Below are 55,221 nucleotides of genomic sequence, written 5' to 3'. Positions count from 1 at the left end.
TTCTCGCTGGAGGGATCAAGAGGTGCGTCGAGCAGGGCCGTCAGGTCGCGCGTGAACTCCCTCGCACGCGCGCTGTCGAGACCGCCGAGCGGCTCCAGAAGCTGCTGAAGCAGCCCCTGTACGACGGTGATCGCCCGAGCGGTGACGTCACGCCCCTGCTCGGTGAGCGCGAGCTGCACCGCGCGCGGGTCGCGCGGGTCCCGGGTGCGCTCCAGGAGGCCGGCGGCCTCCAACGCGCGGGCGAGCTTCGACACATAGAGCGGCTCGAGTCCGGTGTGGTCGGCGAGACGCCGCTGACTGGGCCGTTCGCCCGAACGCCGCATGCCGTACAGCGAGGCCATGAGCGAGTACTGCGCATGGGTCAGCCCCAGTGGGGCGACGGCCCGGTCGACGGCCACCCGCCACTTCATCGACAGCCGCCACACCAGGAAGCCCGGGGTCGCGCCTTCGGAACCATTGCTCATGGCCGATACGGTACATGGCTACTATGTACATGGCTACTATATTCGGAAGGTGCGCGGGATCGGCCGCCCGGATGCCGCAGTGGCGCAGTGACGCGCTGACGCCAGGCCTCCCGCCGGACTAGGTTGTGGCCATGAGCAATCTTGAGCGCGAGGCGGCCCCCGCTCTCTGCGGTGGCCGGGGCTTCGTGGTGGCGGAGCCGGTGCGTGAACTCCTCAGTCCTCGGCGCGTCAAACTGGGCGAGTCCAGCGAGGTCCGCAGGCTGCTGCCCAACCTCGGCCGCCGGATGGTCGGGGCCTGGTGCTTCGTCGACCACTACGGCCCCGACGACATCGCCGACGAGCCCGGTATGCAGGTGCCGCCGCATCCCCACATGGGTCTGCAGACGGTGAGCTGGCTGCACGAGGGGGAGGTGCTGCACCGCGACTCCACCGGCAGCCTCCAGACGATCCGCCCGCGCGAACTGGGCCTGATGACCTCCGGCCGGGCGATCAGCCACTCCGAGGAGAGCCCTCGCTCGCACGCCCGTTTCCTGCACGGCGCACAGCTCTGGGTCGCCCTCCCGGACGGCCACCGCCACACCGACCCGCGCTTCGAACACCACGCCGACCTGCCGGTCGTCACGGCACCCGGCGTCAGGGCCACGCTGATCCTCGGAGACCTCGACGGCGCGACCTCACCCGGCACGGCGTACACCCCGATCGTGGGCGCCGACCTGTCCCTGACCCGAGGCGCGGACGTCCGCCTCCCCCTGGAACCGGACTTCGAGTACGCCGTCCTGTCCATGTCCGGCGAGGCCCACGTCGACGGCGTCCCGGTCCTGCCCGGCTCGATGCTCTACCTCGGCTGCGGCCGACGCGAACTGCCCCTGCGGGCGGAGTCGGACGCGTCCCTGATGCTCCTGGGCGGCGAGCCGTTCGAGGAGGAGTTGATCATGTTCTGGAACTGGATCGGACGGACCCAGGAAGAGATCGTGCAGGCTCGTCAGGACTGGATGGAAGGGACACGGTTCGGCGAGGTGAAGGGCTACGACGGCGCCCCGCTGCCCGCACCTGCGCTGCCTCCAGTGCCGCTCAAGCCACGCGGAAGGGCTCGCTGACCTGTAGGAATGACTGACGGCTGACGAGGTCACAGACGGTCATGGCGCTGTGGAGGGTGGGGCGGCCAGGGCCCGAGAGCAGGCAGTTCCTCCGCCGCCACTGGTGACACAACGGGGCTACGTCCGGCCAGCCAGGCCGCCAGGTCGCGCAGGCCCCCGGTAACCACCGTGCCCGGCGGCCCGTCGCCGGCGGACCACTGGCGGCTCACGTCCTCGGCACGGAGGCGTGCGCCTGCCGGCAGGCGGCCGAGGAGGAAGTCGATGGTGTGTGCGGACAGGTCCTCGGGCCAGTCGTCCGGGCGCACGCCGAGTTCCAGATCGACCATGTGGATCCATGCCTCGCGCCAGCGTGCGAAGACGGTGGCGGCAAGGTTCGCGTTGCGGAACGTGACCGGCCGGCGCCAGTCCATGTCGGTGGCGCGTGCCCAGGATGCCTCCAGCCCGGCCGTGTGCGCGGCGAGTTGCGCGCGGTGCTGGGCTGCGCTGCGGCCAGCCGTCGCCTCGATGATCGCGTTGCGCTCGTCGACCCCGCCGTCGTAGCCCGCTACAAGTTCACCGCGCAGGGCATGTTCAGCGAGACGGGCGAACATTCTCGCGTTGTCGGTGAGATGCGCGAGGACGTGGCCGCGTGACCAACCCGGAAGGGCGGATGCCTCGGCGACCTGCTGATCGCTCAGTCCGGCCACGAGCCTTTCCAGTGTCCGGTGGGCTTCGATCACAGCTGCGATTGGAGGTTGCATGACCCTCCGCCCTACAGGGCCGGAGTCTGGCTGAGGACTGCCGGCACCTGGGCAGCGAGTTCCTTGAGTGGTTCACCGCTCAGCCGGCATACCGTCCACTCGTTCAGCAGCTCCACGCCGAGTGACTTGTAGAAGTCGATCGTCGGTTCGTTCCAGGCCAGGACCCACCACTCGAAGCGCTCGTAGCCGCTCTGTTGACAGATCGCGGCCAATGAGGCGAGCAGTGCCTTGCCGTGTCCTCCACCGCGGGCGTGCGACCGCACGTAGAGGTCCTCCAGGTGCATGCCGCGCGTGCCGGTCCAGGTCGAGAAGCGGGGGAACCACAGGGCAAAGCCCACGGCCTGACCCGTCTCGTCGTCCTCAGCGATCAGGGCGAACGCAGCGGGACGTTCTCCGAACAGTGCCTCGCGGAGCTGCTCCTCGGTTGCTCGGGCCTGCTCAGCAGCCCGTTCGTACTCGGCGAGTTCGCGGATCATCGCGCGGATCTCCGCGATGTCGTCCACAGTGGCGGCCCGGATCATGTCGGAGATCATCGACCACCGCACCGAACCGTGTCCATCGGATTCCGCGTCTTCTGCGCTGCCTGCACCCGACCGTGGTCTTCGCCTCGACGGGCGGTCTGCGGAACACGTCCCTGGCTGGGCCGGCAGGCACGCCCACGGCTGGGACCACGCTGAGGAGCCCGACGCCCCCGACTGCCCGCCGGGCCCTCGGTCGGCCTGGCCTCGTGCCAGGCCGATCCCGCCAACGCACACGCCCGCATCACCCGGCTCACCACCCAGACCCGGCGCCCGGAGCGTCGGCTCTCCGAGCTGACGGGCGAGCAGGCGTGGCGGGAATCGGGACTCGGTGCCCCCGCAGACCAGGAAGAGCTGAGTCGTCACGTCAGCCGGCGTGCGAATTGCGCTGGTGCCGCGTGGTATTGCTCCTTGAAAGAGCGGATGAAGTCGCTGCTGTCGGTGAAATGCCAGAGCGCGGCGGCCTCGGAGACGGTGAGCCATGACCCGGTCAACGACCACCGCGAACGCAGGGCTTCGTCCGGCAGGAAGCGGACGCAGGTCCCGGTTCGGCGACACTGGTCACCCGCAGAACGGACCAGGTGAAGTCGCAGTACGGCGATGCTGGACAGCTGAGTCGGCCAAGGCGTGTCCGGCGGATCTTTTGGTTCTGGGTGATGGATTCGTTGCGGTTCACCCGTCGGTTGCACTGACAGCTCGGTTCGCTATGGTCTGCGGCCATGACTGAGAGCACAACGGAAGCTTGGCCGGAACCTCCCCTCGCCGGCACCGAGGCGGCAGCCGTCCTCGGTGCCCTCGAACGGCAGCGGGCTACCCTGGCCTGGAAGTGCTCCGGCCTGGACGCCTCCGGCCTTCGCGCCACACTCGGCACGTCCACCATCACTCTGGGCGGCCTCCTCAAGCATCTGGCGCACGTAGAGGACAGTCACTTCGCCCGGCTGTGGCTCGGCTCCCCCGTCGAGGCTCCCTGGGACGGCGTCGACTGGGACAGCACCCCCGACTGGGACTATCGCTCCGCTGCGGAGGACACCCCCGAGCAACTGCGCACTCTCTGGCAGGAATCAGTCGCCCGCTCCCGTGCCATCGTCGACAAGGCGCTCAGCACGGGCGGGCTGGACCAGCTCGGCGCCTACGTCACCCGTAGCGGCGAACGCCCCAACCTCCGCCGCATTCTTCTTGACCTCATCGAGGAGTACGCCCGCCACGCCGGTCACGCCGACCTCATCCGTGAATCCGTCGACGGGCTCACGGGCGAGGATCCGCCGAGGTGAACTGAAGTACGCCGTGGGGGGATGGTCAGCCTTCATCATGCTCACCGCTGACAAGAGTGAGTTCCTGTCAAGTGATCACGGCCGGAGCCATGGCCGGATCGCGGCGATGGTCACGGTGGCAGCACTTGTGCATAAGTTTGGGCTCTGGTCCACTCGCTGTGGTGTTGTGACTCTCGGATACGCCAATAGGACTGGTTTGCGCAGGAGTTCGAAGCCTGCGCGGCCGAACATCTGGCGCTTGAGCCTCTTGATCCGGTTGACATGGCCTTCCACCACGCCGGAGTTCCAGGGCAGCGTAAGGCCCGCGGTGACAGCGTCGAGGTCGCGTTCGAGGTGCTGGGCGAAGTGCCGAAGACTGGGCAGGTCGGTAGTGGCGGCGGCCGCTTCGATCCAGGTCGGCAACTGATGGCCCTGAAGGTGAGCGACCATCTGGCCGAAGGAGCGCACGTGCTCGGAGAGTGCTGCCGGCTCAGGGCAGTTGGCGGGCGGGGCCGACCGGTTGGGGCTTGCCGCGAAGGTTCCTGCTGACGTAGTCGCGGACGGCGGCGTTACCCCGGGGATAGCCTTGTTCCTTGATCTCCTCCCATAGTTTCCAGGCGTTGGTGCAGCCTTCCTGCCACCGCTGATCGAGGTGGGGGTTGTAGGCGTCGAGCCTGGTCGGACGGTTTTGCCACTGCCCGGGGCGACCCGCTCCTGTGGGGTGAGGTGCCGTCTCTCGTCGCCGGAGAGATGGTTGTCGTTCATTGTGGACGTTCCAGGATGTGGTGGCCGGCGCGCAGGGTGCTGGCCATGGCCGTCAGGAACGGATCGACTGTTCCGAGCTCGGGACGAAGCTCGCGCTGACGGCACCGGGGTCGACGGAGTCGTGGGCCTTGTCGTATACGTCGAGTACGGAACCGGCCGGGTCGCTGCCACAGCGGACCGTGCTACTCGGAGGTTTCACGGCTGACGCGAGCATGCTCAGCCGCGGCCTTCAGCCGCTGTCGTCCCAGGACATGACCGACGGTCGGGATGCGAGGTGGTTCCTCCCGTTGGAGGGTGGAGTCATGAACCAGCACCACCATCAGTCCCATGGGGCGATCGAGATCGACACCCGGCTCGTCACGACCGGGGCCGTGCTCACGGCGGCCGGTGCCGTGGTGGCGTGCGCCGGCATGGCCATCGGGGCCTTCGCTGTGTTCACGGCAGGTCGGCGCATGATCCGCGACATGGACGTGCCTCCGTCCCAGCAGGCGGCCGCGAAGTGGCAGCAGGCCAAGGAGGCGTCCCGAGCGGGTGTGCGGGCTTGGCAGTCCGCGTCTGACGCCCAGAACGGGTCGCCCGCCCGCTAAGGCGTGTCTCTCAGGTCTGGCTGTGAGTTCGTCAGCAGTGGCCGCACCCAGTCCGTTGCCGGTGGGTAACTCGCGCGGCAGGTCTGGGGAGGCCATGGCCCACTACACGGGGCTGGGTCGAGCGGACCGGCCTCTCGCGTGACAGCGCGGTCGCACCAGTCGCACAGCACTGTCGCATGGGCACCCGCCGTCTCAAGGACCTCGGCCGCGTCTTGGGCTGCTTCGAGCCAGTCGGGTTCCGTGACCGCCACTGGCGCACTGTCCAGCAGAACCTTGCTATTCCATAGGCTGAGGCCAGTGACCGTTCGGATCGCGCGGACCGCCTCCATCTTGGGGTCTCCGGCCCCCGTCAGCAGGACTCGGAATCCTGGCTCTTCCACATACCCTCCCCGGCGGCCTCAACCTCCTACGACGTCGTCACGCCCCGCCTGGACTCGGCCACCTTGATGATCGCAGTTCGCGCCCTGTACCTGGACCAGGCCCGCCTGCGCCTGGACGCGGAGCGCGAGGCACCGGCCGGCGGCCGGTTCGAGGTGCTCGGCGAGGCCTTCACCCGCGCGAAGAGGCGCCGATCCACCTGGGCCTACGACCATGCCGGGGCCGCCGGGAGATCCAGTACCGGCTGCCCACGACCGGGGAGGTGGCGCCGCTGCTGCAGATCGCACCGTCCAAGACCGACCAGGAGCGTGTCCTGCTGGTCGGCCCCGACTCGCCGACGTCCTGAGCACCATCATCACCCGCATCCGCCCTGCGCCCCAGCGAGGAACCCACTGCAGACGAGTGGGACGCCTTCATCGGCCACTTCGAGCGCCGCAAGCTCTCCATCGGCATCTGCGCTCGCGCATTCGGCACCGCGTGCATCCACGAACACGCCTGCGTACGCTGCTCGATCCTCCGTCCCGAGCCCGACCGGCAGGGCCGACTGGTCGAGATCCGGGACACCCTCCTGGCCCGCATCATCGAGGCGGAGTGAGGGCTGGCTGGGCGAGCTGGAAGGGCTCGAGGTCAGTCTTGCTTCCACGACATCGCCGGCCGGGACGGCACCTCACTGCTGCGGCCCGAGTGAGGCGCCCTCGCCTGCCGAGCCCCCGACCAGCTCATCGGGGTCTCGGTACCGGCTGCTGTCGGCCGCCTGGGCCACGCTGCCTACTCTTGGTGCCCCAGTCTCACGATCATGTTCGGGTGGCGCTCGCTGAGCGCCTTCAGGGCGAGCAGGCTCTTGACGCGACGACGACATGAGCCATGGGTCGGACCTCCGTGTTTGTGGGTTGGGGTGCTGGATTCTGCGCGCCGCCGCGGCGGGCTTGAATAGCTGGTTCAGACCGTCTTGATGGTGCCGCCGTCGATGACGTAGTCGGCGCCGGTGATGTTGCCGGCCACGTCGGACAGCAGGAACGCGATCAGGGCCGCGACCTCTCCGGCTTCGCTCATGCGGCCGGTCGTGATGTTCTGGGACTTCGCGATCTGTTCGACGAATTCGGCGAGGCTGACACCTGCTGCCGCGGCCAGCTGGGCGACCGGGCCGTTGGGGTCCTCGTAGACGGTGGTGCGGACCAGGCCGGGAGAGACGGTGTTCACGCGCACGCCTTGGGGGCCGAACTCCTCGGCCAGGGACTTGCCGAGCGCGGTGACCGCCGCCTTGACGGCGCTGTAGCTGGCCGGGACGCCCTGGGGCATCCGGGCGACGGTGGAGGAGATGTTGACTACCGCGCCACGACGCTCGATCAGGCTGGGCAGGGCCGCGCGTGTGGCGCGGACGGTGGCGAGCACGTTGATGTCGAACATGTGGGTCCACTGGGTGTCGCCGGCATCGAGGAAGCCCATGACGGCCTCGTCCCCGCCGCCCACGTTGTTCACCAGCAGGTCGATGCCGCCCAGCTCTGTCAGCGCGCCGTCGATGAGGGCGGCGACGCCTTCCGCGGTGCTCAGGTCCGCCGACACGGCGTGGGCGCCGGTTTCCTTCAGCTCGGGCGTGATGGTGCGGGCGGCGCCCACGACGCGGACGCCTTCGTCGATCAGGGTCCGGACGGTGGCCAGCCCGATGCCCCGGCTGGCGCCGGTGACGACGGCGGTCTTGCGGGTGAGGTTGAGGTTCATGAGGCTTCCTAAATGCATATGACTTGAATGCTTCAAGCCATATCTATCATGGGTTGAAGTAGTTTGCTAGCCTGGAGCCATGGCGATGACACGGGAGCAGGCGGAAGCGCAGTGGGAGCTGGGCAAGCTGGTGCACGACCTGGACATGCAGAGCAATGCGCGCATGCGTGAATGGGTGACCGGGCTCGGCCTGACCGTCGCGCAGGCCTCGGCCCTGCGCGAGATGACCGGCCCGATGACCATGCGCGAGCTGGCCGGGCGGATGAGCTGCGAACCGTCCAACGCCACCGTCGTGATCGACAAGCTGGAGACCATGCGGCTGATAGAGCGCCGCCCTCACCCCACCGACCGCCGGGCCAAGCAGCTCGTCCTGACCCCCGAGGGCACCGAGTTGCGGGAGCGACTGCTGAAGGCCCTGGCCGAGGAACCCCTTTTCGCCGACCTGACGCAGGACGAGCAGGATGCGCTGGAAGGTCTGCTCAAGCGGGCCCTCTCCCGCGATGAAGTCCTCCAGGCGTGACGGCGTCAGACAATCGAACGGCCTGTACGCGGTCTCCTGGCCGAGTTCGTGGACGCCAGCAGATGCAGCACGTGTGGTGGTATCGCCGTTTCAGGTGAAGTCCCGGGCACCGACGGCTGACTGTTCGGCCTGTTCGAGATCCTCGACTGTGACTTCTCCCGGGCAGGCGAAGTCGTGCGGCAGCTCGTTCTGGGATGTCGTTTAGGAGCGGCGCTCAGGTGATCGGGCTGGCCTTTGCCGTCTGCTGGCGGGCCAGGAGGCCGGAGGCGGTTACCGCTGCCGTGCGGCGCACCAGGTCGATGAAGTCGATGCGCATGCCGGCCAGCGCCGGGTCGGAGGCGTAGGCGCTCTGCACCGACTCCGAGGGGCGGCTGCAGGGCCAGGCCGTCATCGCCATCAGCAAGGTGGTCTCCACCAGGGCCACCGAGCCCTCCAGGCCGAGCTCGGGAAGGTGCCGCGCCACGAGCCGGACCAGTGCCTCGATCGACTCTCGTGCCGCGAGCTTGTGGTCGATGGCGACCTCTGCGGAGATGTTGTGCTCCAGTACCGCGGCCTGTGCGCTGAACAGGTCGCACAGCACCGGCCGCTCGGACATCGAGGTGGCCAGGAGTTCGGCGAGGCGGTCCCCGCGCTCACGCGGCGTGCCCTCGCCGGGCGGCGCGGTGCGCTCCAGCGCGGCGATCCAGTCCTTCACCTCGGCGTCCAGCAGAACGAGCAGGACGGCCTCACGCGACTCGAAGTAGCGCAGCACGTTCGCCTTGGCCAGTCCGACGCGCCGGCTCAGCTCGTTCAGGCTCAGCTGCGCGACGGGCATCTCGGTCAGCATCGCGGCGGCGGCCTCAAGGATCTGCCGGCGGCGCTGGGCGCGCTGTTCGTCGGTGCGTGCTCGCTGGAAGGCCATATCCACATATTACATACCGACGGTACTTTGCTAAGTGACCGGAGGTACGTTACCGTTGGGCGGAGACAAAGTACCGGCAGTACGTAATGGAGTCCGTCATGTACCAGGTCCCCGACCAGCACGGAAAGCTCGCCGTCGCCACCGGCGCGAACAGTGGCACCGGCAAGGCCGCCGCCACCGCCCTCGCCGCAGCGGGAGCCACGGTGATCCTCGCCGTGCGCACCCTCTCCAAGGGTGAGCAGGCCCAGCGCGACATCCTCGCCGCCCACCCCGGCGCCCAGGTCGAGGTACGCCACCTCGACCTGGCCGACCTGGACTCCGTCCGCACCTTCGCCGACGGCCTGATCGCCGACGGCAGGCCGCTGGACCTGCTGCTGAACAATGCCGGCGTGATGATGCCCCCGGTCCGCCACGAGACCAAGGACGGCTTCGAGCTGCAGTTCGGCAGTAACTTCCTGGGCCCCTTCGCTCTCACCGTCCGCCTGCTCCCGCTGCTGCTCATGGCCCCCGCCCCGCGCGTGGCGACGATGAGCAGCGGCCAGGCCGCCCGCGGCACCATCCGCTTCGACGACCTCAACGCGACCACCGGCTACAAGCCCATCCCCGCCTACGCGCAGTCCAAGCTCGCCGACCTGCTGATGAGCCAGCACCTGGCCGACCTGGCCGTGCAGAACGGGTGGCCACTGCTGTCCACCGGCGCGCACCCGGGCAGCGCCCGCACCAACATCGCCGCCAACGGCCCGACCATGGGCGGCCGCCCGCCGCTGCTCCTGCAGATCCTCGGCCGCCTGGTGCCCTCGCAGGACGCCACCGGCGGCGCCCAGCCGCTGCTGCGCGCCGCCACCGACCCGGACGCTCAGCAGGCCGCCTACTACGGGCCCCGCTGGTCCATGGTCGGCCCGCCCGTCCCGGCGAAGCTCCCGCGCACGGCGACCGACAAGCAGGTCGCGGCCCGGCTGTGGGCCGAAGCCGAAAAGCTCACCGGCGTCTCCGTCCTCCACGAACTCGCCACTACGACTTGATCCACTTCCGATACACGCCCTAGTTGTGCTGTGACCTCGCCGGGTTGGGCGGGATCAGGCCGCGGCCGGCAGTGGCCTGCCGCCCCAGCGGAGACCTCGTTCGCTTCGGATGCGTGCGGGTTCGCGTCATTGGGCGGCCAGGACGTCGAGGTGGCGGACGTTGTTGTTGCGCCGGCGCAGGTAGGCGTGCCGGGCCCGGGCCTGGACGGTGTGGTTCGGATGGTTCGAGTTGGCCAGGGTGAACTGCCGAGGAAGTGGACGCGGCTGCCGGCGCGCTAGGGCAGTTCGATCGGTCCGTAACGCGCGTACGGCTCCCTCCGCATCAGCGCGTCGTACCGGTCCGCTGCCGAGAAGTGCCACCACTCCGTCCCGTAGTTCGTAAATCCGGCTCCTTCCATGGCGTCGAGCAGCAGCGTGCGGTTGCGGTGCGCGGACTCACTGAGGTCCGGGGCGTGCGTGAAACAGGCACCGTCGCTTTCCTCGGGCGAGGCATTGACGCGGGTGCCGAGGTCGAGTTCGTGGCCGTCCTGGTCGACGAGGGTGACGTCCACGGCCGCGCCCGCGGAGTGGGGCGCGATCTCCGGCGGCGACACGTACCGGCTGGCGGCCTGGTGCAACTGCTCAGTCGTCCAGTCGGGCTGAGCGGCGGCCAGCTCCTCCCGATACTCGGCGAAGTAGCGCTGCTGGAGGGCCGGCGGCCGGTAGCCCTCGATGAACAACAGGTCGATGCCGGCGGGCAGGAGCGAGCGGGCGTGCTCCAGCCGGGTCAGGACGCCCTCGCGGACGTGGGCGAACGCGCCCTGCGGATCGTGCTTGCGTGGATCGACGCGTAGGCCGTGGTCCCGCACGTCGACGAGCGGCTCCTGGCACTCGCGCACCGGGATCGCGGCGACCCGCGGGTCGGACATCAACACCAGACTGCTCATCGAGTCTCCTTGGAACGGCTTGCACTGCGACGGTGACGACGTAGGGGCCAGGCCGGTTTCGCGCAGGATGCGCGCGACGGTGTCCTGCAACGTGCTGTCGGCCGGGACCACGGTCTCCAGACCGCCAGGCAGCAGATCCAGCTCGCGGTACCAGGAGACGAGGTGGTCGTCGGTGACCTGCTCCAGGTACGCGGCATCCGCCTTCGAGGCGTGCCGGGCCAGCGTCGCCTCCAGCGGCACGTCCAGGTAGTAACAGCTGGAGACGCCGCGGTGGTCGCGTACCAGAGACGTGATCATGTGGCCGTAACGGTCCGCGTAGAGGATCCCTTCGAGCACGACGTGAAAGCCTGCGTCCAGGGCTTCGCGCGCGATCCTGCCCAGCAGGGCGATGTTGGCGCCGCGCGCGGTGTCGTGTTCCCTGAGCACGTTCCGGCGGATCACGTCCTGGCCCACGATCGCGATCCCGCGACCGTGGTGATCTCGCAGGCTCTGGGCCACGCTTGACTTGCCCGACGCCGAGTTGCCGCGGATCACCACGAGGCGGGTGTCCGCACGGCCGGCCGCAAGTGCAGCGGAGGGGCGGCGGTGTGCGCCGCTCGGTGTGCCGGTCACGCGGGCCACCCCGTCTCGCTGTACAGCTCCCCGTTCCGGATTCCCTCGATGGCCACCCGGGTGTACGGGACGAGGTTGTCGGGGAGGGCGGCGGGGTCCCAGAATCTCCACTGGGTGCACTTGTCCGGCTCGCGCAGCTCCGGCTCGCCGCTCCAGGCGCGGGCGCGGAAGAACAGGCCCATGCGGGGGCGGTCCCCGGCCTTGTCGATGTGGTGGACGACGTGGACGAGTTCGACGTCCTGGCGCTCGATAAGCAGGGCGGCTTCCTCCCGTGCCTCCCTGATCAGGCAGGTGATGGCGTTCTCCTGTTCGCAGTGGCCGGCCAGGGCGTGCCAGGTGGACGGCGCGAACGCGGAGTCGGGATGGCGTAGCCCGAGCAGCACCGTCCCGTCGGGGCGCTCCAGGTAGAGGTGGACGCCGATGACGTTGAGGACCGTGCCGTGCGGCGAAGCCCGGCGCACCTGCTGCGGTGCGAGCCCGCTGTGCGGCGCGGTGCCGGCCGGGAGGCCGGCGGCGTGGCGCCGCACGAGGTCGCTGGTGGTGTCCGCGATACGCAGGCGATGGAGGTCGTCGGGGGCGAACCAGGCCAGCATCACCCCTTCGGTCAGGTCGAGTTCGCGCGGGTCGCCGTTCCAGCGGCCGGCGTGGACGGCGATGGGCACGGTCGCGCCGGCGTCGTCGGAGGCGTACTCGGTGCCGAACGGGGCCAGGTCGGCGATGTCGAGGCCGGCTTCCTCGGCCAGTTCGCGCCGTACGGTGTGTTCCAGGGTGGCGTCCTGGGGTTCTCGGCCGCCGCCCAGCAGGGACCACATGCCCGGCTCCCAGATTCGGCCGGGGAAGTAGTCGCGCAGGTGGAGCAGGTACTCGCCGCGGTCGTTGTAGATCAGGGCGGAGGCGTTGGCCGTCTCCGGTTCGGTTTGGAGCGGGAGCTTGAGCAGCTTCTCGCGCAGGGAGGGGGAGGTCACCCTGTTCACGGGCCGCCACTCGATACCGCCGACCTCCTCTTCCTGCAGCACCACCGGCACCTCGTTCGCGGTGTTCAGGCGGAAGAGGAACCAGAGGTCGAAGTGCTGGTGCCCGGGTTCGCCTTTGCCCGGGCGGGCGTCGACGTCGTGGATGTCGATGTCGAACGGCACCGTCTCGTAGCCGGGCCACGGCGTGACGGCCTGGGGCGGGATACCGGTCTCCTCGTGCAGCTCCCGCAGCGCCGCCCCGGCCAGGGACTCGTCGGCGGGCTCGGTGTGTCCGCCTGGAGCGAGGATCCTCCCGCTCGCCAGGTGCAGCACGTGCAGGACGCGGCCGAGCGGGTCGACAACGATCGCGCCGCAGGTGACGTGTCCGGTGAAGGTGGAACGATTGGTGATGTCGGCGGGCCGGTCGAGGGCTTCCAGTAGGCCGCCGAGTTGTACTCGCTCGTGAGGGTGGCGGGCGAGGTAGGTCTCGACGATCGTGCGGATGTGTCTGTGCGACAGCGGCATGGGTGTACCTCAGAGGGCTCGGAGCGGGACGAGTCGAGGTGGTGTGGTCGTTCGTGTCAGCTCAGCCGCATCCCCTCCGCGGGGACTTCCTTGATGGCGGTGGGGCGGGAGGTGGGCAGGCCCCACCGCTCGCGAGCCGTGTCCGAGGCGAGCTGGGCCTGCCGCGCACCTGGCGGGCCCCATCCCAGCAGGGCGGCTGCCTGGGCGGGGGTGGTGAGCAGGCGTGCGAAGGGGTGGCCGGTGGCGGGGTCGATGGCCGCCGGCCCGATGTCGGTGACCCGGGCGGCCAGGCGGAGGCGGGCGTTGGGCCCGACACCGCCGTAGACCTCGCCGGTCTCGTCCAGAATCCAGCCCAGTCGTGCCGGGTCGGTGAGGGTGAGCTGGGCTTCCTCGGCCGCTTCGCGGTGGAGGGTGTCCTCGGGAGTCGGGTCGGTCTGCTCCACGGTGCCGCCGGGCAGCATCGGCAGCGTGCCCTGAGGGCGGGGGTCGGCAACGAGGACGACCCGGCCGTCGGGGACGAAGCACCACGCCCAGGCTTGCCGCACGGGGAGTTCATCGGGGACGGGGCCGTGGTTGAGGGGGCTGTCCCAGTGAGGGCGGTAGCGGACGTGGACGTCATGGCGATCCAGCACCGGGACGTCGAGGACGTGCCGGCCGTCGGCGAGGTGCGCGGCGCCGGTGTGCCCGAGCCGGGCACGGTAGGCGGCGAGCATGATCTGCCCGTCCACGGGCCGCAGCCGCTGCACCGCGTCCCGGGTCTCCAGGAAGGCGTACTCGGACAGCTCCTCACGCGGCAGGTGGATCGCCGCCACCTGGTCGGGGATGAGGCTTCCCCCGTCGAAGACGAACCGGACCTCCCCAGGGCAGGTGGTGCCGGGCTGGAGGTCGGGGTGGTGCGCGGAGAGGGAGTGGACGGCGAGCACGGCCGACAGCGGCAGATCCAGGCCCAGTTCCTCGGTGATCTCCCGTCGGCAGGTGACGTGCGGGTGTTCGCCGGCTTCGACGACGCCTCCGGGCAGCAGCCACGAGTCGTCCTTGCGGTAGGTGGGGTGCACCAGCAGGACCCGGCCGACCTCGTCGGTGATGATCGCCGCGGCGCCGAGCCACACCGCATGCCGGGATGCTTCGTACTGCGCTGCCGGCACAGCGGCGCGCGCGGTGAGGTGATCCGAAGGTGAGACGGGAGAAGCCATGTGGCTCTGCCTTTCGGGCGGTGGACGGGCGAGGGTTCAGCGCGGGCCGGCGAGGATGATCGGGAGATACCGCTGTTCATCCGGGGCTGCGGCCCCCCGCGCTGCTGGGCACGTTCGGCCAGTCCACGGTGATGCGGGTGTGCTTCTTGGCGAACACGTGCGGTTCGTGGTCCGTGTCGGCGGGGGTACGGCCGGTTGCCGGGCGGGCGGTGATGAGGGGGCATCGGGCGCCGCGGTGGTTGCGCTGCCAGTGCGCGACCTGCTCGGCCATCTCCTGTGCGGCGAGGTGTCCTTGGTCGCCGTAGCCGTGGACGACGAACTCGTAGCGGCCCTGGCCGTCGTCTCCGTCGCCGATGCGCTCATGGGTCAGCCGGGCGAGGGAGGCTCCTCGGACGATGGCGGCGCCGGGCCAGTGCTTGGGCGGCGGGTTCAGGACTCCGTTGTCGCCCTCGGGGTCGACTTCCAGGCGGCAGAAGCCGGGCAGGGCGCCGGCGAGGTAGAGGGTGAGGGCGTCGAAGGGTTCCTGGCCGCCGACGGTGATGTTGGTGCGGGTGATGGCCGGCTCGCGGGTGAGGGCTGGGGCGAGTTGGTCGACGGGCAGCGGGGTGCCGTCTTCCCAGGACAGGTGCACACCGGTGCCGGGGACGGTGCGGCGGTCGGTGTTCCAGGCGCCGTCGCCCCGCATGGCGACGAAGCCGCAGACGATGAGCGGCTCGTCGCTGTGCAGTGTCCCCTCGTCCTTGGTGAAGCCGATGGCCCAGTGGTAGCCGTGCAGTCGCAGCGGCGCGATGAGACGGCCTCCCTCGGCGAGGGCGTCGATCCAGGGCAGGTCCCAGGTTTCGACGGTGACCACGATGGCGTTGAAGCCGCCGTGCGGAACCAGTCCGGCGGGCACGCGCTCGGCGTCGGCGGTGACCACATGGACGTGGTCGTATCCGGTCTGGGTCAGGAAGCGGGTGGCCCTCTCGGTGACGGCCGGGTCGATGTCGAGGGTGGTGACGTGACCGGTCGGGCCGGCGAGTTCGGCGATGAGGGATGCGTTGTAGCCGCCGGAGCCGATCTCCAGCACGCGGTGGCCGGGCTGGATGCGGGCGGCTTCGAGCATGTCGGCCTGCAGCCAGGGCGCGGAGACGGAGCTGATGACGGTGCCGTCGTCGCTGCGGCGGGTGGTGACGGTGTCGTTGGCGTACGCAGCTTCGAGGGGCGCCTCCGGGGCGAAGGCGTGGCGGGGCACCGTGCGCAGGGCGTGGTCGACCGCCGGGGTGCGGATGTGCCCGGCAGCGGTCAAATGGTCGGCCAACTGGTGGCGCAGGAGGGTGGCTTCGTCGAGGTCCGTGGTGATGGGGCGTGTGGTCACGGTGGGCCTTTCGGTCGAGCGGGTCATACCTGATCAGGGACGGTGGGCGCAGCCGGGTTCGGGATGATCGCGGCCGGGGCGTACTGGGCCGCCTGGGCGTCGAACATGGCGGCGTACCGGCCGCGGGCGGCGATGAGTTCGTCGTGGGTGCCGTGCTCGGCGAGGTGTCCGCTGTTGAGGACGTAGATGTGGTCGGCGTGCCGGACGCCGGACATGCGGTGGGTGACCAGGACGACGGCTCGGTTCGGCGCGGCGAGGCGGCGGATGCGGTCGAAGGCTTCGATCTCGGCTTCGGGGTCGAGGGCGGAGGTCGGCTCGTCCACGATGAGGATGCCGTCTGCCTGTGATGTTGAGCTACGCCAGTGTGTGCGGGCCAGGCCGACTTTCTGCCATTCGCCGCCGGACAGTTCGATGGCGCCGCGGAACACGCGGGCCAGCAGACTGCGCAGGCCGTCGGGGAGTTTGGTGATGACGGGGCCGGCGACGGCGTAGTCGACCGAGGGCTTCAGGTCTTCGTCCGTCGCGGGGTGGTCGGGGCGGCCGAGGCGGATGTTCATCGCGGCGGTGACCGGCCAGCGCTGAAAGTCCTGGGTGAGCAAGGAGACCCGCTCGAAGACCTGGGCCCGGTCCAGTTCGGTGAGGTCCGCCTCACCCCAGCGCAGCGTGCCCGACTCGGGCAGCAGCATGCCTGAGAGGATCTTCATCAGGGTGCTCTTGCCGGAACCGTTCTCGCCCACCACGGCGGTGACCGACCCCATCGGCAGCGTCAGGGACACCCCGTCCAGGGCCGCGGTCTCCCGGTCGGGGTAGCGGTAGGTGACCTGTTCCAGAACGATTCCCTCGACCCGTTCCGGTACGGGCGCACCGCCGGCGGGCAGCGTCCGCCGGCCGGCTTGCGTGAGGAAGCGGCCGTGGTCGCGGACGTAGAGGCTCTCCTCGTGCAGCTGGTTGATGTTCATGACCAGCGCGCCCAGGCTCGCCGAGCCGGCCCGCACGGCGATGACGGCGGTCCCGGCGACGGCGAGGCTCATGTGCCCGGCCATGATCAGCCAGAACATGGCCCCGTAGGTGGCGGCCATCGCCAGTCCGGACAGCGCGGAGGCGACCCACTCGGTCAGGGCCTTGCTGGAGGCCAGGCGTTCCTGCTCGGCCTCGGCGCTCTCGGCCATGCGTTCGTAGCGGCTGAGGAGGAAGGCGCCGACGGCGTGGAGACGGACTTCCTGGGCGGCGGTGCGTTCGGTGAGCAGATTGCCGATCAGGCGGCTGGCCCGTACGTGCTCGATCCAGCTCATCACCGACACGTACCGTTCCTGGGCCACGCGCATGGCGCCCCAGCCGCGCGGGGCGGCGATGAGGATCAGCATGGGCAGCAGCGCGGGGTGCAGTACGGCGAGGACGCCGGCGGTGGTGATCAGGGAGATGAGGCCGTTCAGCGCGGCGACGCAGGCGCTGATCATGCGGCGGGCGGAGCCGGGGCCGTGCTGGGCGATGTCGACGAGCCGCCGGAAGTCGGGGTCGTCGATGGCTTCCAGTTCGACGCGGGCCGCGGCGGCCAGGTACTGAGTGGTGGCGATCCGCTCGACCTTGGGCTCAAGCCGCCCTGCGCGGGAGGTGGACCAGGCCGACAGAGCGGAGTTGACGACGCCGATGATGGCGGCGGCCAGTAGGCCAGGTAGGAGGGCGTGCAGCCGCTCGGCAGCGCTGCCGCTGCCGGCGAGCAGGGCGTGCATGACGGCGTTGACGGCGAGCAGGCCGGCGGCTGCGGCGATGCCCTGGCCGATCTCGCTGACTACGACCGACAGCAGGGCACGCCGGTCTGCCTGCCAGGCCATGCGCAGCGTGCCGCCGACGAGGCCGGGCATGGAGCGCAGCGCGGACATCATGGTCAGGTCCAGCGTCGCGTGCTCGTGCTGGGACCAGCCCATGTCGTAACGCAGGGGCCCGCCGAACAGCTCCTGTTCGGCGTCGGAGACCTGCGGGTCGGCCATCGTGACCGGACCGAAGAACCTCTTCACCGGGCGCCTCCCGCAGGCCAGTTGGTGGCCCGGTAGTACGGGCCGTGCGTGAGCAGGTGGAAGATCGTCGCGGTGTAGGGGTGGCAGTGCGGCGGCGGTGTCTCCATGGGCACCCAGAAGAGCCCTTCGTGCTTGTCCGGCTCGGCGTTGTACGGCTCACCCGACCAGGACTGAGCGACGAACACGGCGGTGATCCGGCCCGGCGCGAGGGCGTCGCCATGGCGGAGGCTGTAGGCAGGGACCGGCGACGGGAGACGAGTGAGCTGCGTCATGCCAGGTACCTCGTATCCGGTCCTGATCCTGTGGAGAGCTGGGAGTTGAGGTCGGCGGCAGCACGAAAGATGCTGCCCGGGGAGGCGGTGGCATTTTCGAACGCAGGATGAACGAGGGCAGTGCGGCGTACGGGATGCATGGGGACTCCTCCGGGCGAGATGCGGACAGGTGATCGGGTAACGGCGGGTCTGCTGTCGCCGTAACGGGTGGATGCGGGCGAAATCTAGAACCTGATTTCGAATACCGGGCCCTCTCCTTCTGTGGTCGGATGGGGCGGGCTGTGATGTTCTGTTCGATCACTCATGTGGGTTGCGGTACCTCCTTCGGGGGATTGCCTGCGGTTGCCCCTGCCCCGGTGGGGTCCAGCTCCAGGGCGGACAGGCCCGCCCGGGTCTGGAACACAGCGGTCGACGGATCCGGATGGCGAGCTGTCCTTGGGGCGGCAGTGGGCGCGCAGGATCTGGCCGACAGGGCTTCCCAGGATTCCGTGGGCCGGGTGGTGTCGATCAGGTCGCGGGCCTGCTGATCGAGGCCCTGTTCCATCAGAGCCATGATCTTGATCTGGCGGACGTCGAGGAGCCGGTTGCCGATGCCGTGGTGCTGGGCCAGTGCCTCGGCCGCCTCGGTCCACCGGCCGATGCGGGCGAGAGCGCGGGCGCCGTCCACGAGCAGGGCGCCCCGCAGCTCCTGGCACACCGTGCGGTGATCCTCATCCGTGCCGGTCAGAGCGGACAGGTCGACGGTACGGCCGTCGATGTCGGTCTCGTTCCGGTGCCGGGCAGCGTCGTTGAGGCAGAGCAACAAGCTGTGGGCGGTCTCGCCTTGGTCGTCGCGGGTCAACAGCCGGGCGAGGTTGACGAGCGGGATCAGCGACATGACGGCGACCGGTCCGCTGAGGCGGCCGCTTCCTCGCCGCCATGGCATCAGCGGCAGCCGAGGGGGGCGGTCAGGCGGTGTAGCCCGCCGCCTGGGATTCCAGGCCACCAGATGCACCGATGCACCGATGCACCGATGCGACGATCGAACCCGTGATGCCGGTACGGGTTGCAAGACCCACCGGGGCTGATCCTGCCGGACGTTACTGGTCAGCAGTTTGTGGAGCGGTGAACAGGGCCTCCAGGGCACGGGTGGCTGTGTCACGCAGCCACGTGTGGGCGGGGTCGCCGTCGTGACGCTGATGCCAGAGCAAATGGAGTGGCACATCAGGCAGTTCGAGCGGCAGCGGCAGTGTGGTCAGGCCGAGCTGGTGGCGGGTGGAGCGGGTGGCTGAGTCGGGCAGGGTGACCACGAGGTCGGCGTCACAGGCGAGTTGCAGTGCGGTGGCCGTGCTGGGGGCGGAGGCAATGACGCGGCGCTCGTGGCCGAGAGCGGCCAGGGCGACGTCGATCCGGTCGTGCAGGCGTCCGCGCCGGGAGACGGTGAGGTGACTGGCCGCCGCGTACCTCTCGATGGTCACGGGCTGTTCGGTGAGCGGGTGGCCCGGCCGGACGGTGACGACGAGCCGGTCGCGGCCGATGAGGCGGTGGCGGATGTCGGGCAGGGAGGGCGGGCCGGCGCTGGAAGCGAGGTCGATCTCTCCGCGGCGCAGTTCGGGGGTGTCGTCGCCGGGCTCGGCCGTGAGGCGCAGTTGCACCCCGGGAGCCTGGCGGTGCACGGCGGCGATCAGGGCGGTCCCGCAGGTGGTGGTGAGGGCGTCGTGCCAGCGGACGGTGAACACCCGGTCCAGGGTCGCAAGGTCGAGTTCCGTCTGAGCGGACAGCAGGTGGTGGGCCTGCTGTACCAGGGTGTGGACCTGAGTGCGCATGGCCAGCGCGCGGGTGGTGGGGGTCATGTGGCGTCCGGTGCGGACCAGGATCTGGTCGCCGGTGGCCTTGCGAATACGGCCCAGGGAGCGGCTCATCGCGGGTGCGGTGACGTGGAGGCGGGCTGCGGCCCCGGCCACGCTGCCCTCTTCCAGCAGGGCGTCCAGGGCGGTGAGCAGGTTCAAATCCAGTTGCATGCGAGTAACTGTACGAGTGAACACCATGCACTTGTTGTTAACGGTCAGGCCTTCTACCTTCGAGGTGCGGGGCCGAGGGAAGCACCCACAGTCACCCCGCTTCCGCCGAATCCAGGGAGTACGCCATGACCACAGCCATGCCTTCCGGCCCCGACGCCACGCTCCTGTCCGTAGTGACCGCCGTGGTGAAGCACGCCGGAGTCACCTTGCGGGAGCGCTACACGACTCATGCCCGGGGCGTGAGCCTGGCGGAGGTCGTCGGCGAGATCCACGCGAACGACGACGCGGTCCTCGCCGTCATGCGTGAGCCGCTGCTCGAGGCCCGTCCGGGGTCGCAGTGGGCGGAGGACGAACTGGCGGGCGGCGCACTACCGGCGGGGGAGTGGTGGGTCGTCGACCCGGCCGAGGGCAACATCAACCACGTCCACGGCATGCCGGACTGGGCCGTCACCGCCACCCTGGTGCGCGACAACCAGCCGCTTCTCACGGTCGTTCACCTCCCGCTGACCGGTGACACCTACACCGCCGCCGCCGGCGATGGCGCCCACCTGAACGGCCGTCCCCTGGCCGTGTCGGCCAAGAACGACCTGGGTGCCGCGCTGATCGGCACCGGACAGGCCCGGCCCGGCGAGAGCACCCACACCTTCCGCCGGATCGGCGCGTCGGTCACCGCCATGCTCACCGCCGGCCTCGTCGTGCGTGTGTCCGTCCCGGCCACGCTGCAGCTCATCCACGTCGCCGCCGGACGCATGGACGCCTTCTGGCAGTTCTCCGACGTCCGCTCAGGTCTCGTCGCCGGTGCCCTGTTGGTCACCGAGGCCGGAGGCACCGTCACCGACCTGGAGGGCAAGCCCTGGAGTGCGGCAAGCCGCGACTTCCTGGCCGCCGCTCCCCACATCCACACCGCCGCGCTCGACGTCCTGTCCTCGATCTGACCGGCCGCCACCCTCCATCCGAACCACCCAGTCCGCAAGGAGCACCCCGCCATGACCAGCATCGGCATCCTGGGCGCCGGCCGCGTCGGTACCAACCTCGCCCACGCCCTCACCGCAGCCGGACACCACGTCACCCTCGGCCGCCGCAAGAACGGCAATGAGACAGGCACCCCGCTCGCGGCGGGAGCCCCCATCCGCTACGCCGACCACGCCACCACCGCCCGCACCGTGGACATCGTGATCAACGCCACCCCCGGCGACAGCACCCTGGACCGACTCACCGCCCTGCGGACCGAACTCACGGGCAAGGTCCTCCTCGATCTCTCCAACGCCACCTACGACGACGCCGACGGCCTGCCCGGCGGCCTGTGCTACCCCGGCGGCAGCCTCGCCGAACAGCTCCAGACCGCCCTGCCGGACACCCACGTCGTCAAGAGCCTCAACACCATGCTGTTCATGGTCATGACCGCCCCCGCAGCACTGGCCACCCCGCCCACCGCCTACCTCTCCGGAAACGACGAGCAGGCCAAGAAGACCGTCACCGGCCTCCTCGGCGACCTGGGCTGGCAGCCCGCCTGGATCGAGGACCTTGGCGACATCACCACGGCCCGCGCCACCGAAGCCACGGTCCTCCTCGTCCCCCACATCATCCGCCGCAACGGCTTCACCCCCTTCGCTGTCTCCCTCGCCCGCTGACCAGGCCCACCAAGAGCAAGTCCCGCCGCCCTGCCACGCCGAGGGCGAGCCACCGAGCGCAGCCGCCGAGCCCACCACGTTCCGCCCCGAGCAGCGCCATCGCACCGGCGATACATGAAGTCCCCACCGCTTGGGCGCGATCCGTCGGCCCGGCGTGATGCAGGCGTAGCCGCGCTCCATGGCTCGTGCACGCTCGGGCTCGCACTTGACGCCTTGCGTGCCGTGCCTGAAGCCGGTCTCCGGCCGTGGTCACCGGACCTCCTTCGTTCGGGCGCCGTAGGTGTGGGGGTCGACGGGTTGGCCGGCCTTGGGCAGGTGGGAGACGACGAGCCGGTAGGACTCGGTGACGAGTTCGCGGACGAGGTCCTTGTCGACGGTGTCGCCGCCCTCCAGGGTGATCCAGTGCTTCTTGTTCATGTGGTAACCGGGGGTGATGTGGCTGTTCTCGTCCCGCAGCGCACGCGCCTCGCCGGGGTCCGACTTGAGGATCACGACGGGACGGCCGGGAACCTCGGTCATCAGCATGAAGACCTTGCCGCGGACCTTGAAGACCTCCCAGTCGGGGCCGAACGGGTGGTCCAGCTCCGCTCCGGGAAGCTCCTCGGCGCAGTCGGCGGCGGTCTTGTGCAACGTCGTTCCGTTCATGGCCTCGTACTCCTCACGGGGACTAGGCGCCAGCAGGGGCGTCCGTTGACGGTCGGCTGTGCACGCCTGTGCGGCGGCGCTTCCCATGCTGACCCGGAAACCGGCAAATGAGGCGGTAGACTGCGGACACGTGATGGTCAGCAGGCGACAGGACGAGCAGGACCGCGTGCCCCTGTACGGCTTCCAGCCCCCGGTCGGTACTCCCTTCGGGCTGGAGGTGACCACCGTGGAGGACTTCTTCACCCAGCACGACGACTGGCCGTGGAACCCGCCGATCCCGGGCCACGCCACGTTCCACTACCTCATCGCGGTCACTGACGGCGAGCTGCTGCACGACGTCGACCACGCCACCCGCACCGTCGCCCCCGGCCAGTGGCTGTGGGTGCGGCCCGGGCACGCACAGTGCTGGCACCCGCCGGGCTCCGCCCGCGGCCCGTTCATCCTGTTCGAGCCGGATGTGCTGCGGCCCGACATCGCCCGCCTGCTGGCCCCGCTCACCGCGCACGACGCCCCGCCCGTGCTGACCCCGCACGCCGACGACGCGCCATGGCTGCGGCAGACCGCGCTCCAACTCCTGGACGAGCACATCGCGTTGGGCCGCCGTCTGCTGGACGCCCACCACGCACTGCGGCGCAGCCTGCTGGAATCGCTGCTGCTGCGCCTCGCGTACTCGCCAGGCATCACCCGGGCCGATCACGCCGCCGCACCCGACACGTACGGGCGGTTCCTGGACGCCCTGGAGCTGCACTTTCGCGACATGCACCAAGCCGCGGAGTACGCCGACCTGCTGGGCTGTTCGGTACGCACCCTGAGCCGCGCCGCCCGCCGGGCCACCGGCAAGGGGGTACGCGACCTCATCGACGAACGACGCCTCCTCGAGGCTCGCCGGCTCCTCGGCAACGCCGGAGGGAGCGCCCGCGCGGTCGCCGCCCATCTCGGCTTCACCGACACGTCCAACTTCGGCCGCTTCTTCCGCCGCCACACCGGCCTCACCCCCGCTGCCTACGCGACCCGTGCGGTGGTGAACGGCCCGGTCACGGACGGCTCCGGCGGGCCGAGGGCTTGAGCGAGTCGCGCAGGTACCGGCCGGTGACACTGTCCGCGCTGTGGGCGACCTGAACTTGCTTACGTGGGAGGGGAGTTCGTCGCCCACCGCGTGGTCCTTCAGGGCCGGGAGGAGGCTTGGTCGGTCCTGCTGCTTCGGTTCCTGCCGGTCAGGAAGCGATCTTTTCCGTCACGGTCTCGGAGAACGCCCAGTTGGAGTGCACGATGCGCCACTGACCGTCAATCAGGCGGTAGCCGTGAGTGGCGTTCCAGGCGCGCAGCTGCTTCTCCCTGCCGTTCTCGTCGAGAACGAAGGTGCGCAGGTTGTACGCAAGGACGGCGAGGTCACCGCTGTCGCTGACGTGAACCTGCGGGTTGAGATACTCGCTGCGCACGATGTGCGGGTTGGAGTAAATGGAGTCGATCCACGCGATGACCTTGTCTCGGCCGACCAGAATGTTCTCGAGGATCGGATCGAAATAGCTGACCTCCTCGGCGAAGCAGTCGAGGTAGCCGCGGTTGTCCCCGGCGCTCCACCGCTCGTTGAACGACTTCTCCAGCTCGATGATGGTCTTGCTGATTTCTTCCCTGTTGACGCCCATGGCGCTTCCTTTCACATGTCTTACTGTCGGCCCGACAGGCCAGTGGATGTGCTTCTCAGGTGTCGAGGCTGTCGCCGTCGTCGAGTACGACGACGTGCTTGCCGGGCGTGGTCCCGGCCTCGACATCAGCCTGGGCGGCTCGCACCTGCTCCAGCCCGTGGTAGACCTTCGCGACCGGCGCCTTGAGCCGCCCGTCGGCGATGGCCTGCAGCTGCCGCTGGAAGACCGGCGCCGGCAGATCGCGGGCCTCGCCTCCGTAGCTGGTCAGCCGCACCCCGAACGGGATCATGAACGGACTGAAGTCGGAGATGCTCCACGCCCCCGCCAGGGAGCCGGTGAAGCAGACTGTGCCGTGCACGCGTACGCAGCGCAGGGTGTCCGGCAGCACCGAACAGCCCACCAGTTCGAGGGCGGCGTCCACGCCACCCGGCGCGATGGAGCGGATCTGCTCGGCGATGCCGCCGTCGTCCACGACCGGATGGTCGACCCCGACGGAGCGCAGGTCGTCGGCCCTGACCGCGTGGCGCGTGGTGGCGATGACCGTGGCGCCGAGCTCCGTGGCCAGTGCCGCCGCACTCAGCCCCACCGTGGAGGTGCCGCCGCGGATCAACAGCGTCTGCCCGGCCTTGAGGTCCAGACCGGTGGTCAGTGATCCGTAGGCGGTCTGGAACATCTCCGGCAGCGCGCCGAGCACGTCCCAGGGCAGGTTCGTCTCGAACGGGATGACCTGATCAGCCGGCACGGTGACGTACTGCGCGTACGCGCCGTCGAAAGACCGGCCCATGCCGCCCATCATCGTCGCCACCTGCTGCCCCACGTGCAGCCCGCTGCCCTCGGGTGCGAGGTCGACGACCCCCACGCCCTCGATGCCGGGGATACGCGGGTAGGTCACCTCCGAATCCGACTCACCTTTCCGGGTGGTGACCTCGGACTCGTTGACCCCGAACGCCTTCACCTTGATACGCACCCATCCCGGTGCGGGCTCGGGCACCGGCATCGTGGTGAGCCGGAGCGCGTCCAAGCCGCCGGTTTCGGCGACGACGACGGCTCGCATCGTCGCCGCCGCGCCACCGTTCGCCGCTACGGGCTTGTTCATGCCGGTCTCCCTGCAGTGTTGCGGCTTCTCCCGCGGCCAGCCGCACGGCTTCGACATCCATCGCGCGCACCCACGGGCAGGTCCTACGAGTCCGCAGCACATGATTGCCGCGGCGTTCCCTCATCTTGGCCCGCCTTTCGATGAGGCGGACCGTCGGCTGCGGACATGTGGTGGTCAGCCAGTGACACCTCAGCGAAGGTCGCAGGATCGCGGGCGGGGCCGAGTCCGCGGAGTCACGTGGGAGGTAGGCTGCCGCCCGCTTCGGCAGGCTCGCTGGCAGCAGCGGCGGCCCGAGGGCTCCGTCACCCGCCTTCGGTACCTCGCCTGACGGCGCGCCCGCAGCGGAGGCTTATTGATCATTGCGGGACAGCCCTTAGGGCCGGGTCGGAGGTTCGACGAGCGCAAGCACCAGCACGCTTGCCGTGGGACGCTGGGCGGTCTTCCCGAATGACGAGAACGGCGGCGCCGCGGTTGTGGCGTTCGTCGTCCTCGCCGTCATCGGACGCCGTACTGATCCGTTGCTTCACCATCAGGACCCGCACCGACCGCCTCCAGCGGCTGGCCTGGTCGCCGCTCGCCGGGGGTGGTTTCCTGTTGGTCTTGGTCATGAGGTCGCTTCACATGTCATCGGGGGATCGGGGGGTCTATGCGTTCGGCGCTCATATGGCTCGTACGGCTGTGCTCGCTCGCGGCGTGGGTCTCGGCCGCCGTCGCCTGCATGTGGCTGCTGGGGGCCACCGCCATGGCCCGGCCCTGGCACGAACCCTTCGTCTGGGGTGCCGTCGCCGTGGGGTGTGCGGTGGCGCGGGTGGTGGCGCTGTGCGTGCTGCGCGGCGAGCCCAAGGCCGACGGGTTCACGGACGAGTACTGGGTCAAGCTTCGCACCGGTGCCCTCTGGACCCTCATCGCGTTCTCCTCCGCCGTGTTCGCCGCCGCCCTCCTGACCTCGTCCAACGCAGGCGAGAAGCTCGACGCCCTGCGCGACGCGGGCGCGGAGGTGAGCACCGCGACGGTCATGGAACGGCAGTCGACACGAGAGGAGCTCGGCGACGGTGTCGTGAAGGGATACGCGTCCCGGCTCGTGGTCTCCGTGCCCGGCGGTGCCGACGGGCTCACCGTGCGCGGCGCCTACACCTATGAGAAGCCCGGCAAAGGCACCGAGGTCGAGGTCCTGTGGGCCCGGTCCGACCCGGGTCTCGGCGGTTACGTCAACGAGAGCAAGGACCTGCCCACGCTCGCGGGGAACCGCTGGAAGGCCTTCCAGGGCGACGAGTTGGGCATGGGCTCGCTGATCGCCTTCATCGTTGTCGCAGTCATCGGCGCGATCCTGACCCCTGTGTTCACCCTCGTACCCGACGCCGACGGCCTTCAGGAGGTGGCCTGGTCGGCGCCGTTCCAGGCAGTGCGCACCGCGCTGGCCGTGCTGGTGTTCTGGGGCTGGAGTCCCCTGATGCTTGGGAGCCAGCCGAGCCTGCCGCAGATGCTCATCGTCGTCGGCAGCTTCTGCCTCGTCCTGCTGGGGTACGTCCTTACGTCGCTCCGCGGCTTCGGCTGAGGGCGCGGGCAGCGACGACTATCTAGTGCTGTCAAGTGTCTCTACAGGTCAATGCGTTGATGCCGTTCTCCGGGTGACGTGGGCGCGGTCCGCTTGGACGAGCAGGGGAAGCTGCCGGCCGAAGCCGAGCCGGGCGTCCAACCAACACACTTGTAGAGACGCCTACTTGATGGTCCGGTAGGCCCGGTGGATCGTCTGTTTCAGGGTGTTGCCGGCCGCGTCCGTGAGCGTCACGCGCAGAGAGACCGTGCCGCCTTCGCCGGGTGCCAGGTCCGGCCGTCGTCGTACGAGACGGAGAAGGCCAACGTGCGGGCGGTGCGCGCGGTGGCCGTGCCCTCGAGCGTGAACGGGACAGAGAATCGCGTACCCGCCTTGGCCGTGCTCTCCGTGGACAGCCGGGGCGTGAAGCGGACCACCGACAGCGGGAGCCGCTTCCCGGCCTCACCGGCGACGTGCGCGGAGGTGAAGGTCCACGCGGCGGTGACCCGGGTGCTGACCGAGGACAGCGTGGTGGGGCGGGAGACGTCCGTGGTGAGACGGAACGAGCGCTTGGCAGCGGGGAGTTCGTACGAGACGCCGGTCAGCGGCGTGTCCACGGCGAAGACCCGCGTGCCGTCCGCGTACAGGGTGCTCCTGGCCTTGCTGTAGCTGGAGTCGCCCACATGGCCGGCGCCGTCGGAGAACAGGGGAAGGTGGGCCAGGAGGGTGTCACCGATACGGACCGCGCCGGGACGGTCCTCGCCGTCGGTCAGCGGGCCAGTGAGGTGCGGGCCGAAGACGCCGGTGTTGAAGCGCTCGGTGTACTGCTTGCCCGAGCTGTACGAACGGGGCTTCGCCGTCCACTGGCCGGCGTCCCACACCGTCTCGCCGTCGGCGTCCTTGCCGCCCGTCTGCCAGACGGAGTACCGCCACCTCACGCCCGGCAGGACGTAGTCGGTGAAGCTGCCCGGCAGGGATCGCGAGTCCGAGTGGAGGTCGAACCACGAGCCGCCCGGAGTGATCGGCGCGGCGCCGAGTGACGCCGACTTGCCCTTGACGGCCGCCCCGACAGGGATCGTGACCTTGGCGAACTGCGCGCGCTTCAGGTTCGCGGTGAAGCCCGACAGGTCGCCGGTACGGTTCCAGGCCGGCCGGTAGTTCGTACTGCCGTGCGTCCAGGTGCTGTTGTACTGCGCGAACGCCTCGCCCGCCGGCAGCCGGGCCCCGAACTGGCCGACGCGCAGGTTGCCGAAGCTGCCCATGTCGTACGTGGAGATGCTCCGGTACCCGTCGATGTCGGACAGGGTTCGCTGACCTGCGAGGATGTACGAGTGTCGGCGTCTTCGAGGAACCGCCGCCCCTGCCCTGGCCACCTGGCCTCAGGCGGTGGTGGGGACAGTTGCCACCGCCTGATCGAGTCCGTTCGAGACTACTCCGATGCCGCACGGGGACGCCACGTGCCGTCGAGCGGGATGCCGGCGGCCGCCGCGATGCGGTCGCGTGATTCCAGCAGCCGGGTCCTCAGCGTCGGCAGGTCGATGTGCACGATGAGTGAGGAGTGCCCGCACCGACGGCCGGATCTCGTCACCACGACGGCATTCGGCCAACACTCCACCCCCTTTCCGTCTTTCGGACAACCGCGCAACGGGTCCGTTCCTCTCACAGCGCGGGCGAAGCAAGCGCCTCTCACATGACGGCCCCGGCCCGGACCTCGTGGACGCGCCGTGCCGCCTGCTTCCTTCTCACAGCACCGGAGGACGAGGGAACCATGACCAGAAGACGCACCGCTCGGCTGCGGCGTACGCTGCTCGCCGGCACCACGGCCGTCGCCGTGACGGCCGTTACGGCCGGCATCGTGGCCGCGGCGCAGGAGCCCGCGAAGGCCGCGAAGGGCCCCGAGCTGAGCCTCGTCGCGGCGACCACTTCGGTGACGCTCACCACCTGGAAGGAGGACCCGGGTGTGTACTTGGACCTCGGCACCTACCTCATCGCCGAGAAGACGCCGCTGGAACTCAAGGTGACCCGGAAGTCCTACAAGGACCCGGTGGCCGTCACCCAGACCGTGTACGAGAACGGCAAGGCCAAGGCGAAGAAGCTGCCCACGGGCACCGTGAAGGACTTCTCCGGGCTGCCCGGCTTCACAGAGATCACCTTCACCGACAAGGCCGGCAAGAAGGTCCTCACCCGCAGCGAGAGCTTCTGCCCGAACAACGCCAGCGGCCGGGTGCGGCCCGATGCGCCCTCCACCTCCAAGTATCCGGAGAGCTGCCCCACCAACGCCTTCACCCTCGGCTCCGTGTGGGGCGTCCAGAAGGGCTGGGCGGCCAACACCTACTCGGGCTCCTACACCGACCAGGTCCGGCTGCCGGCCGGTTCGTACACGGCCAAGGTCGGTGTCGCCAAGAAGTACCGCGACCTGTTCGGCATCGCCGACAAAGCGGCCACGGTCAAGGTGACCGTGGTGGAGCGAAGCGAGGACGAAGAGAGCTCCACCAGGGCGGTGCCCCGTTCCGCGAAGGCCGGCGAGCACGCCGGGCACGCGGCCGGTCACCAGGCGCCGACCGCGCACGCCGGTCACGGGCCGGGGCATGCCCCGGGCCCCGCCGAGGCCGCCGCGCCGGTGACGAGCGGCGCGGGTCCCTCGTACAACGTGGGCCACGGTCCGCTGAAGGCCGCGCCGCCGGCCCTGCCGTGGGCGCTGAAGAAGAAGCAGAACTCCGCACTGTCTCAGCAGGCCAAGGACACCGGCGGCCAGACCGACGGCTCGCGTCAGGCGCCCGCTCTCAAACCGCAGTCGAAGCGGCCCACCGGCAAGGCCTCCGTCCCGGACGTCCCCAAGCCGGACCTGCGCTCGCTGCCGGCCTACGGCATCACCATCAGCGACGGCGACAAGGACATCCCGGGCAAGGACTACCTGGCGTTCAGTGCCAACGTCTGGAACGCCGGTCCGGCGCAGCTCGTGGTGGACGGGTTCCGCTCGCCCGGCAAGGCCAAGATGGACGCCTTCCAGTACTTCTACGACGCCAAGGGCAAGCAGGTCGGCTACACACCGACCGGCACCATGGAGTGGGACCCGCGCCCGGGGCACGTGCACTGGCACTTCACCGACTTCGCCAGCTACCGGCTGCTGAAGGCCGACAAGAAGGAGGCCGTGCGCAGCGGCAAGGAAGCGTTCTGCCTGGCCAACACCGACGCGGTCGACTACACGGTGAAGAACGCCAACTGGCACCCGTACAACACGGACCTGGCCACCGCCTGCGGTGAGGAGAACTCGATCTCCGTCCGCGAGGTGCTGGACGTCGGATCCGGTGACACGTACACCCAGGACCTGCCGGGCCAGTCGTTCGACATCACCGGCGTGCCCAACGGCACCTACTACATCCAGGTGCTGGCCAACCCCGAGAAGCGGCTGAAGGAAACCAACCTCGGCAACAACAGTGCCCTGCGGAAGATCGTGCTCGGCGGCGAGCCGGGTAAGCGGACGGTCAAGGTGCCGGCGCACGACCTCGTGAACGCCAACTGACCCCGCCGCGCTGACCCGCGAGGACGTCGACCGGTGGCCGGGCCGAGGCCCGGCCACCGGTGAGGGAGCGGGGCGGTCCTACTGGGCCATCTCGTAGGTGCCGGACAGCGCCTCGACCCGCTGCCAGACTCGCTGCGTGCGCGCCTCGTCGACGACCGGCCGCCGGACCGAGGCCAGTGCCCACTCCTGCTGCTGTTCGGTAGCGGAGTCCTTGCCGTGCAGTTCGACGGCGTGCCCGGAGAAGTCCCGTACGAGGACGGCGAAGAGCTCGTCGAGTACGTCCTCGTCGAGTCCGGTCAGGCCGGCCTGCTCCAGGACGAGCTGCCCGTGCACGACGAGCGCGAAGAGCTGGCCGATCGAGAGGACGAGGTCGAGGTCGCGGCTCTGCTCCGCGTCGGGGGCGGCCGCGGCGACGAACTCGCAGAGCGCGTCGGCCTGTTCGCGCAAGCGGGCGACGTTGGGCAGATGCGCGTACGCCTCGAAGGCGGGGCGCCAGTCGTGGAAGCGCACCGAGCCCAGGCCCCGGGCCGGGCCCTGCCGGAACAGGAAGTCGTCGTCGGCCGCGTCGAGACGGGTCGGCACCCTCGGGTACTCGGCCGGGTCGAGGAGATGGTTGCGCATGAACTTCAGGATGAGCGCGAGGTTGACGTGGACCGTGCCCTCCAGCTTCGGCAGGCCACGGATCTCCACGGCCGCCTGGCTGAAGTAGTTGTCCTTCTCGAATCCCTTGGCGGCGATGACGTCCCACAGCAGGTCGATGACCTTCTCGCCCTCCGTGGTCACCTTCATTTTCGTCATCGGGTTGAAGAGCAGGTAGCGGCGGTCGTCCGGGCCGGCGGAGCGGAAGTAGTCGACAGCACGGTCGCTGAACAGCTTCATGCCGACGAGCCTGACGTAGGCGTCGGTCAGCTCGCGCCGCACGTGCGGGAATGCGGTGACGGGGCGGCCGTACAGAACGCGGTTGCCGGCGTGGGTGACGGCCTCGTACATCGCGTGTTCGCAGATGCCGATCGAGGCGGTGCACAGGTTGAACTTGCCGACGTTGACCGTGTTGAGGGCGGCGTCGAAGGCCGCGCGGCCGGTGTGCAGGACGTCATCGGACGTGACGGGATAGTCCTCCAGGCGGAACTCGCTGACGAACTTCGACGAGTCCACGACGTTCTTGACCAGGTGGTAGGACGGATGACGGCTGTCGGCGGCGAAGAAGACGTAGCCGTCGGGGCCCTCGACGTCGGTACGGCGGCCGAAGACGGAGACGAGTCCGGCGGCGTTGCCGTTGCCGATGTAGTACTTGGAGCCGGTGGCGCGGAAGCCGCCGTCGCCGTCGGGCTCGAGCAGCATGTCGGTGGAGTAGATGTCGGCGCCGTGGGCCTTCTCGGACAGGCCGAACGCGAACACCTCTCCCTGCGAGAGGAGTTCCGCCGCGCGGGCGCGGGCGGCGGCGTTGTCGCTCTGCCAGACCGGGCCGAGGCCGAGGATGGTGACCTGCCAGGCGTACCAGTAGTCCAGGCCGTAGAAGCCGAGGATCTCGTTGAGCGCGGCGATACGGGCGGTGTCCCACCGCTTGTCCGGCTCCTGCTCCCCGGCCGCGGAGGACGGGGTCAGGAAGGTGGCGAACAGGTTCTCCTTCGCGGCGAAGGCGAGGAAGTCACCGAGCCACGCGCGGGTCCGGTAGTCCTCGATCAGCTGCCGCTTCCCGCGCTCCTCGAACCAGTCGACGGTGGCACGCAGCAAGCGGCGTGTCTCGGGGTCGAAGTGCGCGGGGTCGTAGGTGCGCGGGTTGAAGAGCAGTTGGTCAGCCATGGTGAGGACCCCTTTCGGCTGTGGACGGATGGGAATCGAGAGGTATGGCGGCCGGAGCGGAGCAGCAGGTGTGGCCGGTGCGGTGGCGCGGTCAGTGGCCCGGGCCGAACCCGGCCAGCGTGGCGAGCACGTCGTCCAGCCAGCCGATCATCATCCGCTCGTACGCGACGCCGCCGCGCAGTACGACGTGCTGGAGCTCCCGCTCCGCGTCCAGCGGCGCTTCCGGAGCGGCCGCACCGGCTTCGTGCCCCGTGAAGTCCCGCTCCTCGCCCGCCAGATAGTGCGCCAGCCGGTCCCGGTGCGCCTGCCGGTGCCGCTCCACCTCGCGGATCAGGGCGGCCGGGTCGTCGAAGGCGGCACCCCGGATCTTCACCGCCAGGTCGTGGCGGACGCTCTCCGGCTCGATCGGATCGTGCAACCACGACGACAACGCGGCCCGGCCGAGGTCGGCGACGGAGTACTCCTTCTTGTCCGGCCGTCCTTGCTGCGGGACGTCCCGGGCTTCGACCCAGCCGTCGTTCTCCATGCGCTTCAGTACGCGATAGATCTGCTGGTGGGTCGCGGTCCAGAAGTAGCCGATGGACCGTTCGAAACGCCGGGCCAGCTCATAGCCGGATCCCGGCTTCTCCAAGAGCGACACCAGGATCGCGTGTTCGAGCGCCATGACGACGATCGTGCTATGCAACTCGTTGCATAGCAAGTCCCACCCATTTCGGTGCGACGCGGCTCACGCCCGCACCCGCACCCTGCCTCAGGCGGCTGACGGCTCCGTGCTCAGGGGAGGTGCGGGGAGCGGCGCACGGTCAGGACCGCGAAGTCGTCGTGGCGGCTGTCGTGGTCGGTGAATGCGCGGGCGTCTTCGAACAGGGCCCGGGGGAGCTTGGTGGGGGAGACCCCCAGGTGGCTCGCCAGCCGCTCCTCGACCGGGTAGAACGTGCCGTCGGGCGCGCGGGTCTCGGTGAGTCCGTCCGTGCCCAGCAGCAGCGTCGAACCGGCCGGGAAGTCGAACCAGTGCACGGTCGTGGGCTCGGCGGCCAGCCCGGCGAGACCGAGCGGCACACCGGAGTCCAGCGGTGGTGTGGTCACCTCGGCGTCGTGCATCAACCAGGGCGGGACGTGCCCGCAGTTGACGAGCTGCGCCTCGGGGCCGTCGTCGACACCGATGATGAGCGCCGTGACGAACCGTTCGTCGTCGCCGGTCTGTTCGGCGTAGGAGTTGTGGCGGACGACCGCGGTGTCCAGGGCGTCGACGAGAGCCGTGAGCGTGGGCTCGCGGTGCGCCGCCTCGCGGAAGGCGCCGATCACGGCGAACGCCGCGCCCACGGCGGCCAGTCCCTTGCCCTGCACGTCCCCGATCAGTACCCGGGTCCCCCAGGGACAGGCCACGACGTCGTAGATGTCGCCGCCGACGAGACGGTCCTCCTGCACGGGTTCGTAGACACCGTTGACCAGGACGTCGTCGGTGACCAGGGGGAGGGGACGCAGGATGTGCCGCTGCATGGCCGCGGCGGTGGAGCGCAGGCGGAGCATCTCGTCCTCACGCCTGATGCGCCGCTGGCAGGCGTAGACCGAGGTCGTGCCCAGCGCGAGGGTGAACAGCACCAGCAGTGTCCGGTCGAGCCATCCGCCCCCTTCGTCGTGGCGGAGCAGCACGGTGAGGGTGACGACGAGCGTGGCCCACGCGGAGACGAACCTCGTCTGCCGGACCGTGCACAGGGCCGACGCCGTGCCCGGCAGGAAGACCAGCAGCCCGAGGAGCCACACCGGGGACCGGGACAGGGCGCCGAGAAGCTCGACCAGGACCGTCACCGCCAGCACGCCGACGACCAGCTCGGCGTTCCCCGGTGGCTCGATGGCCTGCGGGGCGTGAGCAGGCCTTCTCCGGCGGGCGCGGAGGAGGTGGGTACCGGTCATGGGGACTCCCGGAAAGGTGCTGCTCTCTCTGTTCTACAGCCCGTGGGGCACACCGGCCTTTCGTACCGGCCGGTGCCGGCAGGGCGGGCCACCCGCACCCATCCCCTGTCATTCCCGGCCGGGCAGCGCCTGCTCGAACCAGACGACCTTGCCCGTGCTCACCCTGGTCGCCCCCCAGCGCTCCGCGAGCTGGTCGACCAGGAACAGTCCCCGGCCGCCCTCGTCATTCAGCCTGGCGTGCCGCATCCTCGGCACCTGCGGCGAGTCGTCGCCCACCTCGCAGCGGAGTACGTCCGTGCGGAGCAGGCGCAGGGTGATCGGCCGGGACGCGAAGCGTACGGCGTTCGCCACCACCTCGCTGACCAGCAGTTCGGCCGGTTCCACCATCGCGTCAAGGCCCCAGTGGCGCAGTGTCCTTCGCGTCAGCCGGCGTGCCTGCCTCGCGGTCTGCGGCCGTGGAGCCATGTACCAGTACGCCACCGTCTCGGGCAGGATGCCCTCGAACCGGGCCGCGAGCAGCGCGATGTCGTCGTCCCGGTCGCGCGTGCCCAGCGTGCCGAGTGCCTGGTCGCACAGCGTTTCCAGCGCCGGGGGTTCCGAACCCGCGGTGGCAGCGCGCAGGTGTGCGCACAACCGCGCCACCCCGGACAGCACGTCCGAGTCGCGGGACTCGACGAGCCCGTCGGTGTACAGCAGCAGAGTCGCTCCGGACGGCGCGTGCATCTCGGTGCACTCGAAGACGCCGCTGCCGACGCCGATCGGCGCCCCGGGCGGGATCGGCAGTACCTCCTGCCGGCCGTCCGTGTGGAGGAGCACCGGGGGTGGGTGACCGGCGTTGGCGACCAGCAGCCGATGCAGTACGGGGTCGTACATCGCGTACAGACAGGTCGCCATGTGCTCGCTGCCCAGCCGCTCCGCCTGCTCGTCGAGGTGGTGCAGGACCTCGTCGGGAGGAAGGTCGAGCCCGGCCAGGGTCTGCACGATGGTGCGCAGCTGGCCCATGATGGCGGCCGACGTCATGGAATGGCCCATGACGTCGCCGATCACCAGCGCGACACGGTTGCCGGGCAGGGGGATCGCGTCGTACCAGTCGCCGCCCACCTGGGAGGCCCGTGAGGCGGGCAGGTATCGGCTGGCCAGCCGGACTCCGGTCGGCTGGGGCAGTGCCGGCGGGAGCATCGTGCGCTGCAGTGCGGCGGCCACCGATGTCTCGCGGAGGTAGAGCGCGGCCTTGTCGACGCCGAGTGCGGTGTGGGTGGCGAGCTGGGAGGCGACGAGCAGGTCGTCTTCGGTGAAGGCGGGCCGGTCGGGGCGGCGGACGAGGACGACGCTGCCCATGACGTGACGGCGGCCGTGCAGCGGGGCGATGATCAGCCGCGGTCCGGGGCGCGCCGCTCCGGGAACACTCACCGGTCCCAGCAGCTCGGTCAGGGCGGGAGCGACCTCTGGGGCGTCCCCCGACACGGGCCGCCCGGCTTGCAGCAGCTCGGCCAGCCGGCCGTCGGCGGCCGGGCGTATGACCTCCGGCGGTCGTACGTCCGCCGCGTTCTCCGGAGGGAGAGGGGGCCCGTGGGCGGGCGGATCCCTCGGCGGCGCCCGGTCCGTGCTGTGCAGCCGCAGGACGGCGGGGGCACCAGGGCCTTCGTCCCCGACCGGCAACGGATCGGACAGGTGGACGAAGGCCGTGTCGGCGAAGGCGGGCACGGCCGCCCGGCACAGTTCGTGCAACGTCTCGTCGAGATCGATGCCGCGGGCGATCCGGCGCGTCGCCTCGTCGAGGTAGCGGAGCCGGTCGGTCTGCGGTCCGCGGCGCCGTGGCCGACGCGGGGGAGTGACATGCTCGTTCGCCCTGGCCTCCCCACCGGGGTGTTCATGAGCTCCCAGGTGCTTGGTCACAGTGTCGCTTCCGTCGGGGTGGGCCTGCCTGTGCGGGCGGAGAGGGAGCCGTCAGCCGAGCCGCCTGCAGCGCAGGAAGATCTGCACCTCGGGCGGCACGTCGGCGCTCGCGGGTGCGTAGGTGTAGGAGGCCTCCTCGACGATCTCGAAGCCGGTCGCCTCGACGATCTCCCTCAGCTCGTCCCGCAGGTACCCGGACACCCGGATGGTCTTTCCGAGGAACGGGATCGAGAAGTCGTCCACGTCGGCCTCCACCATCGACAGCACGAACATGCCGTCCGGCACCAGGAGACGGTGTACGGTCCGCAGCGCGAGGGGGATCTCGGCGCGCGGCAGCATGAGCAGGGAGAAGAAGGCGGCCACCGCGTCGAACCGGCCGAGGTCGCAGGGTCCTCCCGGCCGCAGATCAGCGATGTCCACCTGGTGGAAGGTGCCGTCGGGCACGTGCTCGCGGGCAAGGGCGACCATTCCGCCCGACAGGTCGACGCCGACGACCTCGAAGCCCGCCTCCGCCAGTTGCCGGGCGGTCGGGAGCCCGGTGCCGCATCCCAGGTCCAGCACACGGGACCCGGCCGGCAGGGAGTTCACGAGCCACTCGGCGGCCGCGACCTGCCCTTCCTTGTGCGGGAAGGCCTCGTCGTAGTGGACGCCGATGGCGTCGAAGGCCTCGGCCTGGCCGGTGCGGTCAGGCACTGCGTCCTCGTAGCCCAGTTTGCCGGGAGGGCTGCTGCTCACAAGCGTTCCCCCTTGCCCGTCCCGCGTAATTTTTCCATACATCCTCCCCCGTGGGGTCCGGTCGGCACCCCTCATGCGCTCGGTATCCCTTGCGCGGCGGCGAAGCGGCGCCGGGTGTTATTGAATGAAGTGTGCGGTCAGGAATCTCGGGGCCCTGTCGCCCGGGTTCTGGTACGGCCCCGGCGCTGTGCCGGGGTTGGCGAGCGAGCTGAGAGAGCCGCATGGACTCCACCCCCTCCCCTTCGTCCGCGTCGCCGTTCGACATGGTCAGCGGCGCTTTGGGGCGGTACATGCCACGTGGCGGGCCGGCAGCGGCCGCCGGTTCGGCCGGTCCGCAGGGCGACAGTGCCGCCCGCCGGCGCGTGCACGCCGATCCGCCCTCCGGCCGGCAGGAGCAGATCCTCGGTGCGGTCAACCTGGACCGGGATCTGAGAATCACCCGCTGCAATCTGGACGCCCCCGTGTTCGCCGGGGTGGAGGCCGTGACCGGGGGCTCCTTCGTCGATCTTCTGCCGCCCTGGGACGTACCGACGGTCACCCGGCGGTTGCGGCAGGTCCTCGAGACCGGCGAGCCGCACGTCGCCCGGGTCCAGCGCCTGCGGCGCGGTGACGGGTCGGAGCTGGTGGTCTCGATGAGCATCCTGGCCGCCGCGGTGCCTCAGGAGGGCCTGACCGTCTCCCTGATCGCCATGGCCAGGAGGCTGCACCTGTACGCCGCCGAGACCGCGATCGGCACCTCGCTGGACATCGGCGAGACCGCCCAGTCGCTGGCGGAGTCGCTGCTGGCCTGGGGAGACGTGGCCGCCATCGACCTCGACCTCGCCGTGTGGACGGGCGAGGTGGTCACCGAGCAGCCGCAGCGTCGCATCCGGCTGCGGCGGGCGGCCCTGGTGCCGGACCGGGTGTGGCCCGACGGCTACGTGACGCCGGGCGACGATCTTCCCGGCGATGCGAGCCGCTTGCTGTCACAGGCGATACGGAGTGACGATGCCGCGCAGGCCATCGTCATGTCCGACCGGGCGGCGATCGAGCGGGTCCTCGGCAGTCCGCGGCTGGTACGTGCCCTGGTGCCTGGTGACCGGGCGGCGGGTGTGGCGTACATACCGCTGGTCCTGGACGGCGCGCCGCCCGTCGTACTGGGTGTGGCGGAGGTCTGGCGGCGGGAGGACCGCCCCTTCCACGACAGCGAGCTGCTCGACCTCCAGGAGCTGGTGGCCAGGACCTCCCACCACGTCGACCTGGCCCGTCAGCACCAGCGCGAGCACACGCAGGTGCTGGCGTTGCAGCGCCGGCTGCTGCCACGGTCCGGGGGCGACACCATCGAGACCGCCAGCGTCTACCAGCCCGCCACCCCCGACAGCGCGGGCGTCGGCGGTGACTGGGTGAACAGTTTCCCGCTGCCGGACGGCCGTACGGCGCTGGTGGTCGGGGACGTCGTCGGGCACGGTCTGGGAGCCGCGGCGACCATGGGACAGCTGAGCATGGAGGCCCGCGCGCTGCTGTCCGCGGGGCTGGCGCCCAACGAGGTGCTGGAGCACCTGGACGAGACCGTGACGCTGCTGGACGACACGGAGTCCGGGCTGGCGGCCGGCTACAGCGCCCTCGGATCGACCTGCTGCATAGCCGTCTACGACCCGGTCAGCCACCATGTGGCGCTGTCCAGCGCCGGCCACCTCCCTCCGGTCCTGGTGCCGCCGGAGGGCCCCGCCGGCCCTGTCGCGGTAAGCCCTCACCCGGGGCTGGGCGCCGAGTTCGCGCTGCGGGAGCCGTTCGGCGTGCACGCGTTCGCCGTACCCCCGGGCTCGCTGCTCGCCCTCTACACCGACGGCCTGGTGGAGGATCCCGCCCTCTCGATCGACGAGGGCATCGACAGGCTGGCCGACGCTGTGTCCACGGTGCACCCCTGGGATGTCCTGCAACAGGCCGCGCGGCGCGTGGTCTCCGATCTGGCGCCCGTGCGGCGGCGCGACGACGTGACCCTGCTGCTCGCGCGCATGATCGGCTACCGCAAGGGGGACACCGCGACCTGGCGTCTGCCCGCCCGCGGCGACGCGGCCGCCCGGGCCCGCACGCTGGTCTCCGCGCTGCTCGCGCGATGGCGCGTCAGAGCCGACACCCGGGACAGCGTGCTGCTGGTGGTGAGCGAGCTGGTCGACAACGCGGTCCGCTTCGCCGACGGGCCCATCACGATACGGCTGATCAGGGCCGGTCACGGGCTGCTGTGCGAGGTGGGCGACACGGGTAACGGCAGGCCCCGGCTGGGCCGGGGCGGGCTCCTCGACGACGGTGGTCGTGGGCTGCACGTCGTGCACGGACTCACCACCCGGTGGGGGGTGCGGTGGACGGACACCGGCAAGGTGGTCTGGGCGTCGGTGGCGTCAGTCGCGCGGTGACGCGGCCGCCGGGTGGGCCGGGCGGCGTCACCGTCGGTACGGCCGGGGCCAGTGGTACGGGTGTGGCGCGAGTTCGCGCGCTACAGCCACTCCCCTTGCAGAGCCGTGGCCGTGAGACCCGGGGCCGCCGCGTACAGGACGGCGCGGCTGCCCGGCTCCTGCCCGGCGTCGTGCGCCCTGCGCAGGATGTCGAACACGGCGGCGCCTCCGCGGTTGCCGCTGGTGTAGCTGTCCCGGCTGTAGTCCAGCAGTCCCGACGGCCACCCGTCGGGCATCGTCTGCTCCATGTACTCCAGCACGCGCGTCCCGCCGGGGTGCGCGAGCAGAACGTCGGGGTGCCAGGAGTCGGGGTCGTCCTGGTAGCGCACGCGCAACCACTCCCACATCGCGGTGACCGTCTCCTGTACGGCGCGCGGCCCGCGCCGGTCCATCACGAAGTGGGTGCCGTCCTCCCGTGTCTCCAGGCGGTGCAGGTCCTGGGTGCCGGGCAGGGTGTGGTGCCAGGCGGCGTCCAGCCGCAGCACCGACTCGGGCCTCGGGCGCCCCGTGACCACCGCGGCGACCGCGGTGTCCGCGAACAGCAACCGGACGATCAAGGACTCGAGAGAGTCGTCCGCGGGCTGGTAGGTCGTGCTCAGCGCCTCCGCGATCACGACCAGGACCACCCGGTCGGGGTCCGCGGCCACGAGATCCGCCGCCAGCGCCAGGGAACGGGTTCCGGCGACGCAGGCCCACTGCGTGGCCGGCAGCAGCATCACGTCGCCCCGGAGCGGGAGCTCGTTGGCCAGGGCGACGTCCAGCCCCGGCAGCGCCGGGGTGGTGGAGTGGCTGGTGATCAGGCAGTCGACGTCGGAGGCGTCGAGCCCGGCGATCTGCAGGGCCCCGCGCGCCGCGCGCTCCCCGCAGGACCGCACGGCCGCCCAGGCCGGTGCCGTGCGCTCCTGGACGGTCTGCGGCGCGGGTATCGCCTCAAGGGCGGCGATCACACGGTCCACGTCCTGTTCGGTGAAGCCGTCGCCGGCCAGGGCCTCCCGGGCCGGGGCGATGCCGGCGGTGGGCAGGGCGCTCCCGTGGCCCGGCGCGACGGCGGTCTCCAGCGGCAGCATCCACCCGCGGGATTCGATGCCCGTACTGGCCGCGATGGCGTCGATCCGCGGCGCCCACGGCGCGTGCGGGTGCCGGTCGCGCACTTCCGCCACGATCTGGCTGGTCTTCACGGTGTGCTCGCCGTGTATCACGGCAGGCGGGCACAGGTATGCGGCCATGGCTGGCACCTTTCTCGGGGGAACGAGGCAGAACATCACGAAGGCTGTGTCGTGGATCACTTGGGCACGGCGCATCCAAGTCCATGGCGGTGCGCTCTACTTCGCGCTTCTGTGTCCGCCTCGAGAATGGACGCTAAAGGGACATTTGCGCTGTGATCTGGGCAACTTAGGTGGTTTTTGGCATGCGTGACACGGCACACACCGCGCAGAGGAAAACAGTTGGACACGTCCTGGGCTGTCCATGACTATTCGCGCTGTGACAGACAAAGCCGAAGGTCAAACCACAGTCCCCACGAGCACGAAGTCCGTGCGTTTTGTCGAGCTGTCGAGTACGGCCATGAACGCGTTGCTGAAGGACGACCTGGCTCGAGCGAGTGCCGAAGCAGGTGTCGCTCTCCCCGAGTACTTCGTCACCGACCGGGCGAAGTGGGTGTGGCGGTATCGCGTCAATCAGCTGACCTCGGACCCGGGTTGCGCGGGGTGGCTCACACAGGTCGTGGTGGCCGAGCCGGAGGCTGTCGTCGTGGGGTATGCCGGGTTCCACGGGCCGCCGGACGATGCGGGCATGGTGGAACTCGGCTACTCGGTGGTCCCCGTCCACCGTCGGCAGGGCTACGCCCGGGCGATTCTGGCCGCGTTGGTGCGGCGGGCCGCCGCCGAAGCCCGGGTCAGGATCGTGCGGGCGACGATCAGTCCCGACAACGCCGCATCCCTGGCCACGATTTCGGGGTTCGGCTTCGTGGAGGTCGGAGAGCAATGGGACGAGGAAGACGGCCTCGAACTCATCTTTGAGGTTCCTGCCTGATCACCGGGCAGCCGCCTCGCTTGGCCTTGCCCTCCGGGGCAGGGTTTAGCGTGCGAGCAGCGAGGTGAGCGAGATGATGATCGGTGAGCTCGCACGTCGGGCCGACGTGACGACGAAAGCAGTGCGGTACTACGAGTCCCTGGGGCTGATCACGCCCGGGCGTCTGGGCAACGGCTATCGGGACTACTCGGAGGACGACGTACATCTCGTACGGGAGATCAGGGCCCTGCACCGGCTGGGCATCCCGGTCGAGGGCACCCGTCCCTTCCTGGAGTGCCTGGCCGCCGGGAGCCCGTACGCCGACGGCTGCCCCGCCTCGCTCGCCGCCTACCGGGCGGCCATCGACGAGCTCTCCGAGCGGATCGAGGCGCTGAGCGCCCGACGTGCGACCCTGATCACCAACCTGCAGACCGCGGCCCACCGGGGCAGCGGTGCCGCGCCGCCCGAGGCCGCCGGAACACCGGGCGGGCACTACCTGACCCTGCCCGCGGAGCTGCCCGTCCCCGAGGACGACGGTGCCGCCGCCCACCTGCCCGGCACGAGAATGCCACCCCTGGCGCTGCCGAACACCGCGGGCCGGACGATCCGGCTGGACGCGCTCGGGCCCCGGCGCACGGTGATCTACGTCTACCCCCTCACCGGACGCCCCGGCACCGACCTGCCGGAAGGCTGGAACTCCATCCCCGGTGCCCGCGGCTGCACCCCCGAGGCGTGCGGCTTCCGGGACCACTTCCAGGACCTCATGGAAGCCGGCGCCGGCCGCGTCCACGGGCTGTCCAGCCAGGACACCGACTACCAGAACGAGGTCGTGGAGCGGCTCGGCCTGCCCTTCGACATGCTCTCCGACCCCGCTCTCGGTCTCGCCGACACCCTCGGGCTGCCCACCTTCGAGGCCGACGGGACGAGACTGTTCAAACGACTGACACTCGTCGTCCGCGACAGCGTGATCGAGCACGCCTTCTACCCGGTCTTCCCGCCGAACGAGCACGCCCGGCAGGTCCTGGCCTGGCTGCGCGAGAACCCTCCGCCCACGACGTGACGAACCACCCCACACCGAGGAGTCCTGCCATGTTCCGCGGCCTCAGCGCCTTCCCCCTCACGCCCACGACGGAAGAGGGCATCGACGAGCGGGCGTTCAGCGCCCTCGTCTCCCGCCTCGCCGCCGCGGGCGTCGACTCCATCGGCGCCCTCGGCTCCACCGGCGGCTACGCCTATCTCGACCGCGAGCAGCGCGCCCGCGTGGCGAGGCTCGCGGTCGAAGCCGCCGACGGTGTCCCGGTCATGGCCGGCATCGGGGCACTGCGCACCGCGCAGGTACTCGCCGTCGCCGAGGACGCGCAGAAGGCGGGCGTGTCCGCGGTCCTGCTCGCCCCGATGACGTATCAGTCCCTCACCGACGACGAGGTGTTCGGCCTGTACGAGAGCGTCACCCGTGAGCTGTCGGTGCCGCTGTGCGTGTACGACAACCCCGGCACCACCCATGTCCACTTCACCGACGAACTCCACGGCCGTATCGCCGAGTTGCCGAACGTGGCCGCGGTCAAGATTCCGCCGGTGCCCGACGACCGGGAGGCCGCGCGACAGCGCGTCGCGGCGTTGCGGGCGCTGCTCCCCGACACGGTCGGCGTCGGTGTGAGCGGCGACTGGACGGCGGCCACCGGACTGAACGCCGGATGCGACGCCTGGTACTCGGTCATCGGCGGTCTGTTCCCCGCCACCGCCCTCGCCCTCACCCGGGCCGCCCAGGCCGGCGACGCGGCCGGCGCTACGGCTCACTCCGAGCGGCTGGAGCCCCTCTGGGAGTTCATCCGCCAGTACGGCGGCCTGCGTGTGATGTCGGCGGCCGCCACGCAACTGGGCCTCGCCGCCGAGCCGAATCTCCCCCTGCCCCTGCGGGGCCTGCCCTCCGACGCCCGACGCCGGCTGGCCACCGTCCTGGAGAACCTCGACCTGGGAACGAGCGCGTGACCTGCCTGCGCGAGCTTGGCGCGTGTCGCGGCCCGGACGCGGGACGGCTAGTCCTCCCGCGCCCACGGCTGTAGCTTCTCCGGGTTGCGGATCGCCCAGATCCTGGTGACGCGGCCGTCGGAGACGTCGAAGGCCGCTACGGTCATGACGACGCCGGCGCGCCGGGCCACCAGGCCGGGTACACCGTTGACGGACCGCTCCAGGAGCTCGAGGCCGGGAGCCTTGTCGGCGATGGCGACCATGTACTGGGCGATGCGTGCGCCGCCCTCGACCGGGCGCAGGGCGGTGCCGACCAGGCCGCCGCCGTCGGCGGTCATCACGGCGGCCGGGTCGAGGAGTCCGACGAGGGCCGCGATGTCCTTCGTCTCCCATGCCTCTTTGACGTGCCGCACCACGTCGGCCCGGCCGGTCGCCGTCACCGGAGCGCGCGTGTCGCTCACCCGCCGGCGGGCGGAGGCCGCGAGCTGCTTGCAGGCGGCAGGGGTACGGCCGAGCACGCCGGCGATCTCGGCGAACGGGTACCGGAAGACGTCGTGCAGGACGAACGCCACCCGCTCGGCGGGCGTCATCGCCTCCAGGACGACGAGGAAGGCCATGGTCACCGACTCGTCCAGGACGATCTGGTCGGCCGGGTCCGCGGGGCCGGTGGCGTCGGCGCCGCCCGCCCGGCCCCACTCGGTGCGGTCGGGCAGCGGCTCGGGAAGCCACGCGCCGACATAGCGTTCACGGCGCGCCCGTGCCGAGCCGAGCAGGTCCAGACAGATGCGGCCGGTCACCGTCGTCAGCCAGGCGCCGGGGGACAGGATCTCCTCCTGCCGGCTTCGGGACAGCCCGTACCAGCGCGCGTAGGCGTCCTGTACGGCGTCCTCCGCCTCGGTCACCGAACCGAGCAACCGGTAAGCGACGTTGACCAGTTGGCGTCGTTCGCCGGCTATCTCGTCCGTCCTGGTCCCGGCGGTCCCCATGCTTCCACGCCCCCTCGCCTTACCTTTCGCGGGCCCGCGTCGTCGGGCTGGTGAGACCTTATCGATCTACCGCCCGACGGCGGGAAAAGGGGACTGTGACATGGCCACTCAGGTGACGGCGTCGGCGAACGCACAGCGCACTTCCTCGTTCCTGCGGATCGCGATCGCCCTGCAGACCCTGACCATCTTCCTCCAGGCGGTCTCGGCCGGACTGCTGCTGACCTCGTCCTACGGGGCGATGCTGCACGATGTCGGAGCCCGGGTGATGTACGGGGCGTCGATGCTGTACCTGCTCGCGGCGGTGCTGGCGTGGAAGCCGGGCGGCGGCTCGCCCCGGCCCGTCCGGCACGCCACGGGTTTCCTCGTACTCGCCTCGGCCCAGGTCGTGCTCGGCATCGCGCACGTCCCGTCGGTCCATCTCCCCCTGGGCGTCCTGATGTTCGGTCTGAGCGTGCTGGCACTGGCCCGGCGCTGAGGTCCGACGCGGGGCGGCACCCGGTCACCGGCTACTCGTCCGACAGCGTGAGGTCGGGGACCCGCCAGGCCGCGATCACGAAGGCGGCCAGGGACACCGCTGCGCCCGTCAGGAAGACGATGCGCATCGAGGCCACGTAGCCCTCCAGGAACGGCAGGGTCACGCTCGGGTCGAGGGCGCGCAGGAACGCGGAGTCCTCCAGGTCGACGCCCCCGTCGGGGCGGAGTACTCCCGTCAGGGCGTGCGCGTTGTCGGGCTGGGCCAGCAGCCGGCGGTAGCCCGGGTCCTGGCGGGCCTCGGCCAGCCGGTCGGCGATGCTTCCGGCCGCCGTGGTGAACAGGACCGACAGGAACGCCGCGGTGCCGACCGTGCCGCCGTTGGAGCGGAAGAAGTTGACCGACGCCGTCGCCGCACCCATGTCCGCACGGGGCACCTCGCACTGCGCCAGCGTGGTGAGCGTCTGCATCGACGCGCCGAGCCCGGCGCCCATCAGGGCCATGCCGAGCGCCGGATGCCACAGCGGGCTGTCCGCCCGCAGTGTGGCGAAGACGAGCATCGCCGCGGTGAACGAGCCGACACCGGCGACGAGATGGACCTTGAACCGGCCGGTCCGGGCGATCGTCCGGCCCGTCAGCATCGTCACCGCGAGGTTCGCGACGACCGTGGGCAGGGTGGCCAGGCCCGCCTCGATGGGGCTCATGCCGCGTACGAGCTGCAGGTAGAGAGGCAGCGTCGTCATCGCGCCGAACATGCCGATGCCGACGACGAAATGCAGCCCGACGCCCAGCCGGAAGGTCCGGATGCGGAACAGGTGCGGCGGCAGCAGCGCGGCGTCGCCCGACCGCCGCTCGACGACCAGGAACACGGCCAGCCCCGCCACCCCGATCGCGTACATCGACAGGGCCAGGGGAGAGCCCCACCCCCAGGTACGGCCCTGTTCCGCGACGGTCAGCAGCGGCACGACGCCCACGGCCAGGGCGAGCGCCCCGGCGTAGTCGAGCCGGTGCCGCACCCGCCGGTGCGGGAAGCGCAGCACCCGCATGATCGTCACCGCGGCCGCGGCGGCGAGCGGCACGTTGATCAGGAAGATCCAGCGCCAGCCGGCGATGCCGAGCAGCTCGGCCCGGTCCGCGAACGCACCGCCCACCAGCGGTCCGACGATGCTGGCGCCACCGAACACGGCCATGAAATAGCCCTGGTAGCGGCCCCTCTCCCGCGGGGAGGTAATGTCGGCGATGATCGTCATCGCCAGCGACATCAACCCGCCGCCACCGAGCCCCTGAACAGCACGGAACGCCGCGAGTTCGTAGATCGACGTGGCACATCCGCACAGCAGTGAGCCGACCGTGAACAGGGCGATCGCGGCGAGGTAGACGGGCCTGCGGCCGTGGATGTCGGAGAGCTTGCCGTAGAGCGGCGTCGCGAGGGTGGCGGTGATGAGATACGCGGTCGTCACCCACGCCTGGGCCGTCAGCCCGTGCAGGTCGTCGGCGATGGTCCGCAGCGCGGACGAGACCACCGTCTGGTCCAGCGCCCCCAGGAACATGCCGAGGACCAGCCCGGACATGACGGTGGTGATCTGCCGGTGACTGAGCCGCGGGGGTATGTCCCCGGACGCGCCCTGTTCTTGGGTGTCGGAGAAGGTCACGTGTCGTCCTTGGGATGGGGGCGGGTGCAACTCGCGGGCACGGGCCGCCCCGGGATTCCGGAGCGGCCCGTGCCGGGCGGGCCGGGGGCTAGACGGCGATCTTCGCCAGGTCACCGACCGCCTGATCGACCTCCGGCAGCGTCAGCATCGCCAGCTGGGCCGACCGGGCCCGCGCCCGGGGCCCGGGGTCGGCGAGGAGCGCTCGGCATGCGTCTGCGATACCGGCCGCGGAGCGGTCCGTGAGGTGACGGCCGAGCCCCAGCTCCGCCACCCGGTCCGCGTTGGCGGGCTGGTCGCCGAAGTGCGGCAGCACCGCCAGGGGCGTGCCGGTGCGCATGGCCTCGCGGATGCTGTTGAAGCCACCGTGGGTGACGAACAGGTCGACCGACTCCAGCAGCAGCGGCTGCGGCACCCGCTCGGCGACATGGACGTGCCCGGGGAGCCCCTCGGTGTCCACCGGAACCCCGGACGTCGACACGACCACCGTGCAGTCGTCCAGTTCGGCCGCCGCACCCACGATCGCGTCCAGGCTCTCGGCGGGGTCCGGCAACTTCACGGGCAGGGGCGTGTCCCGGCCCGCCAGGCGTTCCCGCACCACCGGCAGGGCGGTGCCGATCGCGGCGTACACCAGCGGCCGGTCCGTGGGCAGCCGGGCGAGCCACTCCGGCAGCACGCCGCCGCGCTCGACGTCCACCGTCTGCCGGTAGGCCCACGCTTCGTGCAGATGCCGGGCGAAGGAGAAGGCGGGCGGCACGTAGTCGACGCGGCCGTGCGGAACGAGCGACAGCGGGTCGTCCCGCACGGGCAGCCCCAGCTCCTCGCGCCGCTCGTTGAGTCGCGGCAGCACCTCGGCGGGGTCCAGGATGTTGCTGAACCCGGAAGGCGTCGGCAACTGCGGTACACCCAGCAGCTCGCCGGTCAGCACCGCACCCATGTCCATGCCGTCCCGCAGGATCACATCCGGCCGGAAGTCCTTGGCGAGGGGGAGCAGGATGTCCAGGTGCGGCTTGACTCCCGGCCCGGCCAGGTGCCGCATCAGCAGCCGGGTCAGCGCGGCCGTCGGCTCCGTGAGGTCGGCGCTCTCCTGGAGATCGGCGAGGTAGGGACCCATCGCGGCGAGCGGATCGAAATCGGGCAGAGCGGCGTTCACATGAACATCGTCGTCACGGAAGACGGGGGCGAGGGCTTCGGTGGTGACCACCAGCACCTGATGCCCGGCCTTGGAGAGGGCGCGCAGCAGCGGCAGTTGAGCACGTCCGTGGGAGGGACTGCCGAGCGTGGTGCACAGAACCCGCATGGAGGAGCCTTTCTCTCGGTGTTTCTTCCAGGGAGGGAGGAGGTGTCACGCCACCCGTGTCGGCGCCTCGGCGCGCCCGATGCCCTGCCGGCTCAGTCCGGCCCGCGCGAGGCGGTCCGCGTCCAGCAGGTTGCGGAAGTCGTGGACCTCGTGGCCGGCCATGCGCGTGGCGATCGCCGCCCAGTCGAGGTCACGCAGCTCCGGCCACTCGGTGAGGACGAGGCAGGCCGCCGCTCCCTCAGCCGCCCGCACCGGGTCGTCGGCGAGTTCGACCAGGTCGCTCAGGTCGGGCCGCTCCTCGCGCAACGCCGGGTCGTACGCCGTGAGTTCGGCGCCCCGCTCGCGCAGCAGTCGGGCGACGGAGAGCGCGGGGGAGTCGCGCAGGTCGGAGGTGCCGGCCTTGAAGGTCAGGCCGTACAGGGCGAGCCGTACGCCGTGCAGCGAGCCGTCCTCGGCGCGCCCGCACGCGGCGGCGACCCGGTCGACGAGTTGCCGCTGGTGGGCGACATTGGTCTCGATGGTGGCGCGCAGCAGTGGGAAGTCGACCCCGGCCAGATCGCACACGGTGAGCAGGGCGTGGGTGTCCTTGGGCAGACAGGAACCGCCCCAGCCGGGCCCGGGCCGCAGGAACGCCGAGCCGATGCGCGGGTCCCGGCCTATGCCCTCGGTGACATCGTTGATGTCGGCGCCGAAGCGTTCGCAGACGGTGGCGAGGTTGTTGGCGAAGGACAGCTTCATCGCGAGGAAGAAGTTCGCCGCGTACTTGGTCAGTTCGGCGCTGGCGGCGTCGGTGAGCACCAGCGGCGCGTCCAGTTCGGAGTACAGCTCGGCCACGCGCCGGCCGGCGTCCCGGTCGGCGGAGCCGATGACGATCCGGTCGGGGTGCAGGAAGTCCTGGACGGCGCGGCCCTCGCGCAGGAACTCCGGGTTGCTCACCACGGCCACGTCGTCCCGGCCGAGCAGCGCGGCCACGCGCTCACACGTACCGACGGGCACCGTCGACTTGTTGACGACGACACAGCCGGGCGGCAGTACGTCGCGGATCTGCGCGGCCACGGCCTCCACGGCGGCGAGATCGGCCGCGCCGCCCGCCCCCATGGGCGTGGGCAGGCACAGGAACACCACGTCCGCCTCGGCGACGGCGGCCGTGGTGTCGCCCGTGAAGTCGAGCCGGTCCGCGTCCTGGGCCTCCCGGACGGTCTCGGGCAGACCGGGCTCCAGGATGTCCACCCGGGCCTCGCGCAGTCGCCCGACCTTGTGCGGGTCGGCGTCCGCGCACACCACAGTGTGTCCGAGAGAGGCCAGGCAGGCGCCGGTTGTCAGTCCGACGTAGCCGGTTCCGATGACGGCGACGCGTCGAGCAGGCACAGAGAATCACCTTTTCCGGTCGGTGGAGGTGCCCGCGTGCGACGGCTTTCGGGACGTGCGCCGTCGCGTCCTGCGGGCAGGTCTGAAGGGCCGACTCCGTCGTACGGCCCGGGCACAGCGAGGACTCAAGTCACCGATCGTTGACCTGAGTCAGGTATGTCATGCGGCGAGAACAGAGGTCAACGATTGATGACATCGGTCGGTGACTTTGAGACAGCCGCCGCAGACTGGAACATGGGCGGATGGCCGAGGGGCCGTGGACCACGGAGGTGCGGTACGTGACCGGAGCAGACAAGGGCGAGGCGTCGAAGGCGGAGGCCTGCCGGCCCGCCCACAAACGCTCGGCGTCGGGGACGCGTACCGCGCTGCGGGCCGCCGCGGCCTTCCGCTTCGGCAAGTACGGCTACGAGGGCACCAGCGTGCGCGACATCGCGGGCGACGTCGGTGTGGACGCGGCTCTCGTCTACCGCTACTTCGGCTCGAAAGAAGCGCTGTTCAACGACGTGTCGGGTACGGGCAAGATATTCGAGCCGCTGCTGGAGGAGCCCGTCGACGCGATACCCGACTGGTTCTGCGCGCTGCTCACGGGTCCGCCGAGGGAGGGCGGCTTCCCGCACCCGGTGATGTCCGTGCTGCGCTCTTCCGGCCGGGACGAGGCGGTGGCGCGGCTGCGGGCGGACTTCACCCAGGTGTTCTCCCAGCGCCTGGCCGCCCGGATCGGGGGCCCCGACGCGGATCTGCGGGCGGAACTCCTGGCGGCCTGGATGCTCGGCACCAGCCTGATGCGGGCGGAGATCCGCCCACCCGCCCTGACCTCGGCACCGGACGCCACGCTGGAGCGCTACCTTCGCGCGGGCATCGAGGTCCTGCTGGGCCCGGCACCGGGGGACGGTGAGGGGGCGACCGGAGCCGGGGACGAAGGGCACTGCATCGGCGACAACCGCCCCGAAGCGAACTGAGGCATGAAACCTCAGACGGTGACCCGGGGCCGGGCCGGGGTGAGGTAGGCCCCGGCGGTCCGTGTGGCGTGCGGGGCGAGCAGGTCGAGCAGTTGATCGGCCGCGAGCTTGAGGAGATTGCCGTCGCGCTCGGCGTGAAGGGTTTCCAGGATGAAGGCGACGCGGGTGGAGTCCTCGGTGACGCGGGTGCGGTGGGCGTCGCGGTGGTTCCAGTGCCGTGTCAGGACCCCGTTGGCGTCCGCGTAGATGATCTCGCCGGGCTTGGGGTGTTCGACGGTGCCGGGTTCGCCGAGCGGGGTGAAGGACTCGGTGCCGTCCGCGTGGCGGATGCCGATGTCGCCGGTGACCTGATCGAGGTCGAAGGCGCCGGCGGGCAGCCCCCGGTGGACCGAGACGGCGTTGTAGGAGTCGACGGCCGGATTGATGCGCGGCAGCGTTCCCTTCTTGGCGAAGCGACGGCCGAGTGCGTCGACGCTGGGGCGGCTGCGGCGGGGGTTGGTGCCGAAGGAGCGGTAGGCGGTGTGCCAGGCCTCGATGCGGGGGTCGGTCTCGTCGGCCGGGTGCCAGCTGCCGGCGGCGACCTGCTGCTCCAGTTCCTCCAGGGCCGCACTGGTCCGGGGCCACGGCTCGTGGCCACGGAGGCCGGTGGCGGTGACCAGGGCGATGAGGGTGCCGGGGAAGGCCTCCGCGACGGCGGGGGAGAGGTGGAAGGAGGTCATGGGCGGGGTTTCCTTTTCCAGCGGAGCGATCACAGCAGCACGTCCTGGCCGAGACAGCCGCGGCCCTGCGGACGGTCGCGCACAACGTCCGCGCGGCGCGCACCCGGGCCGGCCTGTCCCTGGAGGAGCTAGGCCGCCGGGCCCAGGTGAGCAAGGGGGCCCTGGTCGCCCTGGAGAAAGCCCAGGGCAACCCCAATCTGGCGACCCTGGTCCGGCTTGCCGACACCCTCGGCATCTCGGTGTCCGCCCTGATGCAGGGGTCGCCCGGAGGCCGTGTCGTCCGTGTCGTGGCCGCAGACGCCGTGGCGCCCCTGTGGACCGGCGAGCGGGGCAGTGAGGCCCGGCTCATGCTGACGACCTCGGGCCCGGCCCCGGTGGAGGTCTGGCGCTGGCGCCTGGAGCCGGACGAGGGATACCCCAGCCATCCCCACCAGGCGGGAGTCGTGGAAACCGTCAGCGTCACATCGGGCCGTATGACCCTGATCGTCGACGGCACGGAACACACCCTGGAAGCCGGGCAGACCGCCACGTTCGACGGCGACGCCTCGCACACCTACCGCGGCTCCGGCAGCGAACCCTGCGACCTGATCATGACGGTCCACCTGCCGCCCGCACCCTGAACCGCCGCCTCAACTCGACAGCGCCGCGCCCGAGCCCAGGTGTTCCCGCAGCCACTGCTCCGTGTTGCTCACATGAAGCAGTGCCGCCGCCTGGCTGAGGGCCGCGTCACGGGCGGTCAGGGCCCTGAAGATCGCTTCGTGCTCGGCGAGGGTCCGGCCCGCGGCCCGGGTGTCGACCAGGCCGCGCCAGACGCGGGCGCGCAGGGTGCGGCCGGAGATGCCCTCCAGCAGGGCGAGGAGGCTCTCGTTGCCCGTGGCCGAGACGACGGCGCGATGGAAGGCGGCGTCATGGGCGTTGAGCTGTTCGACATCGTCACGGGCCTCGCGCATGGCATCCAAGTGCCGCTCCACCTCGGCAAGTTGGGCGTCGGAGATCCGGGTGGCGGCCAGCGCCGTGGCGACCGGTTCGAGAAGCCGCCGTACCTCCATGAGGTCCTGGAGCGCGGCCGAGTCGCCCTGCAGCAGTTCCACCGCACCGCCGAGCCCTCCGAGGAGCAGGCTCGGCTGCAGGCTGGTCACATAGGTGCCGTCGCCCCGCCGGACCTCCAGCACGCGAGCGACGGCCAGTGCCTTGACGGCTTCGCGCGCCAGATTGCGGGACAGGCCCAACTGGGCGGCCAGGTCGGCCTCCGGAGGGAGCTTCGAGCCGGGAGGCAGGGCACCGGTCCTGATCAGCTCGCGAAGCTGCTCGATGGCCTTGTCCGTGAGTGACATCGCGAACTCCTCGCCGGCTGGACAGTGCCGGGAAACATACCATGTCTGGCCGATGAGAAAGGCATGGTAAATGAGGAAATGCCAGGTCTGGCACAGAGTCATTCACCGCTTCTCATTCCGTCGCACCCGTTGACATCCCATGATTCAGGGTCGATCTTCGTGCGTAACGTCTCCTGCCCCCTCATACCAGGGATGTCTCCATGCCGAGGTCTTCGATCAACAGACGCCAGTTCCTGGCCGGCGCCACCTGCGTGGCCGCGGCGGCCGGCGCCGCGAGTGTGCTCGGTGCCGGCAGCGCGCAGGCGGCGCCCCGGAGGTACACGCCCGACTGGGATTCGGTGGACCGGCACCCGCCGGCCCCGGAGTGGTTCCAGGACGCCAAGTTCGGCGTCTACTTCCACTGGGGCGCCTTCAGCGTTCCGGCTTATGACAGCGAGTGGTACCCGCGCAACATGTACGCGGGCGGCAGCAACGCCAACAAGCACCACATCGCGACCTACGGCAGCCCGTCGGCGTGGCCGTTCCACAACTTCATCGACGGCGCGCGGGATCTGGCGGGCAACACCGTGCAGTTCGCGCCCAAGCTGAAGTCGGCGGGAGGAAACTTCGACCCCGACGAGTGGGCGCAGCTGTTCGTCGACGCGGGCGCCCGGTTCGCCGGCCCCGTGGCGGAGCACCATGACGGCTTCTCCATGTGGGACAGCCAGGTCAACGAGTGGAACTCGGTGGACAAGGGCCCGCGGCTCGACCTGCTGCGGATCTTCACCACGGCCATCCGCGCCAAGGGCCTCAAGCTGCTGGTCGCGATGCACCACGCCTACAACTACACCGGCTACTACGAGCACGCCCCCGCCCAGATGGACCCCAGCCTCAAGAAGCTCTACGGGCAGTTGAGCGCGACGGAGGAGAACCGGCTCTGGTTCGACAAGCTCAAGGAGGTCATCGACCGGTGCGAACCCGACATCCTCTGGCAGGACTTCAACCTGGACGCCGTCGACGAGACGCAGCGGCTGAACTTCCTGGCGTACTACTACAACCAGGCCACCGGCTGGGGCCGTGAGGTCGTCGCCACGTACAAGGACGGCATGAACGGCAAGGGCGAGGTCTTCGACTACGAGCGCGGCGGCCCGGCCGACCTCACCGCCCCGTACTGGCTCACCGACGACAGCATCTCCAGCAACAGCTGGTGCCACACGCAGAACATCGGCTACTACAGCACCCAGCAGATGCTGCACTCCTTCATCGACCGGGTCAGCAAGAACGGCAACATGCTGCTGAACATCGCGCCGCAGGCCGACGGCACCATTCCCCAGGTCCAGAAGGACATCCTGCTGGGCATCGGAGACCATCTGAAGCGCTTCGGCGAGTCGGTGTACGCGACCCGCGCGTGGACCGCGTACGGCGAGGGACCCACGAAGATGGGCGGCGGCTCCTTCACCCGGCCCACGGCCGGCACGGCACAGGACATCCGCTTCACGCGCAACAAGGCGAACACCGTCCTGTACGCCACCGTGCTCGGCTGGCCCGGCAGCTCACTGACCGTCAAGACGCTGAGCTCGGACCGGATCGACCTCTCGTCGCTGACCTCGGTGAAGCTGCTCGGCTCCACCGCCGGCACCTGCACCGGCCTGCCGAGGCCGACACAGAACGCCTCCGGGCTGACGGTCACGCTGCCGTCATCGGCGCCGTACAGCGCCGATGCCTACGTCCTGAAGTTCGCGTTCTCCGGCCGGATCCCCGGCCTGCGCCCGCTGACCGGTGCCGTCGGCTTCAGGGACGTGAACCACTCCGGCGCCGCCGCCGTGCTCCCCCTCGGCGACTACACCGCGGACGAACTGGCCGCGGCCGGGCTGGGCACACGCGCTCTCTCCTCCCTGCGACTGGCCCCCGGCTACCAGGTCACCGGCTGGTCCGGCGACGAATTCACCGGCACCTCCTGGACGTTCACCGCCGACCACGCCGACCTCCGGGGTACGGGCGCCAACGACCGGGTCAGCTCGCTCAAGGTCCGGTTCAGTCCCTCGACGTACTTCCGCGTCACCAACGTCACCGACGGACTGGCCCTCGACAGCGGCGGCGACGTCGACTCCGGGGCCGACCTGAAGCAGTGGACCTGGGACGGCAGCCACAATCTGCAGTGGCAGGCGGTGGAGGTCGGAGGCGGCTACTACAAGCTGGTCAACCGCGCCAACGGCATGGTCGCCGACGGCTGGGGTGCCACCACCGATGGTTCCGCCGCCCGGCAGGCTGCCTGGAACGGCGGGAACAACCAGCAGTGGACGATCACCCACCGGGGCGACGGCCGCTACTCGATCGCCAACCGGACCACCGGACTGGTCCTCGACGGCGGCGGCGACGTGCCCTCGGGCTCCGTCACCAAGCAGTGGACGTACGACAGCAGCACCAACCTGCTGTGGACGTTCACGGCCCTCTGACGAACAGGTCCGCTGCCCGCGCCGTCAGCGACGCGGACCAGGACGACTGCGAGTCTGCGCCCGTGGATCGGGACAACGAGTCGATCGCGGGCCCTGGACGCGCAACGGGCACGACACCGCCCGGGCCGGCCGTGAACCTCGTTGTCATCCTGCCGGGTCCGGAATCCGCAGGCTCACCTCGTAGCCCCCGCCGGCGGTGGGGCCCGACGCGAAGGCGCCGCCGAGGAGTTCGGCGCGCTCCTTGAGCCCGACGAGGCCCTGACCGGACCCGGGCAGCGGGAGGGCGGGGCGGGTGGGAGGCGTGTTCGTGACGGTCACACCGAAGGCCTCGCCGTCGTCGGCACACCAGAGCCGCACGGTCGCGGTGGCTCCGGGGGCGTGCTTGCGCACATTCGTGAGGGCTTCCTGCACGGTGCGGTACACGGCGCGCTGGGCGGGCGTGCCGACGTCGGGCGGGAGCGCGCCGACCAGTTCGGTGTCGATGCCGCTGGTCGCGAGGAGCGTGCGCAGGTCGGCGAGGGTGGGCTGCGGGGTGAGTTCGGTGGCGTGCCCGCCCGAGGCCCTGAGCAGGGTGACCATGTGCCGCAGTTCGTCGAGGGTGTCGACGCTGAGGGAGCGGATGGTGCGGGCGCCCTCCTTGAAGTCCGGGTCCGTGGCGGCGACCTGGAGGGCACCGGCCTGTACGGCGATCAGACTGACCTGGTGGGAGACGACGTCGTGCATCTCGCGGGCGAGCTGGGCGCGCTCGCGGGCGAGTACGGCCTGGGAGTGCAGCAGCCGTTCGTGCTCGCGTGCCTCCTCGATCTCGACGAGCCTACGGGCCAGGTCCCGGCGCGCCTGGACGAGTTGGCCCAGCAGGACGGGTGCGGCGGCCGTGGCGAGCGTGTAGAAGAAGTAGACGAGGGTCCAGGTGCGGTCGCGCGAGGCGAAGTCGTCCAGGGGCCAGGGCGCGGCTGACGCCAGCGCGAACAGCACGGCGCACACGACGAGAAGCCGACGGTCCCGAGACCGTTCCGCCAGCGTGAACAGGGCGGCGAACGGGGCGAAGACGATGTCCAGCATCAGACTGGCCGGAAGCGTGCACGCGAACACCGCGAGCGGGAAGCGGCGGCGGAACACGAGCGCGGCACAGCCCGCGGCGGCCACCGCCGTCGTGAGGCGGGACTCCCCGTCCAGGTTGAACCAGACGTCCCCGGCCGCGATCGCGACGATGACGACGTCGAGGACCGGTTCGGGGACGCGCGCCCACCACGCACGGCGAGCCGTCATCGCCCGGACCCCGAACGCCGTCGCCCGTCGAGCAGACCCGCCCGCTGTGCGAGCAGCGCGGCCTGCACCCGGCTGCCGACCCGC

The 55,221-nt window shown here is 70.4% G+C and carries 51 protein-coding genes and 2 pseudogenes (2 of these 53 cut by a window edge); 18 read left to right on the top strand and 35 right to left on the bottom strand.

Annotated features, from left to right (window positions below; translation table 11 throughout):
• A protein-coding gene (locus ACZ6I3_RS13845) for a MarR family winged helix-turn-helix transcriptional regulator (RefSeq protein ID WP_469414453.1) crosses the window boundary here: on the bottom strand, positions 1 to 464 show its 5' portion. 19 nt of this gene lie to the left of the window's left edge; the window shows 464 of its 483 coding nt (coding positions 1–464); its start codon is at positions 462 to 464; its stop codon lies off the left edge, out of view.
• A gap of 131 nt (positions 465 to 595) precedes the next feature.
• Between ACZ6I3_RS13845 and ACZ6I3_RS13840 the strand changes: the two genes are divergently transcribed.
• Positions 596 to 1,561 carry a pirin family protein gene (locus tag ACZ6I3_RS13840; protein ID WP_469414451.1) on the top strand — a complete coding sequence of 322 codons (966 nt, stop codon included), beginning with the start codon at positions 596 to 598 and terminating at the stop codon, positions 1,559 to 1,561.
• A 29-nt stretch (positions 1,562 to 1,590) separates the two neighbouring features.
• Here ACZ6I3_RS13840 and ACZ6I3_RS13835 read toward each other — a convergent pair whose 3' ends face one another.
• The gene (locus ACZ6I3_RS13835) at positions 1,591 to 2,280 is read right to left on the bottom strand and encodes a maleylpyruvate isomerase family mycothiol-dependent enzyme (protein WP_469414449.1); all 690 of its coding nucleotides are present in this window, start codon (positions 2,278 to 2,280) and stop codon (positions 1,591 to 1,593) included.
• Between the two features lie 32 nt (positions 2,281 to 2,312).
• Positions 2,313 to 2,822: a GNAT family N-acetyltransferase gene (locus ACZ6I3_RS13830; RefSeq protein ID WP_469414565.1), complete on the bottom strand. Its 510-nt coding sequence runs from the start codon at positions 2,820 to 2,822 to the stop codon at positions 2,313 to 2,315.
• 716 nt (positions 2,823 to 3,538) lie between these two features.
• On the opposite strand from ACZ6I3_RS13830, the gene ACZ6I3_RS13825 reads away from it, so the two are divergent.
• Positions 3,539 to 4,090, top strand: a complete 552-nt coding sequence (locus ACZ6I3_RS13825) for a DinB family protein (RefSeq protein WP_469414448.1) — start codon at positions 3,539 to 3,541, stop codon at positions 4,088 to 4,090.
• A gap of 180 nt (positions 4,091 to 4,270) precedes the next feature.
• Here ACZ6I3_RS13825 and ACZ6I3_RS13820 read toward each other — a convergent pair.
• Positions 4,271 to 4,567 (bottom strand): annotated as a pseudogene (locus ACZ6I3_RS13820) (transposase); the annotation flags it as partial.
• Between the two features lie 569 nt (positions 4,568 to 5,136).
• On the opposite strand from ACZ6I3_RS13820, the gene ACZ6I3_RS13815 reads away from it, so the two are divergent.
• Entirely contained in the window at positions 5,137 to 5,421 is a 285-nt protein-coding gene (locus tag ACZ6I3_RS13815) for a hypothetical protein (protein WP_469414447.1), read from the top strand.
• Here ACZ6I3_RS13815 and ACZ6I3_RS13810 read toward each other — a convergent pair.
• Together ACZ6I3_RS13810 and ACZ6I3_RS13805 are read right to left on the bottom strand one after the other, a co-directional pair.
• Complete coding sequence (locus ACZ6I3_RS13810; RefSeq protein ID WP_469414446.1) at positions 5,418 to 5,801, bottom strand: ribosomal protein L7/L12; 384 nt, start codon at positions 5,799 to 5,801, stop codon at positions 5,418 to 5,420. The genes ACZ6I3_RS13815 and ACZ6I3_RS13810 overlap by 4 nt on opposite strands.
• Positions 5,802 to 6,738: 937 nt before the next feature.
• Positions 6,739 to 7,518, bottom strand: a complete 780-nt coding sequence (locus ACZ6I3_RS13805) for an oxidoreductase (RefSeq protein WP_469414445.1) — start codon at positions 7,516 to 7,518, stop codon at positions 6,739 to 6,741.
• A gap of 79 nt (positions 7,519 to 7,597) precedes the next feature.
• Here ACZ6I3_RS13805 and ACZ6I3_RS13800 point away from each other — a divergent pair, with 79 nt between their 5' ends.
• A complete protein-coding gene (locus ACZ6I3_RS13800) occupies positions 7,598 to 8,038 on the top strand; it encodes a MarR family winged helix-turn-helix transcriptional regulator (protein ID WP_469414444.1) in 441 nt (146 codons plus the stop codon).
• A 214-nt stretch (positions 8,039 to 8,252) separates the two neighbouring features.
• Here the strand turns inward: ACZ6I3_RS13800 and ACZ6I3_RS13795 are convergent, their stop codons facing one another.
• Positions 8,253 to 8,939: a TetR/AcrR family transcriptional regulator gene (locus tag ACZ6I3_RS13795; protein WP_469414442.1), complete on the bottom strand. Its 687-nt coding sequence runs from the start codon at positions 8,937 to 8,939 to the stop codon at positions 8,253 to 8,255.
• Positions 8,940 to 9,037: 98 nt separating this feature from the next.
• On the opposite strand from ACZ6I3_RS13795, the gene ACZ6I3_RS13790 reads away from it, so the two are divergent.
• Positions 9,038 to 9,961, top strand: coding sequence for an SDR family oxidoreductase (locus ACZ6I3_RS13790; RefSeq protein WP_469414440.1), 924 nt, complete (start codon positions 9,038 to 9,040; stop codon positions 9,959 to 9,961).
• 54 nt (positions 9,962 to 10,015) lie between these two features.
• Here ACZ6I3_RS13790 and ACZ6I3_RS13785 read toward each other — a convergent pair.
• The 9 genes and pseudogenes from ACZ6I3_RS13785 to ACZ6I3_RS13745 all read right to left on the bottom strand — a co-directional run.
• Positions 10,016 to 10,210, bottom strand: a pseudogene (locus ACZ6I3_RS13785) (IS630 family transposase); the annotation flags it as partial.
• Between the two features lie 26 nt (positions 10,211 to 10,236).
• Positions 10,237 to 11,499 (bottom strand): M15 family metallopeptidase, encoded by a 1,263-nt coding sequence (locus ACZ6I3_RS13780; RefSeq protein ID WP_469414438.1) that lies wholly within the window; start codon positions 11,497 to 11,499, stop codon positions 10,237 to 10,239.
• A complete protein-coding gene (locus ACZ6I3_RS13775; protein ID WP_469414436.1) occupies positions 11,496 to 12,977 on the bottom strand; it encodes an NUDIX domain-containing protein in 1,482 nt (493 codons plus the stop codon). Before ACZ6I3_RS13775 ends, ACZ6I3_RS13780 begins: the two co-directional genes overlap by 4 nt.
• Before the next feature lie 56 nt (positions 12,978 to 13,033).
• Complete coding sequence (locus tag ACZ6I3_RS13770) at positions 13,034 to 14,170, bottom strand: NUDIX hydrolase (protein WP_469414434.1); 1,137 nt, start codon at positions 14,168 to 14,170, stop codon at positions 13,034 to 13,036.
• A 76-nt stretch (positions 14,171 to 14,246) separates the two neighbouring features.
• Positions 14,247 to 15,527 (bottom strand): methyltransferase, FxLD system, encoded by a 1,281-nt coding sequence (gene fxlM / locus ACZ6I3_RS13765; protein WP_469414433.1) that lies wholly within the window; start codon positions 15,525 to 15,527, stop codon positions 14,247 to 14,249.
• A 23-nt stretch (positions 15,528 to 15,550) separates the two neighbouring features.
• Entirely contained in the window at positions 15,551 to 17,542 is a 1,992-nt protein-coding gene (locus tag ACZ6I3_RS13760; RefSeq protein WP_469414431.1) for an ABC transporter ATP-binding protein, read from the bottom strand.
• The gene (locus ACZ6I3_RS13755) at positions 17,539 to 17,814 is read right to left on the bottom strand and encodes an NUDIX hydrolase (RefSeq protein ID WP_469414430.1); all 276 of its coding nucleotides are present in this window, start codon (positions 17,812 to 17,814) and stop codon (positions 17,539 to 17,541) included. Before ACZ6I3_RS13755 ends, ACZ6I3_RS13760 begins: the two co-directional genes overlap by 4 nt.
• 301 nt (positions 17,815 to 18,115) lie before the next feature.
• Complete coding sequence (locus ACZ6I3_RS13750) at positions 18,116 to 18,739, bottom strand: hypothetical protein (protein ID WP_469414429.1); 624 nt, start codon at positions 18,737 to 18,739, stop codon at positions 18,116 to 18,118.
• Between the two features lie 154 nt (positions 18,740 to 18,893).
• The gene (locus ACZ6I3_RS13745; RefSeq protein ID WP_469414427.1) at positions 18,894 to 19,814 is read right to left on the bottom strand and encodes a LysR family transcriptional regulator; all 921 of its coding nucleotides are present in this window, start codon (positions 19,812 to 19,814) and stop codon (positions 18,894 to 18,896) included.
• Between the two features lie 125 nt (positions 19,815 to 19,939).
• Between ACZ6I3_RS13745 and ACZ6I3_RS13740 the strand changes: the two genes are divergently transcribed.
• A complete protein-coding gene (locus ACZ6I3_RS13740; protein WP_469414426.1) occupies positions 19,940 to 20,749 on the top strand; it encodes an inositol monophosphatase family protein in 810 nt (269 codons plus the stop codon).
• A 51-nt stretch (positions 20,750 to 20,800) separates the two neighbouring features.
• Entirely contained in the window at positions 20,801 to 21,445 is a 645-nt protein-coding gene (locus tag ACZ6I3_RS13735) for an NADPH-dependent F420 reductase (RefSeq protein ID WP_469414424.1), read from the top strand.
• 249 nt (positions 21,446 to 21,694) lie between these two features.
• Here the strand turns inward: ACZ6I3_RS13735 and ACZ6I3_RS13730 are convergent, their stop codons facing one another.
• Positions 21,695 to 22,090, bottom strand: coding sequence for an MmcQ/YjbR family DNA-binding protein (locus tag ACZ6I3_RS13730; RefSeq protein ID WP_469414423.1), 396 nt, complete (start codon positions 22,088 to 22,090; stop codon positions 21,695 to 21,697).
• 133 nt (positions 22,091 to 22,223) lie between these two features.
• Here ACZ6I3_RS13730 and ACZ6I3_RS13725 point away from each other — a divergent pair, with 133 nt between their 5' ends.
• A complete protein-coding gene (locus tag ACZ6I3_RS13725) occupies positions 22,224 to 23,156 on the top strand; it encodes a helix-turn-helix domain-containing protein (RefSeq protein ID WP_469414421.1) in 933 nt (310 codons plus the stop codon).
• Between the two features lie 148 nt (positions 23,157 to 23,304).
• Here the strand turns inward: ACZ6I3_RS13725 and ACZ6I3_RS13720 are convergent, their stop codons facing one another.
• Both ACZ6I3_RS13720 and ACZ6I3_RS13715 read right to left on the bottom strand, forming a co-directional pair.
• Positions 23,305 to 23,736: a YybH family protein gene (locus ACZ6I3_RS13720; RefSeq protein ID WP_469414419.1), complete on the bottom strand. Its 432-nt coding sequence runs from the start codon at positions 23,734 to 23,736 to the stop codon at positions 23,305 to 23,307.
• A 55-nt stretch (positions 23,737 to 23,791) separates the two neighbouring features.
• A complete protein-coding gene (locus ACZ6I3_RS13715; protein ID WP_469414417.1) occupies positions 23,792 to 24,832 on the bottom strand; it encodes an alcohol dehydrogenase catalytic domain-containing protein in 1,041 nt (346 codons plus the stop codon).
• 646 nt (positions 24,833 to 25,478) lie between these two features.
• Between ACZ6I3_RS13715 and ACZ6I3_RS13710 the strand changes: the two genes are divergently transcribed.
• A complete protein-coding gene (locus ACZ6I3_RS13710; RefSeq protein WP_469414416.1) occupies positions 25,479 to 26,387 on the top strand; it encodes a hypothetical protein in 909 nt (302 codons plus the stop codon).
• Positions 26,388 to 26,617: 230 nt separating this feature from the next.
• Here the strand turns inward: ACZ6I3_RS13710 and ACZ6I3_RS13705 are convergent, their stop codons facing one another.
• Both ACZ6I3_RS13705 and ACZ6I3_RS13700 read right to left on the bottom strand, forming a co-directional pair.
• A complete protein-coding gene (locus tag ACZ6I3_RS13705; RefSeq protein WP_469414414.1) occupies positions 26,618 to 27,628 on the bottom strand; it encodes a hypothetical protein in 1,011 nt (336 codons plus the stop codon).
• A gap of 167 nt (positions 27,629 to 27,795) precedes the next feature.
• Positions 27,796 to 27,957: a hypothetical protein gene (locus ACZ6I3_RS13700; protein WP_469414412.1), complete on the bottom strand. Its 162-nt coding sequence runs from the start codon at positions 27,955 to 27,957 to the stop codon at positions 27,796 to 27,798.
• Positions 27,958 to 28,134: 177 nt separating this feature from the next.
• Between ACZ6I3_RS13700 and ACZ6I3_RS13695 the strand changes: the two genes are divergently transcribed.
• Positions 28,135 to 29,889 carry a lysyl oxidase family protein gene (locus tag ACZ6I3_RS13695; RefSeq protein ID WP_469414411.1) on the top strand — a complete coding sequence of 585 codons (1,755 nt, stop codon included), beginning with the start codon at positions 28,135 to 28,137 and terminating at the stop codon, positions 29,887 to 29,889.
• Between the two features lie 78 nt (positions 29,890 to 29,967).
• On the opposite strand, the gene ACZ6I3_RS13690 is transcribed toward ACZ6I3_RS13695, so the two are convergent.
• From ACZ6I3_RS13690 to ACZ6I3_RS13670, 5 genes are all read right to left on the bottom strand, one after another.
• The gene (locus tag ACZ6I3_RS13690) at positions 29,968 to 31,692 is read right to left on the bottom strand and encodes an acyl-CoA dehydrogenase family protein (protein ID WP_469414410.1); all 1,725 of its coding nucleotides are present in this window, start codon (positions 31,690 to 31,692) and stop codon (positions 29,968 to 29,970) included.
• Between the two features lie 91 nt (positions 31,693 to 31,783).
• Complete coding sequence (locus tag ACZ6I3_RS13685) at positions 31,784 to 32,356, bottom strand: PadR family transcriptional regulator (protein WP_469414408.1); 573 nt, start codon at positions 32,354 to 32,356, stop codon at positions 31,784 to 31,786.
• Positions 32,357 to 32,466: 110 nt separating this feature from the next.
• Complete coding sequence (locus ACZ6I3_RS13680; RefSeq protein ID WP_469414406.1) at positions 32,467 to 33,606, bottom strand: PP2C family protein-serine/threonine phosphatase; 1,140 nt, start codon at positions 33,604 to 33,606, stop codon at positions 32,467 to 32,469.
• 108 nt (positions 33,607 to 33,714) lie between these two features.
• On the bottom strand, positions 33,715 to 35,502 hold the full coding sequence (locus ACZ6I3_RS13675) for a SpoIIE family protein phosphatase (protein WP_469414405.1): 1,788 nt from the start codon (positions 35,500 to 35,502) through the stop codon (positions 33,715 to 33,717).
• Positions 35,503 to 35,553: 51 nt separating this feature from the next.
• A complete protein-coding gene (locus ACZ6I3_RS13670; protein ID WP_469414403.1) occupies positions 35,554 to 36,237 on the bottom strand; it encodes a class I SAM-dependent DNA methyltransferase in 684 nt (227 codons plus the stop codon).
• A 221-nt stretch (positions 36,238 to 36,458) separates the two neighbouring features.
• Here ACZ6I3_RS13670 and ACZ6I3_RS13665 point away from each other — a divergent pair, with 221 nt between their 5' ends.
• Positions 36,459 to 38,630 (top strand): ATP-binding SpoIIE family protein phosphatase, encoded by a 2,172-nt coding sequence (locus ACZ6I3_RS13665; RefSeq protein WP_469414402.1) that lies wholly within the window; start codon positions 36,459 to 36,461, stop codon positions 38,628 to 38,630.
• A gap of 80 nt (positions 38,631 to 38,710) precedes the next feature.
• Here ACZ6I3_RS13665 and ACZ6I3_RS13660 read toward each other — a convergent pair whose 3' ends face one another.
• Entirely contained in the window at positions 38,711 to 39,895 is a 1,185-nt protein-coding gene (locus tag ACZ6I3_RS13660) for a type III polyketide synthase (protein WP_469414400.1), read from the bottom strand.
• 337 nt (positions 39,896 to 40,232) lie between these two features.
• On the opposite strand from ACZ6I3_RS13660, the gene ACZ6I3_RS13655 reads away from it, so the two are divergent.
• The 3 genes from ACZ6I3_RS13655 (at position 40,233) to ACZ6I3_RS13645 (ending at position 42,668) form a co-directional block, all read left to right on the top strand.
• Positions 40,233 to 40,700, top strand: coding sequence for a GNAT family N-acetyltransferase (locus ACZ6I3_RS13655; protein WP_469414399.1), 468 nt, complete (start codon positions 40,233 to 40,235; stop codon positions 40,698 to 40,700).
• A 73-nt stretch (positions 40,701 to 40,773) separates the two neighbouring features.
• Positions 40,774 to 41,739 carry a MerR family transcriptional regulator gene (locus tag ACZ6I3_RS13650; RefSeq protein ID WP_469414397.1) on the top strand — a complete coding sequence of 322 codons (966 nt, stop codon included), beginning with the start codon at positions 40,774 to 40,776 and terminating at the stop codon, positions 41,737 to 41,739.
• Between the two features lie 29 nt (positions 41,740 to 41,768).
• Positions 41,769 to 42,668, top strand: a complete 900-nt coding sequence (locus tag ACZ6I3_RS13645; protein WP_469414395.1) for a dihydrodipicolinate synthase family protein — start codon at positions 41,769 to 41,771, stop codon at positions 42,666 to 42,668.
• 47 nt (positions 42,669 to 42,715) lie between these two features.
• Here ACZ6I3_RS13645 and sigJ read toward each other — a convergent pair whose 3' ends face one another.
• Positions 42,716 to 43,633: an RNA polymerase sigma factor SigJ gene (sigJ, locus tag ACZ6I3_RS13640; protein ID WP_469414394.1), complete on the bottom strand. Its 918-nt coding sequence runs from the start codon at positions 43,631 to 43,633 to the stop codon at positions 42,716 to 42,718.
• Positions 43,634 to 43,733: 100 nt separating this feature from the next.
• Here sigJ and ACZ6I3_RS13635 point away from each other — a divergent pair, with 100 nt between their 5' ends.
• Complete coding sequence (locus ACZ6I3_RS13635; protein WP_469414392.1) at positions 43,734 to 44,108, top strand: hypothetical protein; 375 nt, start codon at positions 43,734 to 43,736, stop codon at positions 44,106 to 44,108.
• Between the two features lie 31 nt (positions 44,109 to 44,139).
• Here ACZ6I3_RS13635 and ACZ6I3_RS13630 read toward each other — a convergent pair whose 3' ends face one another.
• The 3 genes from ACZ6I3_RS13630 to ACZ6I3_RS13620 form a co-directional block, all read right to left on the bottom strand.
• Positions 44,140 to 45,756: an MDR family MFS transporter gene (locus tag ACZ6I3_RS13630; protein ID WP_469414390.1), complete on the bottom strand. Its 1,617-nt coding sequence runs from the start codon at positions 45,754 to 45,756 to the stop codon at positions 44,140 to 44,142.
• 88 nt (positions 45,757 to 45,844) lie between these two features.
• Positions 45,845 to 47,053, bottom strand: a complete 1,209-nt coding sequence (locus ACZ6I3_RS13625; protein ID WP_469414389.1) for a glycosyltransferase — start codon at positions 47,051 to 47,053, stop codon at positions 45,845 to 45,847.
• 45 nt (positions 47,054 to 47,098) lie between these two features.
• Positions 47,099 to 48,421 carry a UDP-glucose dehydrogenase family protein gene (locus ACZ6I3_RS13620; protein ID WP_469414387.1) on the bottom strand — a complete coding sequence of 441 codons (1,323 nt, stop codon included), beginning with the start codon at positions 48,419 to 48,421 and terminating at the stop codon, positions 47,099 to 47,101.
• Positions 48,422 to 48,699: 278 nt separating this feature from the next.
• On the opposite strand from ACZ6I3_RS13620, the gene ACZ6I3_RS13615 reads away from it, so the two are divergent.
• Positions 48,700 to 49,380 (top strand): TetR/AcrR family transcriptional regulator, encoded by a 681-nt coding sequence (locus ACZ6I3_RS13615; RefSeq protein WP_469414386.1) that lies wholly within the window; start codon positions 48,700 to 48,702, stop codon positions 49,378 to 49,380.
• Between the two features lie 11 nt (positions 49,381 to 49,391).
• On the opposite strand, the gene ACZ6I3_RS13610 is transcribed toward ACZ6I3_RS13615, so the two are convergent.
• Positions 49,392 to 50,099, bottom strand: a complete 708-nt coding sequence (locus ACZ6I3_RS13610; protein ID WP_469414384.1) for a B3/B4 domain-containing protein — start codon at positions 50,097 to 50,099, stop codon at positions 49,392 to 49,394.
• Positions 50,100 to 50,143: 44 nt separating this feature from the next.
• On the opposite strand from ACZ6I3_RS13610, the gene ACZ6I3_RS13605 reads away from it, so the two are divergent.
• The gene (locus tag ACZ6I3_RS13605) at positions 50,144 to 50,719 is read left to right on the top strand and encodes a helix-turn-helix domain-containing protein (RefSeq protein WP_469414564.1); all 576 of its coding nucleotides are present in this window, start codon (positions 50,144 to 50,146) and stop codon (positions 50,717 to 50,719) included.
• Between the two features lie 9 nt (positions 50,720 to 50,728).
• Here the strand turns inward: ACZ6I3_RS13605 and ACZ6I3_RS13600 are convergent, their stop codons facing one another.
• Positions 50,729 to 51,433, bottom strand: coding sequence for a FadR/GntR family transcriptional regulator (locus ACZ6I3_RS13600; RefSeq protein ID WP_469414383.1), 705 nt, complete (start codon positions 51,431 to 51,433; stop codon positions 50,729 to 50,731).
• A gap of 200 nt (positions 51,434 to 51,633) precedes the next feature.
• Here ACZ6I3_RS13600 and ACZ6I3_RS13595 point away from each other — a divergent pair, with 200 nt between their 5' ends.
• On the top strand, positions 51,634 to 53,868 hold the full coding sequence (locus tag ACZ6I3_RS13595; RefSeq protein ID WP_469414381.1) for an alpha-L-fucosidase: 2,235 nt from the start codon (positions 51,634 to 51,636) through the stop codon (positions 53,866 to 53,868).
• 144 nt (positions 53,869 to 54,012) lie between these two features.
• On the opposite strand, the gene ACZ6I3_RS13590 is transcribed toward ACZ6I3_RS13595, so the two are convergent.
• Both ACZ6I3_RS13590 and ACZ6I3_RS13585 read right to left on the bottom strand, forming a co-directional pair.
• Positions 54,013 to 55,137: a sensor histidine kinase gene (locus ACZ6I3_RS13590; RefSeq protein WP_469414379.1), complete on the bottom strand. Its 1,125-nt coding sequence runs from the start codon at positions 55,135 to 55,137 to the stop codon at positions 54,013 to 54,015.
• Positions 55,134 to 55,221: the 3' end of a response regulator gene (locus ACZ6I3_RS13585; RefSeq protein ID WP_469414378.1), read on the bottom strand. The gene runs 584 nt beyond the window's last position; the window shows 88 of its 672 coding nt (coding positions 585–672); its start codon lies beyond the right edge, outside the window — the gene reads right to left on this strand; the stop codon is at positions 55,134 to 55,136. Before ACZ6I3_RS13585 ends, ACZ6I3_RS13590 begins: the two co-directional genes overlap by 4 nt.

The organism is Streptomyces sp. NPDC041940, from assembly GCF_055589465.1.
This window is presented reverse-complemented; position numbering and strand designations above follow the sequence as displayed.

Excerpts from the sequence above, each read along its gene's own strand:
- ACZ6I3_RS13840 (WP_469414451.1), top strand. The coding sequence starts at position 596 with ATGAGCAATCTTGAGCGCGAGGCGGCCCCCGCTCTCTGCGGTGGCCGG.
- ACZ6I3_RS13830 (WP_469414565.1), bottom strand. The coding sequence starts at position 2,822 with ATGATCCGGGCCGCCACTGTGGACGACATCGCGGAGATCCGCGCGATG.
- ACZ6I3_RS13825 (WP_469414448.1), top strand. The coding sequence starts at position 3,539 with ATGACTGAGAGCACAACGGAAGCTTGGCCGGAACCTCCCCTCGCCGGC.
- ACZ6I3_RS13815 (WP_469414447.1), top strand. The coding sequence starts at position 5,137 with ATGAACCAGCACCACCATCAGTCCCATGGGGCGATCGAGATCGACACC.
- ACZ6I3_RS13805 (WP_469414445.1), bottom strand. The coding sequence starts at position 7,518 with ATGAACCTCAACCTCACCCGCAAGACCGCCGTCGTCACCGGCGCCAGC.
- ACZ6I3_RS13800 (WP_469414444.1), top strand. The coding sequence starts at position 7,598 with ATGGCGATGACACGGGAGCAGGCGGAAGCGCAGTGGGAGCTGGGCAAG.
- ACZ6I3_RS13795 (WP_469414442.1), bottom strand. The coding sequence starts at position 8,939 with ATGGCCTTCCAGCGAGCACGCACCGACGAACAGCGCGCCCAGCGCCGC.
- ACZ6I3_RS13790 (WP_469414440.1), top strand. The coding sequence starts at position 9,038 with ATGTACCAGGTCCCCGACCAGCACGGAAAGCTCGCCGTCGCCACCGGC.
- ACZ6I3_RS13775 (WP_469414436.1), bottom strand. The coding sequence starts at position 12,977 with ATGCCGCTGTCGCACAGACACATCCGCACGATCGTCGAGACCTACCTC.
- ACZ6I3_RS13770 (WP_469414434.1), bottom strand. The coding sequence starts at position 14,170 with ATGGCTTCTCCCGTCTCACCTTCGGATCACCTCACCGCGCGCGCCGCT.
- ACZ6I3_RS13755 (WP_469414430.1), bottom strand. The coding sequence starts at position 17,814 with ATGACGCAGCTCACTCGTCTCCCGTCGCCGGTCCCTGCCTACAGCCTC.
- ACZ6I3_RS13750 (WP_469414429.1), bottom strand. The coding sequence starts at position 18,739 with ATGCCATGGCGGCGAGGAAGCGGCCGCCTCAGCGGACCGGTCGCCGTC.
- ACZ6I3_RS13745 (WP_469414427.1), bottom strand. The coding sequence starts at position 19,814 with ATGCAACTGGATTTGAACCTGCTCACCGCCCTGGACGCCCTGCTGGAA.
- ACZ6I3_RS13740 (WP_469414426.1), top strand. The coding sequence starts at position 19,940 with ATGACCACAGCCATGCCTTCCGGCCCCGACGCCACGCTCCTGTCCGTA.
- ACZ6I3_RS13735 (WP_469414424.1), top strand. The coding sequence starts at position 20,801 with ATGACCAGCATCGGCATCCTGGGCGCCGGCCGCGTCGGTACCAACCTC.
- ACZ6I3_RS13730 (WP_469414423.1), bottom strand. The coding sequence starts at position 22,090 with ATGAACGGAACGACGTTGCACAAGACCGCCGCCGACTGCGCCGAGGAG.
- ACZ6I3_RS13725 (WP_469414421.1), top strand. The coding sequence starts at position 22,224 with ATGGTCAGCAGGCGACAGGACGAGCAGGACCGCGTGCCCCTGTACGGC.
- ACZ6I3_RS13720 (WP_469414419.1), bottom strand. The coding sequence starts at position 23,736 with ATGGGCGTCAACAGGGAAGAAATCAGCAAGACCATCATCGAGCTGGAG.
- ACZ6I3_RS13715 (WP_469414417.1), bottom strand. The coding sequence starts at position 24,832 with ATGAACAAGCCCGTAGCGGCGAACGGTGGCGCGGCGGCGACGATGCGA.
- ACZ6I3_RS13710 (WP_469414416.1), top strand. The coding sequence starts at position 25,479 with ATGCGTTCGGCGCTCATATGGCTCGTACGGCTGTGCTCGCTCGCGGCG.
- ACZ6I3_RS13705 (WP_469414414.1), bottom strand. The coding sequence starts at position 27,628 with ATGGGCAGCTTCGGCAACCTGCGCGTCGGCCAGTTCGGGGCCCGGCTG.
- ACZ6I3_RS13695 (WP_469414411.1), top strand. The coding sequence starts at position 28,135 with ATGACCAGAAGACGCACCGCTCGGCTGCGGCGTACGCTGCTCGCCGGC.
- ACZ6I3_RS13690 (WP_469414410.1), bottom strand. The coding sequence starts at position 31,692 with ATGGCTGACCAACTGCTCTTCAACCCGCGCACCTACGACCCCGCGCAC.
- ACZ6I3_RS13685 (WP_469414408.1), bottom strand. The coding sequence starts at position 32,356 with ATGGCGCTCGAACACGCGATCCTGGTGTCGCTCTTGGAGAAGCCGGGA.
- ACZ6I3_RS13680 (WP_469414406.1), bottom strand. The coding sequence starts at position 33,606 with ATGACCGGTACCCACCTCCTCCGCGCCCGCCGGAGAAGGCCTGCTCAC.
- ACZ6I3_RS13665 (WP_469414402.1), top strand. The coding sequence starts at position 36,459 with ATGGACTCCACCCCCTCCCCTTCGTCCGCGTCGCCGTTCGACATGGTC.
- ACZ6I3_RS13660 (WP_469414400.1), bottom strand. The coding sequence starts at position 39,895 with ATGGCCGCATACCTGTGCCCGCCTGCCGTGATACACGGCGAGCACACC.
- ACZ6I3_RS13655 (WP_469414399.1), top strand. The coding sequence starts at position 40,233 with ATGAACGCGTTGCTGAAGGACGACCTGGCTCGAGCGAGTGCCGAAGCA.
- ACZ6I3_RS13650 (WP_469414397.1), top strand. The coding sequence starts at position 40,774 with ATGATGATCGGTGAGCTCGCACGTCGGGCCGACGTGACGACGAAAGCA.
- ACZ6I3_RS13645 (WP_469414395.1), top strand. The coding sequence starts at position 41,769 with ATGTTCCGCGGCCTCAGCGCCTTCCCCCTCACGCCCACGACGGAAGAG.
- sigJ (WP_469414394.1), bottom strand. The coding sequence starts at position 43,633 with ATGGGGACCGCCGGGACCAGGACGGACGAGATAGCCGGCGAACGACGC.
- ACZ6I3_RS13635 (WP_469414392.1), top strand. The coding sequence starts at position 43,734 with ATGGCCACTCAGGTGACGGCGTCGGCGAACGCACAGCGCACTTCCTCG.
- ACZ6I3_RS13625 (WP_469414389.1), bottom strand. The coding sequence starts at position 47,053 with ATGCGGGTTCTGTGCACCACGCTCGGCAGTCCCTCCCACGGACGTGCT.
- ACZ6I3_RS13610 (WP_469414384.1), bottom strand. The coding sequence starts at position 50,099 with ATGACCTCCTTCCACCTCTCCCCCGCCGTCGCGGAGGCCTTCCCCGGC.
- ACZ6I3_RS13600 (WP_469414383.1), bottom strand. The coding sequence starts at position 51,433 with ATGTCACTCACGGACAAGGCCATCGAGCAGCTTCGCGAGCTGATCAGG.
- ACZ6I3_RS13595 (WP_469414381.1), top strand. The coding sequence starts at position 51,634 with ATGCCGAGGTCTTCGATCAACAGACGCCAGTTCCTGGCCGGCGCCACC.
- ACZ6I3_RS13590 (WP_469414379.1), bottom strand. The coding sequence starts at position 55,137 with ATGACGGCTCGCCGTGCGTGGTGGGCGCGCGTCCCCGAACCGGTCCTC.